General features: G+C 67.6%; 54 protein-coding genes (2 of these 54 cut by a window edge). 31 read left to right on the forward strand and 23 right to left on the reverse strand.

What is annotated here, in order from left to right; all coding sequences use genetic code 11:
* The 10 genes from HL653_RS06390 to HL653_RS06435 all read left to right on the forward strand — a co-directional run.
* Nucleotides 1-175 carry the 3' portion of a disulfide bond formation protein B gene (locus HL653_RS06390; RefSeq protein WP_253718001.1) on the forward strand. The gene continues 332 nt to the left of window position 1, outside the view, so only the last 175 of its 507 coding nucleotides appear in the window; the start codon falls outside the window, past its left edge; the stop codon is at nt 173-175.
* On the forward strand, nt 142-696 hold the full coding sequence (locus HL653_RS06395; RefSeq protein WP_253717622.1) for a demethoxyubiquinone hydroxylase family protein: 555 nt from the start codon (nt 142-144) through the stop codon (nt 694-696). Before HL653_RS06390 ends, HL653_RS06395 begins: the two co-directional genes overlap by 34 nt.
* 48 nt (nt 697-744) lie before the next feature.
* On the forward strand, nt 745-1,197 hold the full coding sequence (locus HL653_RS06400; protein WP_216599958.1) for a hypothetical protein: 453 nt from the start codon (nt 745-747) through the stop codon (nt 1,195-1,197).
* A gap of 1 nt (nt 1,198) precedes the next feature.
* On the forward strand, nt 1,199-1,594 hold the full coding sequence (locus tag HL653_RS06405; RefSeq protein WP_171743782.1) for a hypothetical protein: 396 nt from the start codon (nt 1,199-1,201) through the stop codon (nt 1,592-1,594).
* A gap of 172 nt (nt 1,595-1,766) precedes the next feature.
* Nucleotides 1,767-2,126, forward strand: a complete 360-nt coding sequence (rplU, locus tag HL653_RS06410) for a 50S ribosomal protein L21 (RefSeq protein WP_171743783.1) — start codon at nt 1,767-1,769, stop codon at nt 2,124-2,126.
* A 14-nt stretch (nt 2,127-2,140) separates the two neighbouring features.
* The gene (rpmA, locus tag HL653_RS06415) at nt 2,141-2,407 is read left to right on the forward strand and encodes a 50S ribosomal protein L27 (RefSeq protein ID WP_171743784.1); all 267 of its coding nucleotides are present in this window, start codon (nt 2,141-2,143) and stop codon (nt 2,405-2,407) included.
* Between the two features lie 167 nt (nt 2,408-2,574).
* Nucleotides 2,575-3,141, forward strand: coding sequence for a GNAT family N-acetyltransferase (locus HL653_RS06420; protein WP_171743785.1), 567 nt, complete (start codon nt 2,575-2,577; stop codon nt 3,139-3,141).
* A 157-nt stretch (nt 3,142-3,298) separates the two neighbouring features.
* Nucleotides 3,299-4,345, forward strand: coding sequence for a GTPase ObgE (gene obgE, locus HL653_RS06425; RefSeq protein ID WP_171743786.1), 1,047 nt, complete (start codon nt 3,299-3,301; stop codon nt 4,343-4,345).
* Nucleotides 4,330-5,466, forward strand: a complete 1,137-nt coding sequence (gene proB, locus HL653_RS06430) for a glutamate 5-kinase (protein WP_171743787.1) — start codon at nt 4,330-4,332, stop codon at nt 5,464-5,466. Before obgE ends, proB begins: the two co-directional genes overlap by 16 nt.
* Nucleotides 5,463-6,368 carry an NAD(P)H-binding protein gene (locus HL653_RS06435; RefSeq protein ID WP_171743788.1) on the forward strand — a complete coding sequence of 302 codons (906 nt, stop codon included), beginning with the start codon at nt 5,463-5,465 and terminating at the stop codon, nt 6,366-6,368. Before proB ends, HL653_RS06435 begins: the two co-directional genes overlap by 4 nt.
* Before the next feature lie 113 nt (nt 6,369-6,481).
* On the opposite strand, the gene HL653_RS06440 is transcribed toward HL653_RS06435, so the two are convergent.
* From HL653_RS06440 to recR, 9 genes are all read right to left on the reverse strand, one after another.
* Entirely contained in the window at nt 6,482-6,829 is a 348-nt protein-coding gene (locus HL653_RS06440) for an ArsC family reductase (protein WP_171743789.1), read from the reverse strand.
* A 216-nt stretch (nt 6,830-7,045) separates the two neighbouring features.
* Nucleotides 7,046-7,231 (reverse strand): DUF4169 family protein, encoded by a 186-nt coding sequence (locus tag HL653_RS06445; protein WP_171743790.1) that lies wholly within the window; start codon nt 7,229-7,231, stop codon nt 7,046-7,048.
* Nucleotides 7,231-8,115 (reverse strand): diacylglycerol kinase family protein, encoded by an 885-nt coding sequence (locus HL653_RS06450; RefSeq protein ID WP_171743791.1) that lies wholly within the window; start codon nt 8,113-8,115, stop codon nt 7,231-7,233. The genes HL653_RS06445 and HL653_RS06450 overlap by 1 nt, the downstream gene beginning before the upstream one ends.
* 98 nt (nt 8,116-8,213) lie before the next feature.
* Nucleotides 8,214-8,414 carry a hypothetical protein gene (locus tag HL653_RS06455; protein ID WP_171743792.1) on the reverse strand — a complete coding sequence of 67 codons (201 nt, stop codon included), beginning with the start codon at nt 8,412-8,414 and terminating at the stop codon, nt 8,214-8,216.
* Nucleotides 8,415-8,568: 154 nt separating this feature from the next.
* Nucleotides 8,569-10,398 carry a diguanylate cyclase gene (locus HL653_RS06460; RefSeq protein ID WP_171743793.1) on the reverse strand — a complete coding sequence of 610 codons (1,830 nt, stop codon included), beginning with the start codon at nt 10,396-10,398 and terminating at the stop codon, nt 8,569-8,571.
* An 88-nt stretch (nt 10,399-10,486) separates the two neighbouring features.
* A complete protein-coding gene (ppc, locus tag HL653_RS06465) occupies nt 10,487-13,156 on the reverse strand; it encodes a phosphoenolpyruvate carboxylase (protein ID WP_171743794.1) in 2,670 nt (889 codons plus the stop codon).
* A 371-nt stretch (nt 13,157-13,527) separates the two neighbouring features.
* Nucleotides 13,528-15,183 (reverse strand): chaperonin GroEL, encoded by a 1,656-nt coding sequence (gene groL / locus HL653_RS06470; RefSeq protein ID WP_171743795.1) that lies wholly within the window; start codon nt 15,181-15,183, stop codon nt 13,528-13,530.
* 200 nt (nt 15,184-15,383) lie between these two features.
* On the reverse strand, nt 15,384-15,671 hold the full coding sequence (groES, locus tag HL653_RS06475) for a co-chaperone GroES (protein WP_171743796.1): 288 nt from the start codon (nt 15,669-15,671) through the stop codon (nt 15,384-15,386).
* A gap of 302 nt (nt 15,672-15,973) precedes the next feature.
* The gene (recR, locus tag HL653_RS06480) at nt 15,974-16,570 is read right to left on the reverse strand and encodes a recombination mediator RecR (RefSeq protein ID WP_171743797.1); all 597 of its coding nucleotides are present in this window, start codon (nt 16,568-16,570) and stop codon (nt 15,974-15,976) included.
* Nucleotides 16,571-16,753: 183 nt separating this feature from the next.
* Here recR and fmt point away from each other — a divergent pair, with 183 nt between their 5' ends.
* From fmt to HL653_RS06495, 3 genes are all read left to right on the forward strand, one after another.
* Nucleotides 16,754-17,659 carry a methionyl-tRNA formyltransferase gene (fmt, locus tag HL653_RS06485; RefSeq protein ID WP_171743798.1) on the forward strand — a complete coding sequence of 302 codons (906 nt, stop codon included), beginning with the start codon at nt 16,754-16,756 and terminating at the stop codon, nt 17,657-17,659.
* A complete protein-coding gene (gene truA / locus HL653_RS06490; RefSeq protein WP_171743799.1) occupies nt 17,656-18,396 on the forward strand; it encodes a tRNA pseudouridine(38-40) synthase TruA in 741 nt (246 codons plus the stop codon). Before fmt ends, truA begins: the two co-directional genes overlap by 4 nt.
* A gap of 190 nt (nt 18,397-18,586) precedes the next feature.
* Nucleotides 18,587-20,932: a TonB-dependent receptor gene (locus tag HL653_RS06495; protein WP_253717629.1), complete on the forward strand. Its 2,346-nt coding sequence runs from the start codon at nt 18,587-18,589 to the stop codon at nt 20,930-20,932.
* A 96-nt stretch (nt 20,933-21,028) separates the two neighbouring features.
* On the opposite strand, the gene HL653_RS06500 is transcribed toward HL653_RS06495, so the two are convergent.
* The 7 genes from HL653_RS06500 to HL653_RS06530 form a co-directional block, all read right to left on the reverse strand.
* Nucleotides 21,029-21,688, reverse strand: coding sequence for a spermidine synthase (locus tag HL653_RS06500; RefSeq protein WP_253717632.1), 660 nt, complete (start codon nt 21,686-21,688; stop codon nt 21,029-21,031).
* A 116-nt stretch (nt 21,689-21,804) separates the two neighbouring features.
* A complete protein-coding gene (locus HL653_RS06505) occupies nt 21,805-22,044 on the reverse strand; it encodes a hypothetical protein (protein WP_171743800.1) in 240 nt (79 codons plus the stop codon).
* Nucleotides 22,045-22,259: 215 nt separating this feature from the next.
* Nucleotides 22,260-23,270 (reverse strand): thioredoxin-disulfide reductase, encoded by a 1,011-nt coding sequence (gene trxB, locus HL653_RS06510; RefSeq protein WP_171743801.1) that lies wholly within the window; start codon nt 23,268-23,270, stop codon nt 22,260-22,262.
* Between the two features lie 149 nt (nt 23,271-23,419).
* The gene (locus HL653_RS06515; RefSeq protein ID WP_171743802.1) at nt 23,420-23,839 is read right to left on the reverse strand and encodes a hypothetical protein; all 420 of its coding nucleotides are present in this window, start codon (nt 23,837-23,839) and stop codon (nt 23,420-23,422) included.
* Nucleotides 23,796-24,203 (reverse strand): hypothetical protein, encoded by a 408-nt coding sequence (locus HL653_RS06520; protein WP_171743803.1) that lies wholly within the window; start codon nt 24,201-24,203, stop codon nt 23,796-23,798. Before HL653_RS06520 ends, HL653_RS06515 begins: the two co-directional genes overlap by 44 nt.
* Before the next feature lie 5 nt (nt 24,204-24,208).
* Complete coding sequence (locus HL653_RS06525) at nt 24,209-24,673, reverse strand: hypothetical protein (RefSeq protein WP_171743804.1); 465 nt, start codon at nt 24,671-24,673, stop codon at nt 24,209-24,211.
* Nucleotides 24,674-24,859: 186 nt separating this feature from the next.
* Nucleotides 24,860-25,279 (reverse strand): low affinity iron permease family protein, encoded by a 420-nt coding sequence (locus HL653_RS06530; protein WP_171746816.1) that lies wholly within the window; start codon nt 25,277-25,279, stop codon nt 24,860-24,862.
* Nucleotides 25,280-25,500: 221 nt separating this feature from the next.
* Here HL653_RS06530 and def point away from each other — a divergent pair, with 221 nt between their 5' ends.
* On the forward strand, nt 25,501-26,034 hold the full coding sequence (gene def / locus HL653_RS06535; RefSeq protein WP_171743805.1) for a peptide deformylase: 534 nt from the start codon (nt 25,501-25,503) through the stop codon (nt 26,032-26,034).
* 269 nt (nt 26,035-26,303) lie between these two features.
* On the opposite strand, the gene HL653_RS06540 is transcribed toward def, so the two are convergent.
* Nucleotides 26,304-26,693, reverse strand: coding sequence for a four-helix bundle copper-binding protein (locus tag HL653_RS06540; protein WP_171743806.1), 390 nt, complete (start codon nt 26,691-26,693; stop codon nt 26,304-26,306).
* 122 nt (nt 26,694-26,815) lie between these two features.
* Here HL653_RS06540 and rmuC point away from each other — a divergent pair, with 122 nt between their 5' ends.
* The 8 genes from rmuC to HL653_RS06580 all read left to right on the forward strand — a co-directional run bounded on the left by rmuC (nt 26,816) and on the right by HL653_RS06580 (nt 41,237).
* Entirely contained in the window at nt 26,816-28,252 is a 1,437-nt protein-coding gene (gene rmuC, locus HL653_RS06545) for a DNA recombination protein RmuC (protein ID WP_171743807.1), read from the forward strand.
* A 127-nt stretch (nt 28,253-28,379) separates the two neighbouring features.
* The gene (locus tag HL653_RS06550) at nt 28,380-29,474 is read left to right on the forward strand and encodes a sensor histidine kinase (protein WP_171743808.1); all 1,095 of its coding nucleotides are present in this window, start codon (nt 28,380-28,382) and stop codon (nt 29,472-29,474) included.
* Nucleotides 29,475-29,534: 60 nt separating this feature from the next.
* Nucleotides 29,535-30,956: an APC family permease gene (locus HL653_RS06555; protein WP_253717635.1), complete on the forward strand. Its 1,422-nt coding sequence runs from the start codon at nt 29,535-29,537 to the stop codon at nt 30,954-30,956.
* Between the two features lie 180 nt (nt 30,957-31,136).
* Nucleotides 31,137-32,531, forward strand: a complete 1,395-nt coding sequence (locus HL653_RS06560; protein WP_171743809.1) for an efflux RND transporter periplasmic adaptor subunit — start codon at nt 31,137-31,139, stop codon at nt 32,529-32,531.
* 46 nt (nt 32,532-32,577) lie between these two features.
* Complete coding sequence (locus HL653_RS06565; protein ID WP_171743810.1) at nt 32,578-35,766, forward strand: efflux RND transporter permease subunit; 3,189 nt, start codon at nt 32,578-32,580, stop codon at nt 35,764-35,766.
* Nucleotides 35,767-35,884: 118 nt separating this feature from the next.
* Nucleotides 35,885-39,175, forward strand: coding sequence for an efflux RND transporter permease subunit (locus HL653_RS06570; RefSeq protein ID WP_171743811.1), 3,291 nt, complete (start codon nt 35,885-35,887; stop codon nt 39,173-39,175).
* Nucleotides 39,172-40,614, forward strand: coding sequence for an efflux transporter outer membrane subunit (locus HL653_RS06575; RefSeq protein WP_171743812.1), 1,443 nt, complete (start codon nt 39,172-39,174; stop codon nt 40,612-40,614). Before HL653_RS06570 ends, HL653_RS06575 begins: the two co-directional genes overlap by 4 nt.
* A complete protein-coding gene (locus HL653_RS06580) occupies nt 40,581-41,237 on the forward strand; it encodes a phosphatase PAP2 family protein (protein ID WP_171743813.1) in 657 nt (218 codons plus the stop codon). The genes HL653_RS06575 and HL653_RS06580 overlap by 34 nt, the downstream gene beginning before the upstream one ends.
* Before the next feature lie 128 nt (nt 41,238-41,365).
* Here HL653_RS06580 and HL653_RS06585 read toward each other — a convergent pair whose 3' ends face one another.
* Nucleotides 41,366-42,349 (reverse strand): hypothetical protein, encoded by a 984-nt coding sequence (locus HL653_RS06585; protein WP_171743814.1) that lies wholly within the window; start codon nt 42,347-42,349, stop codon nt 41,366-41,368.
* Between HL653_RS06585 and HL653_RS06590 the strand changes: the two genes are divergently transcribed.
* Both HL653_RS06590 and HL653_RS06595 read left to right on the forward strand, forming a co-directional pair.
* Nucleotides 42,330-43,340: an adenosine deaminase gene (locus HL653_RS06590; protein WP_171743815.1), complete on the forward strand. Its 1,011-nt coding sequence runs from the start codon at nt 42,330-42,332 to the stop codon at nt 43,338-43,340. The two genes, HL653_RS06585 and HL653_RS06590, sit on opposite strands and share 20 nt — an antisense overlap.
* Nucleotides 43,337-43,858, forward strand: a complete 522-nt coding sequence (locus HL653_RS06595; RefSeq protein WP_171743816.1) for a phosphoribosyltransferase — start codon at nt 43,337-43,339, stop codon at nt 43,856-43,858. Before HL653_RS06590 ends, HL653_RS06595 begins: the two co-directional genes overlap by 4 nt.
* Before the next feature lie 147 nt (nt 43,859-44,005).
* Here HL653_RS06595 and HL653_RS06600 read toward each other — a convergent pair whose 3' ends face one another.
* The 5 genes from HL653_RS06600 to hpnI all read right to left on the reverse strand — a co-directional run bounded on the left by HL653_RS06600 (nt 44,006) and on the right by hpnI (nt 49,363).
* Complete coding sequence (locus tag HL653_RS06600) at nt 44,006-45,076, reverse strand: lysylphosphatidylglycerol synthase domain-containing protein (protein WP_171746818.1); 1,071 nt, start codon at nt 45,074-45,076, stop codon at nt 44,006-44,008.
* Nucleotides 45,073-45,894: a ferritin-like domain-containing protein gene (locus HL653_RS06605; protein WP_171746819.1), complete on the reverse strand. Its 822-nt coding sequence runs from the start codon at nt 45,892-45,894 to the stop codon at nt 45,073-45,075. Before HL653_RS06605 ends, HL653_RS06600 begins: the two co-directional genes overlap by 4 nt.
* 76 nt (nt 45,895-45,970) lie before the next feature.
* Nucleotides 45,971-46,780 (reverse strand): hopanoid biosynthesis-associated protein HpnK, encoded by an 810-nt coding sequence (gene hpnK, locus HL653_RS06610; RefSeq protein ID WP_171743817.1) that lies wholly within the window; start codon nt 46,778-46,780, stop codon nt 45,971-45,973.
* Nucleotides 46,781-46,784: 4 nt separating this feature from the next.
* A complete protein-coding gene (gene hpnJ / locus HL653_RS06615; RefSeq protein ID WP_171743818.1) occupies nt 46,785-48,233 on the reverse strand; it encodes a hopanoid biosynthesis associated radical SAM protein HpnJ in 1,449 nt (482 codons plus the stop codon).
* Nucleotides 48,230-49,363 (reverse strand): bacteriohopanetetrol glucosamine biosynthesis glycosyltransferase HpnI, encoded by a 1,134-nt coding sequence (gene hpnI / locus HL653_RS06620; protein ID WP_171743819.1) that lies wholly within the window; start codon nt 49,361-49,363, stop codon nt 48,230-48,232. The genes hpnJ and hpnI overlap by 4 nt, the downstream gene beginning before the upstream one ends.
* 136 nt (nt 49,364-49,499) lie before the next feature.
* Between hpnI and hpnA the strand changes: the two genes are divergently transcribed.
* The 7 genes in view from hpnA to HL653_RS06655 are tightly spaced (at most 9 nt apart) and all read left to right on the forward strand, a layout consistent with a single transcriptional unit that may run on beyond the window.
* Nucleotides 49,500-50,492, forward strand: a complete 993-nt coding sequence (gene hpnA / locus HL653_RS06625; protein WP_171743820.1) for a hopanoid-associated sugar epimerase — start codon at nt 49,500-49,502, stop codon at nt 50,490-50,492.
* Nucleotides 50,489-51,610 (forward strand): glycosyltransferase, encoded by a 1,122-nt coding sequence (locus tag HL653_RS06630; RefSeq protein WP_171743821.1) that lies wholly within the window; start codon nt 50,489-50,491, stop codon nt 51,608-51,610. The genes hpnA and HL653_RS06630 overlap by 4 nt, the downstream gene beginning before the upstream one ends.
* Entirely contained in the window at nt 51,607-52,443 is an 837-nt protein-coding gene (gene hpnC, locus HL653_RS06635) for a squalene synthase HpnC (protein WP_171743822.1), read from the forward strand. The genes HL653_RS06630 and hpnC overlap by 4 nt, the downstream gene beginning before the upstream one ends.
* Nucleotides 52,433-53,275 carry a presqualene diphosphate synthase HpnD gene (gene hpnD / locus HL653_RS06640; protein ID WP_171743823.1) on the forward strand — a complete coding sequence of 281 codons (843 nt, stop codon included), beginning with the start codon at nt 52,433-52,435 and terminating at the stop codon, nt 53,273-53,275. The genes hpnC and hpnD overlap by 11 nt, the downstream gene beginning before the upstream one ends.
* The gene (gene hpnE, locus HL653_RS06645) at nt 53,272-54,540 is read left to right on the forward strand and encodes a hydroxysqualene dehydroxylase HpnE (RefSeq protein ID WP_171743824.1); all 1,269 of its coding nucleotides are present in this window, start codon (nt 53,272-53,274) and stop codon (nt 54,538-54,540) included. The genes hpnD and hpnE overlap by 4 nt, the downstream gene beginning before the upstream one ends.
* Before the next feature lie 9 nt (nt 54,541-54,549).
* Nucleotides 54,550-56,517 (forward strand): squalene--hopene cyclase, encoded by a 1,968-nt coding sequence (gene shc, locus HL653_RS06650; protein WP_171743825.1) that lies wholly within the window; start codon nt 54,550-54,552, stop codon nt 56,515-56,517.
* Nucleotides 56,505-56,733: the start of a hopanoid-associated phosphorylase gene (locus tag HL653_RS06655; RefSeq protein WP_171743826.1), read on the forward strand. Its footprint extends 449 nt past the window's final position; the window shows 229 of its 678 coding nt (coding positions 1-229); it begins with the start codon at nt 56,505-56,507; its stop codon lies off the right edge, out of view. The genes shc and HL653_RS06655 overlap by 13 nt, the downstream gene beginning before the upstream one ends.

Below are 56,733 nucleotides of genomic sequence, written 5' to 3' on the forward strand. Positions count from 1 at the left end.
CGTCAGCCTCGGCAGCGGCGATCCGCTGAAGGCGTTGCTCGCCGCCCCCCTGATCCGCTGCGACACCGCAGCCTGGACTTTGGGCGGAATCAGCATGGCGGGCTTCAATGCCCTCTTCTCGCTGGCCGGCGGGATCGCCATATGGGCGCTATGTCTGACGCGCCCGGCCCGCTAATCCCTCCCTCCAAGCGGGAGCGCGACGCGATGATCCGCGTCGATCAGGCGGGCGAATTCGGCGCGACGCGCATCTATGCGGGCCAGCTCGCCATATTGGGCGATCGCCATCCGGCATCGCGCGCCATCGCGCGCATGGCGGCGCAGGAGCAGAATCACCTCGCCCGCTTCAACGCCCTGATGACGGAGCGGCGCGTGCGGCCGACCTTGCTCGCGCCGGTCTGGCATGTGGCGGGTCATGCGCTGGGTGCCGTGACGGCCCTGATCTCGCCCGAGGCGGCGATGGCCTGCACCGCCGCGATCGAAACCGAGATCGACCTTCATTACGAGGATCAGCGCCGCACGCTCGGCCCGCATGATCCGAAGCTGGGCACGATGATCGCCGAGTTCCAGGCCGAGGAGGTCGAACATCGCGAGACCGCCATCGCCGCCGGGGCCGAGCGCGCGCCGGCTTATCCCGTTCTCTCGGCCGCGATCCGCATGGGTTGCCGCGCCGCCATCGCGATTTCGAAGCGGATATGAGCCGCCTGTCGCGCGTTTCGTCTTTCTCCAGCAGGAAAGCCTGAGCTTATGTCGAAGCCGCTTCTGATCGCCGCCGCAGCGGCCGCCGCCGCTTTCGGTGGCCTGGGGTTCGCCACGCCCGCCGCCGCGCAGGCCAACGAGCGCGTGCTGATCGTCTATGGCAAGGATCCCTGCCCGACGACCAAGGCGGGCGAGGAGATCGTGGTCTGCGCGCGCAAGCCCGAGGGCGAGCGCTATCGCATCCCCGAGGAATTGCGGACGACCAATCCCGGCCCGAACGATCGCTGGGCCGATCGCGCCAAGAGCCTGGAATATGTCGGCGCCAGCGGCACCTCCAGCTGCTCGTCCACGGGCGGCGGCGGCTGGACCGGCTGCTGGTCCAAGCTGATGAACCAGGCGCGTGACGAGCGGAAGGCGCAGGCCGATTCGACCCGTTCGCCCACCGATACCGAGCCGACCGGCGATACCGGCATCCGCGCCGTGGTGAAGGGTAACCAGTAAGATGCTCCGTCTGGCGGCGGCTTTCCTGATGGCGGCGCTGGCCACGGCGCCCGTCGCCCCGCTGTCCGCCGAGGTGGTCGAGGGCGCGCCGCCCACGCGGGTCTCCACGCTCGTCGTCTATGGCAATGATCCGTGCCCGCGCAGTTCGGGCGACGAGATCGTGGTCTGCGCGCGCCAGCCGGAGAGCGAGCGCTACCGGATCCCGGAGAATCTCCGGAAGCAGGAATATAATGCCGCGCGCGACGGCAGCTGGGCCGGCACCGCCAAGGTGCTGGAATATGTGAACCGTCAGGGGATTCCGAACAGCTGCAATCCGATCGGCAGCTTCGGCCAGTCCGGCTGCTTCCAGAAGTTCATCGAGGAGAATGGCCGCGTCCGGAGCGCCACCGCGCCCTGATCGGCCTCTGATCGTTTCGTCACCCGCCGGTCCGGAACGGCATCTTCATGACGATCATGCGGACTCGGGTTGACAGAATCGGGACGATAACCTAGCTGCGCCGCTTCTCGCGCGGGGTGCGCCCTCGGTGGCCATTTGGCGCGCGATCCAGATTTGAAAGAAGATGAGGCCCATGTTCGCAATCGTGCGCACGGGCGGCAAGCAATATCGCGTCGCCGCCGGAGACAAGATCGTCGTTGAGAAGCTCGAGGGCGAGGCCGGCGCAGCCGTGTCCCTTTCCGACGTTCTGCTTGCGGGCGACGGGACCGAGCTGAAGTCGGTCGAGGGCCTCGTGGTCTCGGCCGAGATCGTGGCGCAGGGCCGCGGCGAGAAGATCATCGTCTTCAAGAAGCGCCGCCGTCACAATTATCGCCGCCGCAACGGCCACCGCCAGTATCACACGATCCTGAAGATCACCGCGATCGGCGACCACAAGGCGCCGGCCAAGACCAAGGCTGCCAAGGCGGAAACGCCGGCCGCCGCCGAAGCGTAAGGAGCTAGCGACTCATGGCACATAAGAAGGCAGGCGGTTCATCCCGCAACGGTCGCGACTCGGCCGGTCGTCGTCTCGGCGTGAAGAAGTTCGGCGGTCAGGAAGTGATCGGCGGCAACATCATCATCCGCCAGCGTGGCACGAAGGTCTATCCCGGCGTGAACGTCGGCATGGGCAAGGATCACACGTTGTTTGCGCTGTCCGAGGGCCGCGTGTCGTTTCACGACGGCAAGCTCGGCCGCAAGTACGTCAGCGTGATTACGGCGCTCGCCGCCGAATAATCGGACGAACGTGAAAACGGGTCGTCCCAAGGGCGACCCGAACGTCCGCTGCGGCGGACAATCAGGGAGACGGGTCGCACCGGCTCCCTTTTTCGTGTCTCCCTGAAACGTCGTTGTCGCTCGAGCGTAATGCTCTGGCGGTACGAGAGCGCGGGGAGAGTAAACCCATGTTTGCAATAACAGAACGGCTGCTGCTGCGGCCGGGTTGGATCGAGGATGCGCCCGCTTTGAGCAGGGCGATCGGGGACCACGCGGTGGTCCGTAATTTGGCGCGTGCGCCCTGGCCTTATGCGCTGGGCGATGCGGAGCAGTTTCTGTCGCTGCCTCAGCAGCATGATCGCCCGCGCCTGCTGATCTTCCGCCGCGAGGGCTCCACGCCCGAGCTGATCGGCGGAATCGGCATTCACGATGGCGTGAACGGTACGCCGGAACTCGGCTACTGGCTGGCGCGGGCCCATTGGGGCAAGGGCTATGCCACCGAGGCCGGCCGCGCCCTGATCGCCACCTGCGACGAGACGCTGCGTCTGCCGCACCTGATCGCCAGCCATGCGCTGGACAATCCGGCGTCGGGCCGCGTGCTGCGTCGTCTGGGCTTCCGCCCGACCGGCGAGACCGGCCGGCTGCACAGCCTTGGCCGTGGCGTCGAGATGGATGTGAAGGGCTTCATCCGCCCGCGTTTCGCGCGCGGCGAGGATATGGCCGAGGAAGCGGAGAATGCGCCGCTTGCGGCGTGATCCGCTTGCCGGGTGTTGGCCGTACTCCGGCGAAAGCCGGAGTCCAGGGCTCACGTGACTTCGCCTGCAGCTCTGGGCTCCTGCGTTCGCAGGAGCACGGTTGGGCACATCGGCCTGATCGGGTGACGCCGCGCCCCTAAGGCGCTAAGCGCCTGCCATGCATTTTCTGGATCAGGCCAAGATTTTCATCCGCTCCGGCGCGGGTGGCCCGGGCGCGGTGTCGTTCCGGCGCGAGAAGTTCATCGAATATGGCGGCCCCGACGGCGGCAATGGCGGCAAGGGCGGGGACGTGATCTTCGAGGCCGTCGCCGGCCTCAATACGCTGATCGACTTCCGCTACACCCAGCATTTCCGCGCGCCGCGCGGCCATGGCGGCGCGGGTTCGAACCGGACGGGCGCGGGCGGCGACGATCTCGTCATCCAGGTGCCGGTCGGCACGCAGATCCTGTCCGAGGACAAGGAGGATGTGCTCGCCGATTTCACCAAGGCGGGCGAGAAGCGGGTCTTCCTGCGCGGCGGTGATGGCGGGCGCGGCAACGCCACCTACAAGACCTCCACCAATCGCGCGCCCCGCCAGCATGGTCCCGGCTGGCCGAGCGAGGAGATGTGGGTGTGGCTGCGGCTGAAGCTGCTGGCCGATGCCGGCCTCGTCGGCCTGCCCAATGCGGGCAAATCCACCTTCATCAACGCCGTCACCAACGCGCAGGCGAAGGTCGGCGCCTATGCTTTCACCACCACCCGGCCGCAGCTGGGCGTGGTGCGCCATCGCAACCGCGAATTCGTGGTGGCCGACATTCCCGGCCTGATCGAGGGCGCGGCGGAAGGCGCCGGCATCGGCGATCGCTTCCTCGGCCATATCGAGCGTTGCCGCGTGCTGCTGCATCTGGTGGACGCGAATGACGAGGATGTGGCCGAAAGCTACCGCATCGTCCGCGAGGAACTGGAAGCTTACGGCGCGGGCCTGACCGAAAAGCCCGTCCTCGTCGTCCTCAACAAGATCGATACGCTGGACGACGAACTGATCGAGGCGCTGTCGACCGAGCTGGAGCTGGCGAGCGGCGCCCCGGTCATCCCCATGTCGGGCGCGGCGGGCACGGGTCTCGATTGGGTGCTGGATCGCCTGCTCGACGAGATCGGGCCGGAGCATGGCGCGGTCAGCGAAGACGATAATGGCGAGGATGCGATCGAGTGGTCGCCCCTCTGATTTCCGAGTCGCTTTCGCCTGCTTCATGCCCCCGGCTGATCGTGAAGATCGGCTCGGCTTTGCTCGTCGACAAGGCCGGCCACATAAGGCGCGACTGGCTGGACACCGTCGTGGCGGATATCGCCGCGCGGCGCGATGCGGGGCAGCAGGTCGCGATCGTCTCCTCGGGCGCGATCGCGCTCGGCGCGCGCGTGCTGGGCCTGCCCAAGGGCGGCCGCGCGAGTCTGGAAGATGCGCAGGCCGCCGCCGCCACCGGCCAGATCGGTCTGTCCTCCGCCTGGGCGCAATTGCTCCACGAACGCGGCCTCGTCGCCGCGCAGATGCTGGTGACGCTCGACGATCTGGAGGATCGCCGCCGCTATCTGAACGCGTCCGCCACGCTCGATCGCCTGCTCGCGCTGGGCGTCGTCCCCGTCATCAACGAGAACGACTCGGTCGCGACCACCGAAATCCGCTTCGGCGACAATGATCGTCTGGCGGCGCGTGTGGGGCAGGCGGCGGGCGCGCAGGGCGTGATCCTGCTCTCCGATATCGACGGGCTCTACACCGCCAATCCCGGCGTCGATCCCACCGCGACTCTGGTGCCAGAGGTGCGCGTGGTCGATGCCCGCATCCGCGCGATGGCGGATGGCGGTTCGGCCTCCGGCATGGGATCGGGCGGCATGATTTCGAAGCTGGAGGCGGCGCGGATCGCACAAGGCTCCGGCGCGCATCTCGCGATCGTCTCCGGCCGCGTCGATCATCCGCTCGCGCGTTTCGCCGAGACCGGGCGGGGCACGCTCTTCTGGGGCGGTGTCGGCCGGAAGGGCCGCAAGGCCTGGCTGGCGGGGCGGCTCACGGCGCGCGGGCGCATCATCGTCGATGCGGGCGCGGCGAAGGCGCTGCGCGACGGGCGCAGCCTGCTCGCGGCCGGCGCCACGCGCGTCGAGGGATTGTTCGCGCGCGGCGACGTGATCGAGATCAGCGATGCGGAAGGCCTGATCCTCGGTCGCGGCCTTGCCGAATATGATGCGGCCGATGCCGCGAAGATCGTCGGCCGCCGCAACGATGCGCAGGCCGATCTGCTCGGTTACGCGCCACGCTCCGCGATGGTCCACCGCGATCATCTGGTGCTGGTGTGAGCCGCATCGCGATCACGGGCGGCACCGGTTTCGTCGGCGCACACCTGATCGATCTGGCCGTGGCGCGCGGGCATAAGGTGCGCGCGCTCACCCGCCGCCCGCAGCCGCCGCGCTCGGGCGTGACATGGGTGGAAGGCGCGCTGGATCGGCCGCCGGGCCTGGCCGCGCTGGTCGAGGGCTGCGAGGCCGTCATCCACGTCGCGGGCGTCATCAACGGCAGCGAGGCGGAATTCCATCGCGGCAATGTGCTGGGCACGGAGGCGATGGTGTCCGCCGCGCTCGCCGCCGGGATCGAGCGCTTCGTCCACGTCTCCTCGCTCGCCGCGCGCGAGCCGCATCTGTCGGCTTATGGCCGCTCCAAGGCCGAGTCGGAGGAAAGCGTGATCGCATCCGGCGGCGATTGGACGATCGTCCGCCCGCCCGCCGTCTATGGCCCCGGCGATCGCGAGATCCTGGAGCTGTTCCGCGTCGCCAAGTCGGGCGTGGTGCCGCTGCCACCTGCCGGTGCGCTGTCGGTAATCGCGGTGGCGGATCTGTGCCGCCTGCTGCTCGATTGTCTCGATCACCCGGCCAGCATCACGCGCCTGTTCGAGCCGGATGACGGGCGCGAAGGCGGCTGGAGTCATGTCGAATTCGCGCGGCTGGTCGGCAAGGCGATCGGTCGCCGCGTGCTACCGTTGCCCATGCCGCAGGGCGTGCTGAAGGCCGGATCCTGGCTCGGCCGCCATGTGCCCGGCCCGCTCGCCAAGCTGACGGCGGATCGGCTGGCTTATTATTGCCACCCCGACTGGACGGTCCTCCCCGCCCGCCGCCCGCCCGAAGAGGTCTGGCAGCCGCAGGTGGAGACGGCGCAGGGACTGGCGGACACGGCGGCGTGGTACAAGGCCGAGGGCTGGCTTTAGCGTTTCACTCCAAAAGCCGTTCGTGCTGAGCTTGTCGAAGCACCGTCCTTCCTATGCGGCGACAGAAAGAACGGCACTTCGACAAGCTCAGTGCAAACGGCGAGAAGGGGGGCTCAGCCGAACACCGCCTCGTAAATGTCGGGCTTGAACCCCACGATCCGGCTGTCGCCCAGATCGAGGATCGGGCGTTTGATCATCGAAGGCTGGGCCAGCATCAGCGTGATCGCCTTGCCCGCATCCAGATCGGCGCGATCCGCCTCGGGCAGCTTGCGGAAGGTGGTGCCGGCGCGGTTCAGCACCGTCTCCCAGCCATGCTCGGCCACCCAGCCTTCCAGCTGCGCGCGATCGACACCGGCCTTCTTGTAATCGTGAAAGGCGAAGGCGACGTCGTGCCCCTCCAGCCAGGTGCGCGCCTTCTTCACGGTGTCGCAATTGGGGATGCCGTACATCGTGATCGCCACGCTCTGTCTCCGCTGGATGAGCGAGCCTCCTAGCGCGCGGGCGGGCAAAGGAAAGCGAACCCTTCCTTCTCCCCTCCCTGAAAGGGAGGGGCCGGGGGTGGGTCGCTCACTCCGGGCCGTTTGCCGGATAGGGGAAGAGTGGATCGGGAGGAGCCGGAAGCGAGGCGCGCCGCTTCTTTCCACCCACCCCCAACCCCTCCCTTTCAGGGAGGGGAGTTATCGGTCGTCACCCTCCAGCTTGGCGCCATCCACCACGCGGGCCAGCCGCTCGGCCTCGATCCGATCGCGGGTCTTCTCCGCGGTCGTCCGTCCATGCAGCGCGCGATTGGCGCTCGCCTTCACGTCGGCATCCTTGCGCGCCTTGGCCTTGCGCGCGGTGCGGAGGTTGATGATCTCGCCCATCAGGCGGGCACTACCATCCGGATCGCCCGTTCGGAAATGCTGGCCTGAACGGGCGTGCGCGCCAGCACTTCGCCGTCGATCGAGATGGGCAAAGGCGGGATGGTCTCCACCCGGAAGCTCTTGCCCCGAAATTCGCGCAACGTGCCGCGCGCGGTCTGCGGGCCGATCAGGCTGAGGCCCCAGCTCCACAGCAATTTGGTGCGCGCCGATCCCACCACCGCCTGCACCACGATCTCGCCATTCTCGACGTCGGTTTCCACGAGTTCGGTGCCGCCATGATAGGCGCCATTGGCGATGCGCACCTCCAGCGCGCTCAGGCTCTCGCTGCCGCCGTCCCAGCTCACCTTCAGCGTGAAGGGCTGGAAGCGCGCCATCTGCAGCGCGGCCCAGGCGAGATAGCCGGGTCGGCCGAGCCATTTCTTCAGGCCGTGGGGCACGGTTTTCGCGATCAGGGGAGAGATGCCGATCGCCGCGCAATTGGCGAAATAATCCGCGTCGATCATGCCGAGATCGATCCGGCGCACCTGCCCCTCCACGATCACCTTCACCGCGCCCGCGATATCGAGGGGGATGCCGAGCGTGCGCGCGAAGCTGTTGGCGGTGCCGAGGGGCAGGAGCGCGAAGACGGTCTTTTCCGCTACGACATGATCGACGGAGCCGGAAATGGAGCCGTCCCCGCCGCCCACGATCACCATCGGCACGCCGGAGGCGACCGCCGCGCGAACCTCTCCGTCCAGCCTGCGGGGATCGCGCACGGCCTTGGCGGAAACCAGCTCGACGCCGGCGTCCTTCAGCAGGCGGCAGGCGTCGCGAAACGCCTCACGTCCCTTGCGGGATTTTCCGTTGACGATGAGGGCGGCCTGGCGTGGCGGTTTTGTCACCATGCGGGCCCAACGCGGCGCAACCGTTTAGGATGCGTAATGGCGTGGAGAAGGGGTGGTGCGGCGCTGCCAATGCGCGCTTCCGCGCATCTGCAAAAATATCAGCCGGCCGTGCCGTTCACGATCAGCCACGCGGCATAGACGATCAGCATCGCGCCCATCGCCGCCGAGAAGGACAGCATGGCCCAGCCGAACGCCGTGACGATCGGCGGATTACCGCGCGATTCGCGCTTGTTGCGCGAAACGCTGGCCATCAGAAAACTGGCGATCACGCCGTAGAAGAGCGCGGCAACCTCAAGCATGTTGATCCCCCCGGATCATGGGAAACGAAGGCATGTGGTTAATGCCTATCCTCTCAAGGATGCGTTAATGCTGCAGCGCACGCAATCCGGGGTCGAGCGGAAAAGCGCCGGATGGAGGCCGGGGAGCGGGGGCTGGGTGGTCCGAAACCGGGGATCAGGCGGCGAGCTTGACGCGGTTGCGGCCGCCGCTCTTGGCCGCATAGAGGGCGCGGTCGGCGCCAGCCAGCAATTCGGCCGGATCCTGTCCGCGGCTGTGCGCGGCGATGCCGACGCTGACGGTGACGGTGGGCAGGATTTCGGCGCCGGCGTCCCCCGGCCGCTCGATCATTCCGCGCAGCCGTTCCGCCACCACCGTGGCGTCTTCCGGATTGGCGCCGGGCATCAGGATCGCGAATTCCTCGCCGCCGAGCCGGCCGACCAGATCGCCGCTCCGCACCACGCTGATCGCCCGGTTGGCGACCAGCTGCAGCACGCGATCGCCGATCGCATGGCCGTAGGAATCGTTGACCAGCTTGAAATGGTCGACGTCGAAGATCGCGACCGCCAGGGCCCAGCCGAATTCGTTGGCCGCCTCCACCTGTCGTTCGAGGTGGCGGAGGAAGGCGCGGCGGTTGGCAAGGCCGGTCAATTCGTCGGTGGAGGCGAGCAACGTGGCCTCGCGCGCCTGCTCCTCGGCGCGGCGCTTGGCGGACATCACATGCTCTTCCAGCTTCTTGCGATCGTCGATGTCGCGCAAGGTGCCGGTGGTGCCGGCCATCATGCCGTTGCTGTCGCGCAGCGCCTGGATCGAAAGCTCCATCCAGCGCACTTCGCCCAGCAAGGTGCGGAAGCGCAGCAGCCGGCGCGTGTTCCGCACGTCGCCGTCCAGCACGGGCTGCGCCCATTCGCTGAACTCGGCCCGCTCGCTCTCCTCCACCCAGTCGAGCCAGCTGCGGCCCTCGCTGCGCGCCACCGTATAGCCGGTCAGCGCCTCCCAGGCGGGGTTGAGATAGGTCCAGCGGCCCTTGCGATCGGTGCGGAAGATCACCTCGCCGATATTCTCGACCACGGTCTTGAAATGGTCGGCCAGCAGATAGGCTTCCTCGCCGCGCCGGTCGCTCTGGGTGAGCGCTGCGGCCACGGGCAGGGATGACAGGAAGGTCACCGCCAGAAAGAATTGGAGCATCAGCAGATGTCCGGCTCCGTCGACGCCGCCATGCACCGCGATCGGGCCGTGGCCTTCGGCCGTGGCGCGCGCGGCGATCGTCGCGACGATCACGATCGAGACGACCGCACCCAGCTGTCGCATCCGGAAGGTGGCGAACAGCACCACGGGCAGCATCAGGAACAGGATCGGCAGACGCGTGCCGAAGAAGATCAGGAACGCCGTTCCGGCCACCAGCCCGAGCAGCAGCACCGATTCGACGAGCCGCCTGACCGAAATGTCCCGCGCCGTGCCCGTTTCGATCAGGCGGCTGATCACGATCACGGCCGGCGCCACGATGGCGAGGCTGAGGCAGGTCGCGCTGTACCAGTTGACGATCGTCTGCGGGAAAGGCGCGCCCAGCGCCCAGTGCAGGCCGGCCGCGCCGAGAACGGACGAGAAAACGGGCGCGATCGTGCAGGCCACCGCGAAGACCAGAACGTCGCGGATGCGCTCGAACGCGCCGCTGATGCCGCCGAACAGCGCCACCAGCAACGCCGCCCCACCCGCTTCCACCACGTTCGCGATGGGGAAGAGCAGGATCAGCAGGCGGGGTTCGTGCAGCAGGAAGGCGGAGGCGAAATTGCCGAGCACGGCACCCGCGATGATCCAGAAGCGATCCCAGCCGTCCCGGCCACGCGCGATCAGCAGGCCCAGCAGGATGCCGTTCGCCGGCCACAGGCCCGCGCGATTCGAAGCCTGCGTGGCAACGAACTCGCTCGCCAGCGCGGCGAGAAAGAACAGGCATGCGCTGATGCACGCCAGGCGCCAACGCCGCCCAGCGATCTCCCCCCCGACCATGGCCCCCCATGTATGTCGCATCACAAACCTCACAGGCCATGATGGGCCCGAGGCTGTTAACAGTGCCTTACGCCTGCCCCGCGCGACGTCAACCGCTGTTACGTAAAGCGGTCGCGATCGCGTTGATAGAAAGCTGAATTCCCTCGCCGATCCGGGGATCGTCCTCGCCCGCGCGATGCCGCTTGATGAGTTCGATCTGGAGCAGGTTCAGCGGCTCGATATAGGGCAGTCGCAGCCGCACCGACTCTTCCAGCTTGGGGCTGCTCTCCAGCAGGCGGCTGTCGCCGGTCAGGCCCAGCAGATTGTCGCGCGCCAGCTCCCAGCCCTTCCGAATCTCGCCGAAAATGGCCATTCCCGCGGCCTGATCCTCGACCAGGCCGAGATAGCGTTCGGCGATCGCCATGTCCGATTTGGCCAGCACCATCTCGAGATTGGCGAGCGTCGTCTGGAAGAAGGGCCAGCGTGCGGCCATGTCCTTCAGGAGCGCCTTGTCCTCGAATTCGGCCAGCGCATGGCCCACGCCGTACCAGCCCGGCAGCATCACGCGCGCCTGCGCCCAGCTGAACACCCAGGGGATGGCGCGCAGATCCTCGATCCGGTCCGATTTGGTGCGACTCGCGGGACGCGACCCGATTTTCAGGCCGGCAATCTCGTTGATCGGGGTGAACTGGCGGAAGAAGGTGCGGAAACCCTCCGTCTCATAGACCAGCCCGCGATAGGCGCGGAACGCATTGCCCGAAATCTCGCGCATCGCCGCATGGAAGCGCGCCTCGCCCTTCACCTCGCCCGGATCCAGGCTGGTGAGCAAGGTTGCGGCCGCCATCGCCTCCAGATTGAGCGCGGCGGCGGGCTTGGTGCCATATTTGGCGGCGATCACCTCGCCCTGCTCGGTGATCCGGATGCGGCCCTTCACGGTGCCGGCCGGCTGGGCGAGGATCGCCGCGAAGGCCGATCCGCCGCCGCGACCCACCGCGCCACCCCGGCCGTGGAACAGCTGCATCGCCACGCCCGCTTTCTCGAACACCGGCTTCAGCGCGCGGCTCGCCTCGTTCAGGCTCCAGACGGAGGTGAGATAGCCGCCGTCCTTGTTCGAGTCCGAATAGCCGACCATCACCTCCTGATAGCCGCGCGCGGACACGCGCACCGAAACCTCGGGCAGGTCGAAATAGGCCTTCATGATCGCCGGGCCGTTTTCGAGATCCTCGATCGTCTCGAACAGGGGCACCACCATCATCGTCGAGGCGGCCGGATCGTCGGCGCGATAGAGGCCGACTTCCTTCAGCAGGATGTCCACCTCCAGCAGATCGGAGACGGTCGCGGTCTTGGAGATGATGTAGGTGGTGATCGAGGCCGGGCCATATCTGGCATGCGCCTCGGCGGCGGCCTGCACGATCGCCAGTTCGCCGGTGGTTTCTTCCGAATAGCGCAGATGCGTGCCGGTCAGCGGGCGCGGCGTGCGCAGCTCGCGCCGCAGCAGCGCGACCTTGGCGGCCTCGTCCAGCGCGACATAATCGGCCTCGACCCCCGCCACCTTCAGCAGCTCCGCCACGACACGCTCGTGCACGTCGCTATTCTGGCGCAGGTCGAGCGTGGCGAGGTGGAAGCCGAACGTCTCCACCGCGCGGATCAGGCGACCCAGCGCGCCGCTGGAGGCGAGCGTCCCGCCCCCGTTGGCGGCCAGCGCGTGGGCGAGATCGACCAGATCGTGGCGCAGCTCGGCCGGCGTCGCATAGCGCTCGGCCGGGTGGGCCGGCACGCGCATCGGCTGCTTGCCGCTGATCGCCGTGTAGGTCGCGGCCACGCGCGCATAGATGCCGGTCACGGCGCGGCGATAGGGCTCGTCCGCACGCGCCGGGCCGTCATCCTGCGAGGCGGTCGCCAGCGCCTCCACCTCGTCCGTCACGGGCGCCAGCTCGCTGGAGATGGAAAGCTCGCCACCCAGCGCGTGGAGCAGCGCGCAATAATGCGCCAGCACCGCCTCGGACGAACTGCCCAGCGCCAGCCGTAGCGTCTCGGCGGTCACATAGGGGTTGCCGTCGCGGTCGCCGCCGATCCAGCTGCCCGGCTTCAGGAAGCTCTTCGGCCGGGAGCCCAGCACGCGCTCCCAGCGCGCATAGAGGGCGGGCAGCACCGGCAGGAACACGTCGCGCAGATAGGAGAGCGCGGTTTCGATCTCGTCCGCCACGAACAGCCGCTCGCGGCGCAGCGGCCGCGTCTGCCACAGCAGGGCGATCTGGCGGAGGATCGCCTCCTCGATCAGGTCGCCGTCCGGCGTCTCGGTCGCGCCGGTGTCGCGCAGGCGCATCAGGTTGGCGATGCGGTTGCGGTGATCGATCATGCTCTTGCGGCGCACCTCGGTCGGGTGCGCGGTCAGCACGGGCACGATCAGCCCGTGATCCAGCATGTTGGTCGCCTGATCCGGGCTGATGCCGTGGCCCGCCAGCCGCTCCAGCGCGGCGGAGAGATCGGCGTCGGGATCGGTCGCCACGCCCTGCCGGTCTTCGGCCAGGTTGGCGAGCATCGAGAAGAGCATGAAGCCGCGCGTGAAGGCCAGCGTCTCGTCGATGCTCAGCGCATCCAGTCCGGTGTCGACCTCGCCCGCCAGCCCGCGCGCGCGATCCACCGAGGAGGAACGGATATATTCGATCCGCCGAAAGAGTGCGTCGCCCCCATAGGCGCGGATCACGTCGCCCAGCAGGCGGCCGAGATAGCGGATGTCGGGATTCTGGGCGATCGGGGGAGGGGCGACGTGAGCCATGTCCCATGCTGCGCCGCAACGCGGAGTCGGGTCAATGCGGGCCGACGGATTAGCCGCAGATTATGGCCGATGCGGTGCGCTTATACCTCAATCACAACCCATCGCTTCGTCATGGCGAGCGTAGCGAAGCAATCCAGCTCCGACAGCGCGGGACTGGATTGCTTCCCCCGGCTCAAGGCCGGGGTCGCAAGGACGAGTCGGGGACGCCCGGCAAAGAAAAAGGGCCGGAGGATTGCTCCCCCGGCCCCTTCTTCGGGTCTGTTCGGAACGGGGCACGAGGCAAAGCCTCGCGCCGTGGGTCGGGCAGCGGAGCCGCCCGCCGGCCGTTCTGATTCCGTCTCCGGCGCAGCATTCGCTGCGCCGGTGCGAAATCAGAAGTCCATACCGCCCATGCCGCCCATACCACCCATGCCGCCGGGCATGCCGCCGCCGGCCGGAGCCTTGTCCTCCGGAGCGTCGGAAATCGCCGCTTCGGTGGTGATCAGCAGGCCGGCGACCGACGCCGCATTCTGCAGCGCGGTGCGGACCACCTTGGTCGGATCGATCACGCCGGCCGCGACGAGATTCTCGTACTTGTCGGTCTGCGCGTTGAAGCCGAGCGTGGTGTCGTTGCTCTCGAGCAGCTTGCCCGAGACGACGGCGCCGTCATGGCCCGCATTCTGCGCGATCTGGCGAACCAGGGCGGTCAGAGCCTTGCGGATGATGTCGATGCCGCGGGTCTGGTCGTCGTTCGCGCCGGTCAGGCCTTCGAGAGCCTTCGAAGCGTAGAGCAGGGCCGTGCCGCCGCCGGGGACGATGCCCTCTTCGACAGCCGCGCGGGTCGCGTGCAGCGCGTCGTCGACGCGATCCTTGCGCTCCTTGACCTCGACCTCGGACGAACCGCCGACCTTGATCACGGCCACGCCGCCGGCGAGCTTGGCGAGACGCTCCTGGAGCTTCTCACGGTCGTAATCGCTGGTGGTGTTCTCGATCTGCTTGCGGATCGCCTCGACGCGGCCCTTGATCGACGCTTCCTCACCCGCACCGTCGACGATGGTGGTGTTGTCCTTGTCGATAGTGACGCGCTTGGCGGTGCCGAGCATGCCGAGCGTGACGCTCTCGAGCTTGATGCCGAGATCCTCGGAGATCACCTCACCCTTGGTCAGGATCGCGATGTCTTCCAGCATCGCCTTGCGGCGATCGCCGAAGCCCGGCGCCTTGACGGCCGCGACCTTCAGGCCGCCGCGCAGCTTGTTCACGACGAGCGTGGCCAGAGCCTCGCCCTCGATGTCCTCGGCGATGATCAGGAGCGGACGACCCGACTGGACGACGGCTTCCAGGATCGGAAGGATCGCCTGCAGGTTCGACAGCTTCTTCTCGTGGATCAGGATGTAGGGATCCTGAAGCTCGACGGTCATCTTGTCGGGGTTCGTGATGAAGTAAGGCGAGAGGTAGCCGCGGTCGAACTGCATGCCCTCGACGACGTCGAGCTCGAATTCAAGGCCCTTGGCTTCCTCGACGGTGATCACGCCTTCCTTGCCGACCTTCTCCATCGCCTCGGCGATCTTCTCGCCGACGACGGTGTCGCCATTGGCCGAGATGATGCCGACCTGGGCGACTTCCTTGGTGCCGGACACGGGCTTCGAGCGCGACTGCACGTCCTCGACGACCTTGACGACGGCGAGATCGATGCCGCGCTTCAGATCCATCGGGTTCATGCCGGCGGCGACCGACTTCATGCCCTCGCGCACGATCGCCTGGGCGAGAACGGTCGCGGTGGTGGTGCCGTCACCGGCATTGTCGTTGGTCTTCGAGGCCACTTCGCGCAGCATCTGCGCGCCCATGTTCTCGAACTTGTCCTTGAGCTCGATCTCCTTGGCGACGGTGACGCCGTCCTTGGTGATGCGCGGCGCGCCGAACGACTTGTCGATCACGACGTTGCGGCCCTTCGGCCCCAGCGTGACCTTCACCGCGTCGGCGAGGATGTCGACGCCGCGCAGGATGCGCTCACGGGCGTCGCGCGAAAACTTTACGTCCTTCGCTGCCATTTGAAATTCCTTCCTAAATCCGAAGCCCGAGGGCGGGCGTTAATTCAAACCGTTCGTGCTGAGCCCCGTTCGTGCTGAGCGAAGTCGAAGCACATGCTTCAAGCGGTGGTCCCCCATGTCACGTCCTTCGACTGCGCTCAGGACGAACGGGGTACTTGAAGCAGGCTGGGCCTCAGCCGACGATCCCGAGCCCGTTGGCCTTAGCCGACGATCCCGAGAATATCGCTTTCCTTCATGATCAGCAGGTCCTTGCCGTCCACCTTGACCTCGGTGCCGGACCACTTGCCGAACAGGATGCGATCGCCTTCCTTGACGTCGAGCGGCGTGACCTTGCCGTCCTCGGCCTTCGCGCCGGTGCCGACGGCGATGACCTTGCCCTCCTGGGGCTTTTCCTTGGCGGTGTCGGGGATGATGATGCCGCCGGCCGTCTTTTCCTCGGCCTCAACGCGTTCGACGAGCACGCGATCGTGCAGCGGTCGGAAACCCATGTCTGTCCCTTTCCTGCAATAAGGGCAGGGTAAAAGGCTCCAAGCCCCCGATCCCCCACCCGTTGCGTCAAAATCTGTTGGCACTCGCGCAAAGAGAGTGCCAGCCCGCATATGTGTGGGGGGTCCGGGAGTGTCAAGGAGCGCCCCGGCAGGCTTTTTTGATACCGCCTTCCCCTCCCCGGAAGGGAGGGGATCGAGGGGTAGGCAGCGGGCGGCAGCACCTCCGCTTCTAGCTCGGAACCACCTTAACCCGTTCGTGCTGAGCCTGTCGAAGCACCGTTCTTGCTTCCTTCGGGGACCAGCTAGCTTACAGGCCGCCGCGCGCGCAGCGCCTGCGCCAGCGTGCCCTCGTCCAGATAATCCAGCTCGCCGCCCACGGGCAGGCCATGCGCCAGCTGGGTCACGCGCACGGGAAAGCGCTCGATCCGTTCGGCCACATAATGGGCGGTGGTCTGGCCCTCCAGCGTGGCGTTCATCGCCAGCACCACCTCGTCGATCCCGCCCGCCTCGATCCGGCCGAGCAGGCGATCGATCCCCAGATCCTCGGGCCGCACGCCCTCCAGCGCCGAAAGCCGCCCGCCCAGCACATGGAAGCGCCCCGGAAAGAGCCGCGTGCGATCCAGCGCCCACAGGTCCGCCACTTCCTCCACCACGCACAGCATGCGCGCATCGCGGCGCGGATCGGCGCAGATCGCGCACGGATCGGTCGTATCGACATTGCCGCAGGTGGAGCAGGTGGCGAGCTTCTCGTTCACCGCCTCCAGCGCCCGCAGCAACGGGTTGAGCGCCGCCTCGCGCTTCTTCAGCAGATGCAGCACCGCCCGCCGCGCCGAACGCGGCCCGAGGCCGGGCAGGCGGGACAGAGCTTGCGTGAGCGCATCGATCTCGGGGGAGGCCATTGCGTCGAGAGATAGGGGGTCGGCACGCGGCCGTCACCCTCCCTTCCTTCGCCTCTTCCGTTTGGTTCGAGCCTGTCGAGAACCTCTTCCGGAGAACGGTTCTCGACAGGCTCGAACCAAATGGGTGGGTATGGCCACCAACTTCAGCATGACGCTCGCGCCCGAACCCTCTAAGCGCCCCCCATGCGCCTTGCCTTCATGGGAACGCCCGATTTCGCCGTGCCGACGCTCGATGCGCTGGTCGCCGCCGGGCATGAGATCGTCGCCGTCTACAGCCAGCCGCCCCGGCCCGCCGGGCGCGGCAAGGCGCCGCGTCCGGGCGCGGTCCACCAGCGCGCCGAAGCGCTGGGGCTGCCCGTCCGCACCCCGCTCACCCTGCGCGACCCGCAGGCGCAGGCGGAGTTCGCCGCGCTCGATCTGGATGCGGCGATCGTCGCGGCTTACGGCCTGATCCTGCCCCAGCCCGTGCTGGACGCGCCCCGGCTCGGCTGCCTCAACGTCCACGGCTCGCTCCTGCCGCGCTGGCGCGGTGCCGCGCCCGTGCAGCGCGCGATCCTCGCCGGAGACGCGGATACGGGCGTCACGATCATGCAGATGGAGAAGGGCCTCGATACCGGCCCGATGCGCCTGATCCGGCCCACCCCCGTCGCGGGCAAGAGCGCCGGCGCGCTCACGGACGAACTGGCGCGCATGGGCGCCGCGATGATGGTGGAGGTGCTGGCCGATTTCGCCGCCTTCCCGCCGATCGCGCAACCCGAAGAGGGCGTCACCTACGCCACCAAGATCGAGAAGGCCGAGGCGCGGATCGATTTCACGCAGACCGCCGAGCAGGTCGCGCGCCAGATCCTCGCCTTCAATCCAGCCCCCGGCGCCTTCTTCGAGGTGCAGGGCGAACGCATCCGCGTGCTGGAGGCCGCGCCCGTTGAAGGGGCAGGCGAACCCGGTACCGTCCTCGACGATCGTCTGACCGTCGCGTGCGGGGAGGGCGCGATCGCTCCCTCTCGCGTCCAGCGGGCCGGGCGCGGCGCCATGTCCGTGGCCGAATTGCTGCGCGGTTTCGCGATCCCGGCCGGCACCCGCCTCGCATGACGCGCTTCCGCCTCACGGTGGAGTTTGACGGCGGCCCTTTCATGGGCTGGCAGCGGCAGGCGCACGGGCCCAGCGTCCAGCAGGCGATCGAGGAGGCCGTCTTCGCGGTGACCGGCGAGGGAAGCGCCGTCTATGCCGCCGGACGCACCGATGCGGGCGTCCACGCCACCGCCATGGCCGCGCATGTCGATGTCGCAAAGGACATCGCGCCCTTCCGCCTGATGGAGGCGCTGAACGCGAAGCTGAAGCCCCATCCCATCGCGATCCTGGCGTGCGAGGCGGTGCCGGCGGACTGGCACGCCCGCTTCTCCTGTCTCGGCCGCGCTTATCTCTATCGCATCGTCAATCGCCGTGCGCCGCTCGCGCTGGAGGCCGGCCGCGCCTGGCGCATCGCCCGCCCGCTCGACGAGGCCGCAATGCACGACGCGGCGCAGATCCTGGTCGGCCTCCACGATTTCACCACCTTCCGCTCGGCCCATTGCCAGTCGGACAGTCCGGTCAAGACGCTCGACCGCCTCTCCGTGCGGCGCGAGGGCGAGGCGGTGCTGGTGGAGGCCGCCGCGCGATCCTTCCTCCATCATCAGGTTCGCTCGATGGTGGGATGCCTCGCTTTGGTGGGGCAGGGGCAGTGGAGCCCGGCCGATCTGAAGGCCGCGCTGGACGCGCGCGATCGCGCCGCGCTCGGCCTCAACGCCCCGCCGGACGGCCTCTATTTTGTGAACGCGGTCTATCCGTAGACCGACGTCCCGTAGTGGGAGAATGTCGCTTTCCCGGTGATAGTGCGTCGCATTGTTGCATCGCGGCCACGCTTCCTTACGAACCGGAAAGCGCAGCGAAACTGTCATAATCGCGTGCAATAGGCGCCCCCCACGAAGGCTGGTGCAGAAGACAAGATGTCGTCGCGGGCCTCGTCGATGGGGGCCTATCTTGAAGACACTCGCTTTCGCGCTGACCAGCGCCATGTGCCTGACGCTTGCCGTGCAGGCCAATGCCGAGGTTGCGGCTGCCGCAGACGCTCCGGCCGATGCCTCCACCGCCGAAGCGGGTGACGATATCGTCGTGGTCGGCAGCGGCCAGACGCGCTCTGTCTCCACCCTGCTGCCGTCGAACCTCGACGTGCTGCCGCCGGGCACCAGCATCCAGAAATCGCTGAACTTCCTGCCGGGCGTCAGCGCGCAGTCGATCGACGCGCTGGGCGTGAACGAACAGTCGCTGACGCTGCAGGTGCGCGGCTTCAACACCACCCATCTCGGCTACACGCTGGACGGCATGCCGCTCGGCGACGGCGCCTATAACAATTATAACGGCCTCACGATCAGCCGCGCCTTGATCTCCGAAAATCTCGGCCGCGCCGATCTCGCCACCGGCATCGCCGGCCTCGGCATCGCCTCGACGAGCAACCTCGGCGGCGCGCTCATCTATCAGTCGAGCGATCCGAAGAAGGATCTGGGGATCGAGGGCAGCGCCACTTTCGGCAGCGCGGCGAGCAAGCGCGGATTCCTGCGCCTCGATACGGGCGATCATGCCGGCCTGTCGGCCTATATTTCGGGCCAATATACCGAACAGGATCTGTTCGTGAATCAGGGCGCTTACAAGAAGTCGACCGGCAAGCAGTTCAACGGCAAGCTCGTCTACGCGTTCGACGGCGGCAAGCTCACCGCCTTCGGTGATGTGTCGCGCACCAATCAGGCCGACGACGCCTATCTGTCGAAGGACATGCTGAACCGCCTCGGCTGGGATTGGGCCGGTTATGCGCCGGACTGGAATTCCTATATCGGCGTCGCCGCCTGCACCGTGACGACGACGCCCACCAAGTGCGCCGCCGCGCCCTCGCCGCAGAAGAATGCGGACGTCACCTTCACCAACGGCCAGATCCTGCGCAATGACGAGCTGTTCTACGTGGCGGGCGACTATTCGTTCACCAAGGGGCTGAGCGCGCACCTGCAGGCCTATCGCCACACCGACAAGGGCGCCGGCAACAACTTCATCACCGGCCTGTCGAACCAGGGCACGACGACCACGGCGGACGATCTGCCCGTCCAGATCCGCGACACGCGCTACACGATCGATCGCTCCGGCGTGCTCGGTCATGTGAGCTGGGCGCTCGGCTTCAACCGGATCGAGGCGGGCTTCTGGATGGAGGACAATGTCAGCAGCGCCTCGCGCTACATCCGCACCAGCGTGAAGGGCCCGTCCAGCCTCGCCAGCTTCCTGTCGGGGCAGCCGGAGACGGCGCAGTGGATCCAGGAGACCAACTGGAAGACGCGCCAATTCTACGTGCAGGATACGGCGAGCTTCTTCGATGATGCGCTCAGCATCGATTTCGGCTTCAAGAGCACCTATTCCCGCTCGGCCGCGCAGGCGGAGCCCGGTTTCTCCAAGACGCCGCCGCCCGCCTCCACGCAGTTCGCCACCGGCACGCTCGTCGCCAAGGATCATTTCCTGCCGGAGGTCGGCGCGCGCTGGAATATCGGCAACGGCCACGAGGTTTTCGCCAGCTATGCCGAGAATATGGCCATGTATCAGGGCGGCTTCAAACTCGGGCCGCAGTCCGTGTCGCAGGCCGTGTGGGATGCGCAGGGCGCGACGCTGAAGCCGGAAATCTCGAAGAGCGTCGAGGGTGGCTACCGCTATGTCAGCAGCCATCTGCAGGTGTCGCTGAGCGCGTACAACGTGAACTTCAACCACCGCCTGCTGCAGTATAATCCCTGCCCGACCAACCAGCAGCAGAATCCGGGCTGCGGCAACAGCTTCCACAATGCCGGCGGCGTCACCAGCCGGGGCGTCGAGCTGGGCGTGCTGTGGAAGCCGCTGCCCTGGATCAACTGGTACAATTCGGTCTCGTACAACAAGTCGACCTATGACGAAGATCTGAACTGGTGCACCACCACCTGCGTCATCAAGCAGACCAAGGGCAAGCAGCAGGTCGATACGCCGAAGGAGCTGGTCTCCAGCGTGCTGAGCCTGAAGAAGGACGGCTTCTTCGGATCGCTGCAGGGCAAATATACCGGCCGCCGTTATTACACCTACACGAACGACCAGAGCTTCGGCGGCTATGTCACGATGGATCTGGGCGTCGGCTATGATTTCGGCAAGGTCGGCCCGCTCAAGGGCGCGAAGCTCTCGCTGAACGTCACCAACCTGACGGACAAGCGCTATGCGTCGAACTTCGACAGCAGCGTGTTCGCGCCGGACGATGCCAGCGGCTCGATCGTCGTGTTCCACTCCTCGGCGCCCCGCCAGTTCTTCGGGACGTTCGCGTTCGAGTTCTGATGTCGGGCACGGCGCCTCCTCTTCGCCTTCATGGCGGAGAGGAGGCGCCAGACGGTTTCAGTCCTCCGGGCAAATGCTGAGGGCCGATATCCGGAATCAATCGGATTTGCTGGCCAGCCAGATCGTGTGCCGCTGCGGATCTCTCGTATCGCCGGCATCCACCGCGATTTCCTGAACCGAGAAGCCGCACTTCCCCAGTCGCGGGCCGAAAGTCGCATCGGGATAGGCCGACCAGATGGCGAGGATGCCGCCCGGCCGCAGAGCGGCATAGGCCGCGCGCAGGCCCCAATTGGAATAGAGGCGCTCGTTCGCCACGATGATCAGCCCGTCGGGCCCGTTGTCCACGTCCAGCAGGATCGCGTCATACGTATCGGAATGGCGATCGATCACGTCATGCACGTCGCCCACCGTCAGCGAGACGCGGGGGTCCGCCAGAGACTGGCCGACGACATGCGCCAGTTGCTTCCTCGCCCAGCCGACGACGCCGGGAACGAGCTCGACCACGTCGATCACGGCATGGGCCGGCGCCGCGGCGAGGGCCGCTGCCAGCGTGAAGCCCATGCCGAGCCCGCCGATCAGCAGGCGTCGCGCGTCATCGCCCAGCCGCTCGCAGACCAGAGTGGCCAAAGCGCGTTCGGATTGCGTCGCCCAATTGCCCATGAGCTGTTCGCGGCCATAGACGATCTCATAGTCCTGGCCGCTGCGGAACAAATGCAGCTGGCCGCCGCCCGGAATGTCGACAGAATCGATGAGCACGATGGCTTCCCGCCAAGGGGCGCCCGTCGGCGCCGGATGATAGGCCTGTTGGAACGTCTTCCCGTCGTGCGCGGGGATGTCGCGGCGGCCCGGCAGACCGGGCGCCGACGCCGAACCTAGCGTTGGGTAACGGGCACGCCGCGCGAGGCGAGCGCCAGCGGCGTGCGCGCCACCGGGCCGTTCACGATATTCTTGCCGTAGGCGCGGGCGACGATGGCGGCGGCGTCGGCATTCCGCAGCACCAGCCGGATGATGCCGCTGGGCAGGGTCTCGATCACGCTGATCGGCGCGCCCAGCTTGGTGCAGGTGGCGATGACGTGATCGTGGGTCGCATCGATGTTGAGGGCTCGCGACATGGAAACTCCCGGCAGGATAAGCGGGAGCACATCGTCTCTCAGCCGTCGGCGCTTATTGCAGATTGCCGACGATGCGCGGGCGTCTAGCATGTTCGGCCAGAGAGACCAAACCGCAGGCGCCCGGATCAGCACGGCGCCCGTCAGGCCCGCACTGGGGACGCGCTAGCGCAGGTTGGAGGGTGGGGGACGGCACGGCGGCCGCCCCTCCGTTCCTGTTACTCGGCGTGTTCGATCGCCGGGTCCACCGGATGGCCGGCGGCCGCGTCTTCCGCCACCGGATAATCGGCCGCCTGCAGGAAGCGTTCGGCGTCCAGCGCGGCCATGCAGCCCGTGCCCGCCGCCGTGATCGCCTGGCGATAGATCTTGTCGCTCACGTCGCCCGCCGCGAACACGCCGGGAATGTTGGTCAGGCTCGTGCCGGGGCGGCCGACGATATAGCCCTCGGCGTCGAGGTCGAGGCCGGTGCCCTGGAACACGGCCGTCGCCGGCGAATGGCCGATCGCGACGAAGCCGCCCTCGGTCTCCAGCTGGCTGATTGCGCCCGTCACCGTGTCGCGCAGTTCGATCGCGACGAGGCCGGCGGCGCCTTCGCCCTCCACGAAGCGCACCACTTCCTTGTTCCACAAGGGGGAGATGGCGTGATGCTTGAACAGACGCTCCTGCAGGATCTTTTCGGCGCGCAGCGTGTCGCGGCGGTGGATCAGCGTCACGTCATGGCTGTGGTTGGTAAGGTACAAAGCCTCTTCCACGGCGGTGTTGCCGCCGCCGATCACGGCCACCTTCTTGCCGCGATAGAAGAAGCCGTCGCAGGTGGCGCAGGCGGAGACGCCCTTGCCGCCCAGTTCGGCCTCGCCCGGCACGCCCAGCCACTTGGCCTGCGCTCCCGTCGCGATCACCAGCGTGTCGCATTTGTAGATGGCGCCGCCGTCGCCCTTCAGCGTGAAGGGGCGCTCGGAAAGATCGACCTCGACGATCGTGTCCCACATCATCGTGGCGCCGACATGCTCGGCCTGCGCCTGCATCTCCTCCATCAACCACGGGCCCTGGATCACGTTGCGGAAGCCGGGATAATTCTCGACATCGGTGGTGATGGTCAGTTGCCCGCCCGGCTGCAGGCCCTGCACCACGATCGGGGCGAGGCCGGCGCGCGCGCCGTAGATGGCGGCGGAAAGCCCCGCCGGGCCCGATCCGAGGATCAGCATGCGGGTGGAATGGACGGCGGTCATCGAAGGCCTCTTGAAGCGCGAAAAGTGGCCGCAGAGATAGGGAGCCACACCCCGGCAAGGCAAGTTTCGATGATCGGATGCTCGCAGGCGCCGGCAACAGCGGCGCCACGGGCGAGCGGTTACGCTACGCTACGGGCGGATTCGGGGATTTACTGGACGCCGAGCTTCAGCAGCTCGATCTCGCGCTTCAGGCGCGCCACTTCCAGTTCGAACACCTGGCTGCAATCGATCCGCTGCGGCTTGCGGCCGATCGGGATCGTGATGCGCGCATAGGCGGTCGCCTCGTTGGGCGCCTGATCCGCATAGAGGATCGACGACTGGTTGTTCCGGTCGCGCGTGCTGCTGGTCGTGCCGGCCACGCCCAGATCCACATAAGGTCCGCTCGAATTGATGCTCTGGCGGCAGCGCGTGCCCCCGGAGGTCTCGATCGAATCCTCGCCGCCGGATCCGGTAGGCGCGGGGGGCAGATAGACGCCGCTCGTGCCCGCCTGCGCGGGCGCCGCGAGGCCGCCTACGACAAGACCGCTAGCCGACGCGGCGAGCAGTAATTTTCGAACACACGCGGGCATTGATCATCACCCCTTCGGGAGGCGTCTTGCGCTGGGCGCAGACGCGGAATTTGTAGGTCTCGCCGGCCGCCAGCGCCGTCGCGACGACCAGGATGCGGCGGTTGCGCTGGCTGCCCAGCTGCACCTCGGCGGGCAGGATCGCCACCCGATCCTGCGCGGTCTCGTCGTCCAGCCCCACGGGATAGAGAACGAAGTCGGTCGCCTCCGGATAGGGATTGTAGAGTTCGAGCGAGAAGCCTTCCCGCGGGCCGTCGATCACGCCCTGCAGGACGAGCGGACCGAGCCCGACGGCGGCGGCCGATGAGGCCGCCAGTATGGCTGCGGTGCCCAGTGCCACGCGGGCCAGGGCCTTGCGGGACAGCATCCCGCTCACTGCTGGCAGGTCACGGTCGAGGTGACGGTGTAGGTGCCGCTGGCGAAGCCGTCCGTGTTGGTCGCCTTCGCCTTCACGGTGACCGTGTCGAGCAGCCGGTTCATCGTGTAGTTCGACGCGCTCGGCGTATAGGCCTGCGCGGCGCCGCCGGGCGAGGTGTAGGCCATCTGCGTCGTCGCGGCGGCGATCGAGGCCGCCGGGCCGCCCAGCGTCGGCGCGGTGAACTGCAGCTGCGGCGCCGTGCCCGTGGCGATCACGGCGAGGATCGCGTTCGTGCCGAGCGTCTCTTCCGACGACAGCGTCGTGCCGGTGGTGGACATGGCCAGCACGCCCGGCGTGGAGATGTTGATCACGCACGTATTCGCCACCGCGCCCGTGAAGGTGATGGTCGCGGCATGAATTGGGCTGACAACAGCGAAACAACATCCGGCCAACAAGGTGGCAATACGCAGATGATACATTTTCCGAATCTCCCGGAAAAAAGCCAAATAGAGTGCAAAGGTCACTCTTTGCTGGCTTCTCTCTAGGCCGGAATGGTTAATACGCGACTAAGTGATGGATCGGATCGGGATAAAAATCCAGCGATAGCGACAACTTATCGGAATGTACCAAATGGTTCGCGGAAAACCGCCACTTTTGCCATGCCGTCAACGACGTCGGAGAAGATTTTCGAGAAAGCGGTCACTACTTGGTTTTTCTGGAGATTCGAGCTGTTCATCTTCGCATTCTTTTTCCAGATCTGCGCGGATTTTCTCGATTTCCCGCTCCGTTTTATGCTCGATGCCGATGAACTGGCCGCGCGCATCGGCCAGAGCGCGGATCAGCTCGTCCAGCTTGGCCTGCATCGCCGCCGCATCCCGATTCTGGCTATTCTGGATCAGGAACACCATCAGGAAGGTCACGATCGTCGTCGCGGTGTTCACGACGAGCTGCCACGTATCCGAATAATGGAAGACGGGGCCGGTCAGCCCCCACAGGGCGATCAGGCCCAGCGCGATGACGAAGGCGAGCGGCTGGCCGGTGGCGAAGGCGATCTTCGATGCGATCCATGTGAAAATCCGGTCCAACATCGAAATCCTCTTCCCTGTGGAGATGCGCCTATCGGCGCATGACGGCACCGGCTCGCTCCCCACCCGACCTCCCACAGAGTAAACTGGTTGGGAGGCCGGGTGGGGGAGCGGGCCGGTGCCGCCTCGAAATGCGCTCTTCCGCGCGTTTCGCAAACAGCGATCATGCTGATCGAAAGCGGCCGCTTGAAGGCGTCAGGGACAGCGCATAAATGAGGCCGATGTCCATTCGTCCCATCCTGGAGGCACCGGATCCCCGGCTGCGCGTGATTTCCACCCCCGTCGAAACGGTGGATGACGGGGTGCGCGCGCTGATCGCCGACATGTTCGAGACGATGTATGACGCGCCGGGTATCGGCCTTGCCGCCGTGCAGGTCGGTGTGCCCAAGCGCATCCTCGTGATCGATCTTCAGGAAGACGAGGGCGAGGATGGCGAGCGCATCCGCAATCCGCGCGTGTTCATCAATCCGGAGCTGAGCGAGCCGGCCGAGGAATTCTCGGTCTACAACGAAGGCTGCCTGTCGGTGCCCGATCAATATGCGGACGTGGAGCGCCCGGTCGCGATCCAGGCGCGCTGGCTGGACGAGCAGGGCGTGGCGCATGACGAGCGGATCGAAGGCATGCTCGCCACGTGCCTGCAGCACGAGATGGACCATCTCGAGGGCATCCTCTTCATCGATCACCTGTCGAAGCTGAAGCGCGACATGGTGATGAAGAAGCTGGAAAAGGCCCGCCGGATGAAGCGCGCGGCGTAATCTGAATACCGCCGTCATCCCGACGAAAGTCGGGATCCACGTTTCGACTCACTCCACGCTTGGCCTGAGCCGCCGATTTGGATCCCGACTTTCGTCAGGATGGCGGTGGTTTTGCTAGAGGTCGTTTGAAAATGCGCGGAAGAGCGCATTTCGAGGCGGCACCGGCCCACTCCCCCATCCGGCCTCCCAATCAGTTTACTCTGTGGGAGGCCGGGTGGGGAGTGGGCCAGTGTCGCAACGCGCCGAATGGCGCGTTCTCAAACACTCTCTCAGTGCAGCGTCGCCAGCGCCTCGCGGCAATCGTCGGCGCATTCGCGGCACATCGTCGCGCAGAGCGTGCAATGCTCATGGTCATGCTTGTCGCATTCGGCGGCGCACAGCATGCACGCCTCGATGCAGGCGGTGAGCACCGCGCGCACCATCGCATCGTCGTCCCCCGTCATCCGTGTCGCCACCTTCGCGGCGGCGGTGCAGACGTCGGCGCAGTCCATGCAGGTGCGGATGCACTGGCTCATGTCCATCGGTTCGGCCGAGCAGGCGTCGGCGCAGGAGGTGCAGAACAGCGCGCAATACATGGCGTGCTTGGCGGCGAGCGCCAGCGGCTCGTTGATATGGCCGGCGACCTTGGGGTGAAGGCCGATCATCTTGCGGACGGACATAGAGCGCTCTCCTTCTGCGCGGCGTCTCCCGACCCAACCATGAGGCCGGCGCGCCGTTCCTGCCAGCTTGCAATTGATCCGCGCCCAAGGCAAGTTCGCGCTCTGTTCCGGATGAGGCGTGCATGTCGGCGATGGTGGTGGTTCTGGTCGCGGTGGCGGCTCTGGCGCTGGGCGCGGCGATCGGCTGGCTGTTGCGTGCCGGTCCGCTGGCGGCGGCCGAGCGCAGCGCCGCCGAGTTGCCGCCGCTGCGCCTGATGGTCGACGGGCTCACCCGCGAGCGGGACGCCTTCCGGGGCGAGCGCGATGCCGCGCGGCTGGATCTGGCGACGGCGCGCGCGGTCGCCGGCCGGGTCGAGGCGCTGGAGGAGGCGCTGGGCGCGGAGCGGGCACGCTCCTCGGGGCTCGCCGCCGAAAAGGCCGCGTTCGAGCGCGGCGAGGCCGAGCGCGCGCAGGCCCATGCCGCGCAGATGGCCGATCTCGACAAGCGCTTCGGCGATCTGGCGGGCAAAGCGCTGGGCGACGCGCAGAAGCAGTTCCTCGAACGCGCCGACCAGCGTTTCGCGCAGGCGGGCGAGAAGAGCGAGGCGCAGCTGAAGGCTTTGCTCCAGCCGGTCGAAACGACGCTCAAGCAATATGACGAGAAGCTCGGCGCGATCGAGAAGGCGCGCGACGAGGCCTATGGCGGCCTGAAGGAAGCCGTCTCGCAGCTGTCGCAGGGCAATGAGGTGGTGCGGCGCGAGACGGCGCGGCTCACCAACGTGCTGCGCTCCAGCCCCAAGCATCGCGGCCGCTGGGGCGAGGAGCAGCTCCGCACGATCCTCGAATCGGCGGGCATGACCGAGAATGTCGATTTCTCGCTCCAGACCAGCATCACCGATGGCGAGCGCCAGCTGCGCCCCGATTGCGTGATCAATCTGCCGGGCGGCCGCACGATCGTCGTCGACGTCAAATGCCCGCTCGTCCATTTCGAGCAGGCCTATGACGAGGAAGACGAAACGGTCCGCGCCGCGCTCCTCCTCAAGCATGCCGATGCGATGAAGGCCTATGCCGCCGATCTCGGCCGCAAGGGCTATTGGCGCCAGTTCGATCTCTCGCCCGATTTCGTGATCATGTTCGTGCCGGGCGAGCATTTCCTGTCCGCCGCCGCCGAGCGCGCGCCGGACCTGATCGAGCAGGCCTTCCGTTCGGGCGTGATCATCGCCTCCACCATCAACATGCTGGCGCTGGCCAAGGTGATGGCGGGCATGTGGCGGCAGGAAGGGCTGGCGCGGCAGGCCGAGGAGATCGGCAAGCTGGGCAAGGATCTCTATGCGCGCCTTTCCAAGATGGGCGATCACGTCACCCGGCTGGGCAAGAACCTCAATCAGGCGACCGGCGCCTACAATGATTTCGTCGGCTCGCTGGAAAGCCAGGTGCTGACGCAGGCCAAGCGCTTCGAGGCGTTGAAGATCGATACGCAGGGCAAGGCGATCGATCCGCTGCCGATGGTCGATCAGGTGGTGCGGCCGCTGACCAAGCTGTCGGCGACGCCGGAGCAGGCGGCCGAAGCGGCCGAGTGATGCCGCCGCCCCGCCTTTCGGGGCGCACATGCCGGGCGATGCGATCGGCACGGCCAAGGAACGATTTCGGCGGTTTTGCGTCTGAGGGGTTCGGCCTGAAGCGGGCGCGCCTGCCGATAGGGCGGCGGTGACAGGGAAGGATCATGTGAAGGCGCCGCATCATTTCCCCCAGCATGATGGCGTGATGCGTGCCGCCATTCGCGCATTTGCGTGGGAAGATACCGCGCTGGGTCCGCCCGAGGCTTGGCCTGCCGGGCTGAAGACCCTCGTCGCGACGATCCTGGATTCCCGCTTTCCGCAATGCATCGTCTGGGGTGAGGGCCTCGTCACCATTCCGAACGATGCCTTCCTGCCGATCCTCGGCCGCAAGCCGGATGCGCTGGGTCGGCCCTTTTCGGACGTGTGGGCGGAGGTCTGGACCGATCTCGCGCCGATGATCGCCGCCACGTTCCGGGGCGAATCGACCTATATCGAGAATTTCCCGCTGGAGGTTGAGCGCGGTGCCGGTCCGGAGCGGGCCTGGTTCACCTTCTGCTACAGCCCGATCCGCGACGAACAGGGCGTGGTCCAGGGCATGCTGGACACGGTGATCGAGACGACGGACGCGGTGGAATCGGGCGCGCGGGCGAAATTGCTGGCGGACGAACTCGCGCACCGGATGAAGAACACGCTCGCCGTGTTCCAGTCCATCGCCCATCAGACCTTCCGTTCGCTCGACGGCGAGGAGGCGCATCGCCTGCTCGATCAGCGCCTTGCGGCGCTCGGCGCGGCGCATGAAGCGCTCACGCAGAGCGAATGGTTCGGCGCGCCGCTGAGCGATGTCGTCCGGCGCGCGCTGGCGGCGCACGTTCCGTCCCCGGATCGCGTTGTCCTCGCCGGGCCGTCCGTCCCGCTTGGTGGGCGGCAGGCGCTGTCGCTCGCGCTCGCGGTCAACGAACTCGCGACCAATTCCGCCAAATATGGCGCGATGTCGGCGCCCGGCGGCAGGATCGTGGTCGATTGGGATGCGGATCTGCGCGCGGCCGACGGTCCCTTCCGCTGGCGCTGGCGGGAGGAGGGTGGTCCGCTGGTGACGCCGCCCAAGCGTCGCGGCTTCGGATCGCGCCTGATCGAGCGGGTGCTGCCGGCCGATTTCGGCGGCGAGATCAGCGCCGACTATCGGCCGGAAGGTTTTGCGCTAGAGTTGCGCGCGCGCACCGGAGGATTGACCGACATCGGCTGACGCGCAGGCGGAGCCGGGGACGATGGGGCGAAGCGAAAGAGTGGGCAGACGCGTGGCGCAATGGGCGGTGTACGCCCGCTGATGCAGGTCGAGCCGCACAAGCTTCCGCCCGTGCCGCATGGTCTGCCGGGCCTGCCGCGCTCGCTGGGCGTGGCGGGCGTGCTGTTCCTCACGCTCTCGGCGACGACACCCGCTTCTTCCGTCTTCGTGATCGTGCCGGGGATGCTGCGCGTGGCCGGATCCGGCGCGCTGATCGCATTGCTGATCGCCGCGATCGTCTGCGTCGCCACGGCCTATGTCTATGCCGAGCTGTCCTCCGCCTGGCCGATCGCGGGCGGGGAATATGTGATGGTCGCGCGCACGCTGGGGCCGATGGCGGGGTTCGTCGTGCTGGGCGTGAACGTGATCAACAATCTGATCTTCACGCCCGTCGTCGCGCTGGGGGTGAGCGATGTGCTGGCGCGCGTGATTCCCGGCCTGCCGCAGACGCCGGTGGCGCTCGCTCTGATAGCGCTGGCCACGGGCTGCGGGCTGCTCAACATCCGGACGAACGCGCTCGTCACTGGCCTTTTCCTCGTGGTGGAGCTGCTGGCGCTGGCGGCGCTCTGCTGGGCGGGGCTGATCGCGCCGGTGCAGGATCCCGTCGCCTTGCTTCTTCATCCGCGGATGCCCGGCGGAGCGGGGCTCGTCGCCGCCACGCCCGCCGCGATCGGCACGGCCACGACGATCGCGATCTTCGCGCTCAACGGCTATGGCATGGCGGTCTATTTCGGCGAGGATATGCGCGATGCGCCGCGCCGCATCGGCCGCGTGGTTCTGGCGGCGCTCTGCCTGACGCTGGCCACCGAGATCCTGCCCGTCGCGGCGGCGATCGTCGGCACGCCCGATCTGGCGGCTTTCCTCACGGGAGAGGATCCGTTCGGCGCGCTCGTCGCGGCGCGCGGTGGGCGGGCGCTGGGCGATTGGGTGGCGGCGGGCGTCGCCATCGCGATCGTGAATGCGGCGATCGTCTCGATTCTCGCCTTCGCCCGATTCTTCTATTCCACCGCGCGGGATGGTGTGTGGGGTGGCCGGCTGGATATCCGGTTGCAGCTGATCCACCCCCGGCTCGGCAGCCCATGGATCGCCACGCTGGGGATCGGCGGCGTGAGCCTCGTCTGCTGCCTCGTCCCGCTCGATCTGCTGCTCGTGCTGAGCGGCGCGGGTCTCGTCCTCACCTATGCCGCCATCGCTCTGGCGGCGTTGGTCGGGCGGCGGACGGGCGCCACGGCGCACGCCGCCTATCGGATGCCGCTCTTTCCCGTGGCGCCGGTGTTGACGCTGATCGCGCTCGCTTATGTCGTCTGGACGAGCTGGCTGGACCCGGAAGAGGGGCGGCCAGGGCTGATCGCCACCGGGATACAGATCGCCGTCTCGATCCTTTATTATGGGCTGGTCGTCCGCCGCAGGGGTGCGTGGGTAACGCGCGATCCCCTGGGCTGATATCGGTCGTTTCGGACCCGTCGGTCAGCGTCTGTTCAAAAAGGTTGGATTTTGTGCGCAGGTTGAAGCGGTTTTATTCGTACCTTGCGTCCACTCGCGTTACAGCGCTGCAATCTTTCGACGGTTCCGACAATCAAAGGGGGCAGCCTGCATCCGCAGTGCCCGGTACGAAGGTGATAGATGGAAGATCAGTGGGAGGAGCCGGTGGCCCGATCGCCGCATTCGCGGCGCAACGCCTGGATCGTGGTCGTCGTCCTCGTCGTGATAGCGTTGCTCGCCTGGGCGTTCACGCGCAGCGGCGGTCAGCCGTCGCGTAGCGGCGCCGGCGCGGCCGGCGCGCGCGGTGGCGCTGGCGGTCCCGGTGGCCCCGGCGGTTTCGGCGGCGGGCGCCGTCAGGCCGCGACGGTCGGCACCGAGAAGGTGACGGCGGCGGACATGCCGGAGACGATCGCCGCGATCGGCACCGTCACACCGATCGTCACCGCCACGGTGCGTCCGCAGCTTTCGGGCAACATCTTCACGATCGATTTCACCGAGGGGCAGATGGTCCGGAAGGGCCAGCTCCTCGCCCAGATCGATCCGCGCCCCTATCGCCTCGCCCTCAGCCAGGCGCAGGCGAATCTGGAGCGCGATCTCGCCCAGCTGAATCTCGCGCAGGTGACGCTCAAGCGATACCAGACCCTGCTCTCGCAGGATTCGATCGCCCGGCAGGAGGTCGACACGCAGGCCGCCAGCCTCAAGCAATATGAGGGCACCGTCGCGGCCGATCGCGCCGCCATCGGCACGGCGAAGCTCAACCTGCAATATACGTCGATCACCGCGCCGGTGTCGGGCCGCATCGGCCTGCGTCAGGCGGACATCGGCAATTATGTGACGCCGGGCGACACGGCCGGCATCGCCGTGATCACGCAGACCACTCCGATCGACGTGGCGTTCGCGCTGCCGCAGGACGATCTGCAGACGTTGCTCACGCGCCGCACGGGCGGCCGGGCCTTGCCCGTCACCGCCAAGGATCAGGGCGGCACGACGGTGCTGGCCGAAGGCAGCTTCCTGACCTTCGACAACCAGATCGATGCCACCACCGGCACGGTCCGCGCCAAGGCGCGCTTCGCCAACACCGATGGGAAGCTGTTCCCCAATCAGTTCGTGAACGTCGTGCTGGTGTCCGATACGCTGAAGGGCGTCGCCACCGTGCCCGTTTCGGCCGTGCGCCACGGCGCGCAGGGCGACTTCGTCTTCACGCTGCAGGAGGACAAGACCGCCAAGCTCGCGCTGGTGAAGACGGGCCCGTCCGCCGGCACGCGCATCGCCGTGCTTTCGGGCGTGAAGATCGGCGAGACGGTGATCACCGAGGGCGCCGACAATCTGGACGACGGATCGCCCGTGATCCTGCCCGGCGATGCGCGCCCCGATTTCAGCCGCAACCGCAAGAGCGGCTGGTTCTCCTGGCTGTTCGGCGGTTCGTCGGCAAAGGGCGGCGCGGACGGCGCGCCGTCTGCCGCGGGCGCGCAGGGCAATGCCAGCGGCGAGGGCGGCGAGCGTCGTCACCGCCGCACGGAAAGCGCCGGCCAGTGATCCTGCGCGTCGCCGTGATCGTGTGCCGGCGGGCGGGCTCGGGCGCATGAACGCGCCCGTGCACGCCCCGCAGGAGGAGTTGGTCGAGGTCGGCTCCGGCCGTGCCAATCCCTCGCGCGGCTTCATCCTGAGGCCGGTCGCGACGACGTTGTTCATGATCGCGATCCTGCTCGCGGGTCTGGTCGCCTATAAGTTCCTGCCCGTCTCGGCGCTGCCGCAGGTGGATTATCCCACCATCCAGGTTCGCACGCTCTATCCGGGCGCGAGCCCCGACGTGATGGGCCTCACCGTCACCGCCCCGCTGGAGCGCCAGTTCGGCCAGATGGCGGGCCTGTCGCGCATGTCCTCCGTCTCCTCGGCGGGCGCGTCGGTCATCACGCTGCAGTTCAATCTCGATCTCACGCTGGATGTGGCCGAGCAGGAGGTTCAGGCGGCGATCAACGCGGCGAACACGCTGCTGCCCGCCGATCTGCCCGCGCCGCCCATCTACGCGAAGGTCAATCCTGCCGACGCGCCGGTGCTGAGTTTGGGCGTCACCAGCGCCACCCGTCCGCTCGCCGAAGTGCAGAATCTGGTCGATCAGCGCATCGCCAACAAGATCGCGCAGATCTCCGGCGTCGGCCTTGTTTCGCTGTCCGGCGGGCAGCGCCCCGCCGTCCGCATCCAGGCCAATGTGCAGGCACTCGCCACGCGCGGCCTCTCGCTCGATACGCTGCGTACCGCAATCGCTGCAGCCAACGTCAACGGCGCCAAGGGCAGCTTCGACGGGCCGACGCGCAGCTGGTCGATCGATTCGAACGATCAGCTCGCCACCGCGAAGGACTATAAGGATCTCGTCATCGCCTACACGAACGGCGCGCCCGTTCGCCTCAGCGATGTCGCCAACGTGATCGACGGATCGGAAAATACCCGCATCGGCGCGTGGATGAACCGCCAGCCCGCGATCATCGTCGACGTCCAGCGCCAGCCGGGCGCGAACGTGATCGGCACGGTCGACATGATCAAGTCGGTGCTGCCCGATCTCGAAGCGACCATGCCGGCCAACGTGCATGTGACGTTGCTCACCGATCGCACCACCGGCATCCGCTCTTCCGTGCACGATGTGCAGATGGAACTGGTGTTCGCGGTCGTGCTGGTCACGCTCGCCATCTTCCTGTTCCTGGGATCGATGGAGGCGACGGTGATCGCGTCCATCGCCGTGCCGCTCTCCATCATCGGCACGTTCGCGGTGATGCACCAGCTGGGCTACAGCCTGAACAATCTCACGCTGATGGCGCTCACGATCGCCTCGGGCTTCGTCGTCGACGATGCGATCGTCGTGACCGAGAATATCGCGCGCCATCTGGAAAACGGGATGAAGCCCCTCGCCGCCGCGCTGAAGGGCGCGGAGGAGATCGGCTTCACGATCATCAGCCTTACGGTCAGCCTCGTCGCGGTGCTGATCCCGCTCCTGTTCATGGGCGACGTGGTCGGCCGTCTGTTCCGCGAATTCGCGGTGACGCTGGCGGTGACGATCCTGATCTCGGCGGTAGTGGCGTTGACGCTCGTGCCCATGCTCTCGGCCCGCTGGCTGAAGAGCGAGGCGGAGACGAAGCGACCCCATTTCGTCGAAAAGACGATCCAGTGGTTCGACATGATCGGCCACCATTATTCGCGCTGGCTGGATTGGGTGCTGCTGCGTCAGGGCCTCACCCTGCTGGTGTTCGCGGGTTCGGTGGCGGTCACGGCCCTGCTGTTCGTGATGATCCCCAAGGGCCTGTTCCCGGTGCAGGATACCGGCCAGCTGCAGGCCGTGATCGCGACGCGACAGGGCATCTCCTTTACCGCCATGTCCGAACTGCAGGGCAAGGTGGCGGATGCGATCCTGCAGGATCCGGACGTCGACAGCCTGAGCTCCAATGTCGGTGTCGACGGGCAGAATGCCGCGCTCAATCAGGGCCGGATGCTCATCAACCTGAAGGACGAGCATCCCACCAATCAGACGCGGCTGATCCGTCGCCTGCAGCAGCGCGCGCACGATGTGGCGGGCGTCATGCTCTATATCCGCCCCGTGCAGGATCTGACGATCGATGCCGAGGGCGGGCCGACCCAATATCGCTTCGCGCTGCAGGGCGCCGATCAGGACCAGATACAGGGTTGGGCGAAGAAGCTGATCGCCGAACTCCAGACTTTGCCCGAACTCGCCAACATCACGTCGGACATCCAGAATGACGGGCGCGCGGTGACCGTGAAGGTGGATCGCGACACGGCGGCGCGGCTGGGCATCTCGGTCGCGACGATCGACAGCGCGCTCTACAATGCGTTCGGCCAGCGCATCATCTCGACCATCTTCACGCAGACCACCCAGTATCGCGTGATCCTGGAAAGCCAGCCGGGGATGCTGACCAATCCGCAGATGCTGGCCCAGCTGTATCTGCCCACGTCCAGCGGCACCTCCGTGCCCCTCTCCACGGTCGCCCGCTTCGTGGAGGGCACGGCCCCGTTGCAGGTGACGCGCGTGGCGCAGTTCCCGGCGGCGACGATCGGATTCGATCTCGCGCGCGGATCGAGCCTCGGCCACGCCGTGGATGCGATCACGGCGGCGGAGAAACGCATCGGCGTGCCCGAAGCCTCGATCACTACCACCTTCCTCGGCGCGGCCAATGCGTTCCGCGCCAGCCTGCAGAATGAGGTGTGGCTGATCCTGGCGGCGATCGTGGTCGTCTATATCGTGCTGGGCGTGCTCTATGAGAGCTTCGTCCATCCGCTGACGATCCTGTCCACCTTGCCGTCCGCGGGCGTCGGCGCACTGCTCGCGCTCTGGATCACGGGCAATGATCTCGGCGTGATCGGGATCATCGGCATCGTGCTGCTGATCGGCATCGTGAAGAAGAACGCGATCATGATGATCGATTTCGCGCTGGAGGCGCAGCGCGAGGAAGGGCGCGATCCCGATACGGCGATCCGTCAGGCGGCACGCCTGCGTTTCCGCCCGATCATGATGACGACCTTCGCGGCCTTGTTCGCGGCGCTGCCCCTGATCTTCGGATCGGGCATGGGCGCGGAGCTGCGCCAGCCGCTGGGCCTCGCCATCGCCGGCGGCCTGATCGTGAGCCAGGCGCTGACGTTGTTCACCACGCCCGTCATCTTCCTCCAGTTCGAGGCGCTGTCGCGTCGCTGGGGCGGCAAGGCGCAGCAGCGCGAGCTGCCGCTGGAAGCCCCGCCCGCCCCCTTGGCGCCGGGAGTGGCGGAGTGATCCGCGCGCGCGCCGTCTTTTCGTCATTCCCGCGAACGCGGGAACCCAGCTCCACCGTTCGGCAGCTGGGTTCCCGCGTTCGCGGGAATGACGGCGAGGGTACCGTGGTGGCAGCCGCATGAATCTCTCCGCGCCCTTCATCCGGCGGCCGATCGGCACGTTGCTGCTCACGGTCGGGCTGATGATGGCCGGCATCGCGGCCTTCTTCGCCATGCCGGTGTCGCCGCTGCCGCAGGTGGATTTCCCGACCATCTCGGTGCAGGCGAGCCTCTCCGGTGCCAGCCCGCAGACGATGGCGACCAGCGTCGCCTCGCCGCTGGAAAAGCGGCTGGGCACGATCGCGGGCGTGACGGAGCTGACCTCGCAGTCCGGCATCGGCTCGGCGCGCGTGACGCTGCAATTCGATCTGTCGCGCAATATCGATGGCGCCGCGCGCGACGTGCAGGCCGCGATCAACGCCGCGCGGGCGGATATGCCCACCACGCTGCGGACCAATCCCAGCTATCGCAAGATGAACCCGGCCGACGCGCCGATCCTGATCCTCGCGCTCACGTCCGATACGCGCAGCCCCAGCGAGATCTACAATTCGGTCTCGAACGTCGTGCAGCAGAAACTGCTGCAGGTGCAGGGCGTGGGCGACGTGGAACTGGGTGGCGCCGCGCTGCCGGGCGTCCGTATCGATCTCAATCCGCTGGCGCTCGCGCGTTACGGTATCCCGCTGGAGGATGTCCGCACCGCCCTGTCCTCGGCCAGTGCGAACCGGCCGCGCGGCGTGCTGGAAGGCGGCGGCATCGCCTATCAGATCTATGGCGATCTGCCGGGCCTGAAGGCGAGCGACTATGCCCCGATCGTAATCGCCTGGCGCAACGGCATCGCCGTGCGGTTGAGTGACATCGCGCATGTCTATGACGGGCCGGAGGATATCCGCACGATGGGCTTGTTCAACGGCAAGCGCGCCGTGAACGTGATCATCAGCCGCCAGCCCGGCGCCAACATCATCGCAACCGTCGATTCGGTGAAGGCGCAGCTGCCCAGCCTCGCCGCTGCGATCCCGCCGGACATCAAGCTCAGCGTCGCCTCCGACCGCACCACCACGATCCGCGCCTCGCTGCACGAGGTGGAGATCACGTTGGTGATCGCCACGTTGCTGGTGGTGTTCGTCGTCTCGATCTTCCTGCGCTCGCTGCGCGCGACGATCGTGCCCGCCGTCGCCGTGGTCGCCTCGCTGTGCGGGACGATGGGCGTGATCTATCTGCTCGGCTTCAGCCTCAACAATCTCTCGCTGATGGCGCTCACCGTCGCGACGGGCTTCGTCGTCGACGATGCGATCGTGGTGCTGGAAAATATCAGCCGCCACATGGAAGAAGGCATGCCGCGCCGTCAGGCGGCCCTGATCGGCGCGCGGCAGGTGGGCTTCACCGTCCTCTCCATCTCGATCAGCCTCGTCGCGGTGTTCATCCCGCTCCTGTTCATGAGCGGACTGATCGGGCGGCTGTTCCGCGAATTCGCGGTGACGATGACGGTGGCGGTGCTGATCAGCCTCGTCATCTCGCTCACGACCACGCCGATGCTCGCCTCGATCATCCTGCGCGACAATTCGGAGAAGAAGCCCGACGGCCGCCTCGCCGCCTTCGCCGAGCGGCGCTTCCAGCGGATGCAGGCCGGCTATGAGCGCGCGCTCGACTGGGCGCTCGCCAATCGCGGCGCGATGCTGATCCTGCTGGGCGGCGCGGTCGCGCTCAACATCTTCCTGCTGGTAATCGTCCAGAAGGGCTTCTTCCCTGAGCAGGATACGGGATCGCTGATGGGCGGCCTGCGTGCAGATCGCAGCATTTCCTTCCAGGACATGCAGAAGAAGCTCACCTCGATCGTCACCCTGATCCGCAAGGATAAGGATGTCGCCACGGTGGTGGCCTTCACCGGCGGCAGCCGCGCGGGCGGCGGCTTCATGTTCGTGACGCTGAAGCCCAAGAGCCAGCGCGGAAGCAGCCGCAGCGTGATCGATCGGCTGCGGCCGAAGCTCGCCAAGATCACGGGCGTCGCGACCTTCCTGATGCCCGTTCAGGACATGCAGGTGGGCGGACGGGCCGGCAATTCCTCCTACCAATATTCGCTCAAGGCCGACGATACGGACATGCTGCGCGATGCGGCGGACAAATTGATGGTGGCGATGAAGAAGGATCGCCGCCTCACCGATGTCGACACCAATCGTGCCGATGGCGGCGCCGAAGTCTATGTGAAGGTGGATCGCGACGCGGCGACGCGGCTGGGCGTCACCACGCAGGCGGTGGACAATGCGCTGTACGACGCGTTCGGCCAGCGGCAGGTCTCGACCATCTATTCCGGCCTCAACCAATATCATGTCGTGATGGGCGTGGCGCCCGAATATACCGGCACGCCGGAGGCGCTGCGGGATGTCTATGTCCCCGGCCGGCGCGGCACGACCGTGACCACCACGAGCAGCGCCACCAATGCCACCAGCAGCAGCGTCTCCAGCGGCACGAGCAGCACGGCGACGCAAACCGCGGCGTCGTCGGTGACGACCAGCACCGCCGTGACCGGCTCCACGCCCGTCTCGACGACGGGCCAGCGCGACACCACCACGGGCTCCGCCGTGAACACCAGCGGCGCCACGATGATGCCGCTCTCCACCATCGCCGAATGGGCGACGGGCTCCACCGATTCGCAGATCAATCACGAGGATGGCGCGCCCTCCACCACCGTCTCCTTCTCCACGGCGACGGGCGTGTCGCTGGGCGAGGCCTCGCAGGCGATCGCGCAGATCCAGCAGGATCTCCATCTGCCGACGGGCGTGGTCGGCGGCTTCGCCGGCACCGCCAAGGTCTTCCAGCAATCGACCGCCTCGATGCCGGTGCTGATCATCTCGGCGCTGGTGGTGATCTATATCGTGCTGGGCATCCTCTATGAGAGTGCGATCCATCCGCTGACCGTGCTTTCCACACTTCCTTCGGCCGGGATCGGCGCGGTGATCGCGCTGATGCTGTCCGGGTCCGCCTTCGATCTCATCGGCCTGATCGGGCTCATCCTGCTCATCGGCATCGTCAAGAAGAACGCCATCATGATCATCGATTTCGCGCTCGATGCGGAGCGCACGCGGGGCCTGTCACCGATGCACGCCATCCGCGAAGCCTCGCTCCTCCGCTTCCGCCCCATCCTGATGACCACGCTCGCCGCCGCCTTCGGCGCGCTGCCGCTGGCGATCGGCTTCGGCGAGGGCGCCGAACTGCGCCGTCCGCTGGGCATCGCCATCATGGGCGGCCTCGTCGCCAGCCAGTTCCTGACCCTGCTGACCACGCCCGTCGTCTATCTGGCGCTCGACAAGTTCCGCCGGCGCAGCCCGCGCGAACGGATGCTGGGCCGCCTCGGCGCGGAAGGCCTGCCCGCATGAGCCGTCTTCGCAGCGCGCTGTCCGCGATCGTGGTGCTGGCGCTCTCCGGCTGCAGCATGGCGCCCACCTATCATGTGCCCGCGACGGCGAGTGCTGCGAGTTTCAAGGAAGCGCCGGGCTGGCAGCCGGCCGCGCCCGCCGACGATGTCGCCAAGGGCCAGTGGTGGAAGCTGTTCGGCGATCCGGTGCTGGACGGGCTGGAGGCGCGGGTCGCCGCCAGCAACCAGAATGTGGCGTCGTTCACGGCAGCCTATGCGCAGGCGCGCGCGGCTGTGCGCGAGGCGAGGGCGTCGCTCTTCCCGTCGGTGAGCCTCAGCGGACAGGGGACCAGCGCGGGTTCGTTCGGCAGCACGCAGACGACGATCATCGGCAGCAACGGCACCACCAATGGCGGCGGCAGCCGGCGCTATTCGGTGAGCCTCGGCGGAACGTGGGAGCCGGACGTGTTCGGCCGCATCTCCTCCGGCCTGCGCCAGCAGAAGGCGCTGGCCGAGGCCAGCCAGGCCGATCTCGCCAATGCGACGCTGGCGGCACAGGGCGAACTGGCGGCCGATTATGTCCAGCTGCGCGGGCTGGATCAGCAGAAGATCGTCTATGAGGAGACGATCGCCGCCTATGATCGCGCGCTGAAGATCACCACCAACCGCTACGATCAGGGTCAGGTGGCGCGCGTCGACGTGCTGCAGGCGCAGACGCAGCTCGCCAATGCGCGCGCCACCTCGGCCGATATCGATCGCCAGCGTGCGGCGTTCGAACATGCGATCGCCGTGCTGGTGGGTGAAAATCCCTCGACCTTCAGTTTGCCCAAGGCGCCGTGGAGCCGGGCCGTGCCGCAGGTGCCGGGCATCTTGCCGGGCACGGTGATCGAGCGGCGGCCGGATATCGCGGCGGCCGAGCGGCGTGTGGCGGCGGCCAATCAGGGCATCGGCGTGGAGCGCGCGGCCTTCTTCCCGACCTTCACGCTGACGGGCGACGTCGGCACGCAGGCGAGCCGTCTGGCGACGCTCTTCACGGCCGCCAGCAGCATCTGGTCCTACGGTGCCTCGACCGCGCTGACCCTGCTGGATTTCGGCGGCCGATCGGCGCGGGTGGCGCAGGCGCGCGGCGCCTTCGACCAGGCCGCCGCCACCTATCGCCAGACGACGCTGACGGCCGTGCAGCAGGTGGAGGACGAACTCGCCGCCACGCGCGTGCTGCAGACCGTGTCCGAACAGCGCGGCGCGGCGGCCGTGGCCGCCAATCGGGTGGAGCAGCTGACCCAGAACCAGTATCTCTCCGGCCTGATCGTCTATACCGACGTGATCACCGCGCAGGCGACCGCGCTCAGCGCGCGGCAGCAGGAGATACAGGCGATCGTGGATCGGCAGGTTTCGGCCGTCACGCTCATTCAGGCGATCGGCGGATCGTGGCCGGCATCGGCTCCGGCGGCGGGCGCCTGACCCGGCCGGCGCCGCTGGCGTGGACGGCGGCGCTGCTGCTGCTCGGCCTGTTCGCGCTGGATGCGTGGGCGGCGTTGAGCGGGGCGAGCGACCGGGTCGATCATTTCGCGCTGATGTGGCTGCGCGATCCGGGTGACGCGCGCAGCCTGATCGTGCCGCGCTGGACGCTGCAGGGGGCGATCCTGTTCACCGATATCGGCGGCGCCGCGATCCGCGCGCCGCTGGCGGTGGCGGGCGCGATCGGGCTCTACGTCTCCGGACGGAGGCGCGAGGCGATCGCGTTCACGCTGGCGGTGGCGAGTGCGGCGATCGCGCTGCCGCTGCTCAAGGTGCTGTTCGGGCGGGCGCGGCCGGATGCCGTCTGGCAATTGGTGACGGAGAACAAGGCGAGCTTCCCGAGCGGCCACGCGCTGGGCGCGGCGGTCACCTTTCCGTTGCTGGGCCTCTTTACTGGCCGGGGGTGGGCGTTGTGGGCGGGGGTCGCGCTGGCGCTAGCGATCGGACTCAGCCGCGTGTTTCTCGGCGTGCACTGGCTGAGTGACGTGGCGGGTGGCTGGCTGCTCGGCGCGGCGTGGATCTGCGCGACGCTGGCGGTGATGGGCGGTCGGGGGCGCGGGAATTAGGCCTGCGTCGTTGCGAGCGTAGCGAAGCAATCCAGTCCCGACGTTCCAGAACCGCATCGCGGCCCGTGCCGCGATGCTGCAGACGAGCAGGCGGTTCTGCGCGAAAACCCAACCCGCCGTGCGACCATTCACCCCGGATCGAACGCGCACCGCAGGGTGAGGCTGCGCGGCGCTGCCGAATAAGCGATCTCGGCACAGCGCGAGAGGCGGTCGCGGCCGATCGTCACCCATGGCTGCGCGCCCTGCGGACGCTCGACCCGCGCCACGACGATATCGGCCTCCATGTCTTCGGCGGGGAGCGCGTTGTCGCCCCGGAAATCGGCGGTGCGGACGAGCAGATCGGGAAAGCGGAAACCCGCGATCACGGGCACGCGGCCGAAGGCGATCGGCCGGGCGGGGCGCGTCACGCCGAACAGTACGGGCAAAGGACGGGAGGCGCCCGCGAAATGGCCGTCGAAACGCTGTGCGAGAATGGCGCCCGCCGCCGCCGTGCCGCTGGAGACATCGGCCTCGGGCGAGAAACGCAGCATCATGTCCGGGCCCAGCGCGGGGGCGGGGGCGGAGATGCCGGTGCGTTCGTCCAGTCGAAGCGGCAGCACGATCGTGCCGGTATCGGCGGGCGCGGCCACGTTACGCCAGAGGATCGTGGCGTGGGGCAGGAGATCCGGGCCGATCACGCCGTCCGCGCCCTCGGCGGCGATCCGGCCATGTTCCGCCACCAGAACCTGCCGTTTCACGTCTTCGATCACGAGCCGCGTCTCGGCATTGCGGCCCCAGAGCGTGACGCGGCCGACCGAGATGTGGCGCCCCGCGCTCCAGGCCAGCGGCAGGCGCGCGGCGGCGGCCGGGTTCAGCTCGATCACGTCCCACTGGCCCAGCTCCACGCGCAGACGGAAGGGCTGGCCGCCCAGCTCCACCGCGATCACGGGATCGGCCGCGTCGAGAATGATCTGCTGGGGCGGCGCCTTGATCCGGGCGGTGGCGGGGGCGGCGGCCGCGACGATCAGCAGCGCCGCTGTGAGCGCGGCCCTGTACGGCGCCCCGCCGCTCGGGCTAGGAAAGGACTTCCGCGACCACCATCGAACGGCCCGCATGACCGACAGCGATTTCATCACCGGCCTGCCCAAGGCCGAGCTGCACCTCCATATCGAAGGCAGCCTCGAGCCCGAGCAGATGTTCGCCTTTGCGCGACGCAACCGGATTTCCATTCCTTTCTCCGATGTGGAGGAGCTGCGCGCCGCGTACAGCTTCAACAACCTCCAGGACTTTCTCGATATCTACTATCAGGGAGCCGACGTGCTCCGCACAGAGGAAGATTTTCGCGATCTGGCACTGGCCTATTTCGAGCGGGCCCATGCCGACGGCGTGAAGCATGCGGAGATTTTCTTCGATCCGCAAACGCACACGGCGCGCGGCCTGCCCTTCGGCGTGGTGGCGGACGGGCTGCTGGCGGGCATGGCCGATGCCGAGGCGCGCTTCGGCCTGACCTCGCAGCTGATCCTCTGCTTCCTGCGCCATCTGGACGAGGATGATGCGTTCCGCACCTTCGCCGATGCCGAGCCCTGGTGGGGCAAGATCGCGGGCGTGGGGCTCGATTCGTCCGAGGTGGGCCATCCGCCGTCCAAGTTTGCGCGCGTGTTCGATGCGGCGGGACGCGAGGGGCTGAAGCGCGTGGCGCATGCCGGCGAGGAAGGTCCGCCGGATTATGTCTACGAGGCGCTGGATCTGCTCCACATCGATCGTCTGGATCATGGCAATCGCTCGCTGGAGAATCCCGAGCTGGTCACGCGGCTGGCGCGCGAGGGGATGACGCTCACGGTGTGCCCGCTCTCGAACCACAAGCTCTGCGTGGTGGACGATCTGGCGCAGCATCCGATCGCGGACATGCTGGCGCACGGCCTGCGCCCGACGATCAATTCGGACGATCCGGCCTATTTCGGAGGCTATGTGGCGGACAATTATCGCGCGGTGGCGCCCTTGCTGACGCGCGAGCAGATCGCGACGCTGGCGCGCAACAGCTTCCTCGGTTCCTTCCTCGACGATGCGGCGGTGACGCGGCATATCGCGGCGATCGATGCCTTCGTCGCAGGAGACGTTCAGTGAGCGAGCCGGTTCTGGTCCCCGTCGCCTACGAGCAGTTCGTGGCCGACGTGCATGCCATCGCCGACGCGATCGCGGCGAGCGACTGGCGGCCTGATCATATCGTGGGCATCGGCCGCGGCGGCCTCGTCCCCGGCGCCTATCTCTCGCACCGCACGGGCATCTCGCTGCTGTCGGTGGATTATAGCGCGGGCGTGCCCGGCTTCTCGGACGAGCTGCTGCTGAAGCTGGCGCACGAGACGAAGGACGGCACCTGCATCCTGCTGATCGACGACATCAACGACAGCGGCAAGACGATCGTGGCGCTGCGGCAGGCGATCCTGGGCGCGGGCGGCGATCCGGCGTGCCTGCGTGTGTCGGTGCTGATCGACAATGTCCGCTCGCCCGCCAAGATCGACTATCGCGCGCGCACGATCGATCGCGCCGAGGACAAGAGCTGGTTCGTGTTCCCGTGGGAGGCGATGGCTCCCAAGGAAACGCTGATCGAGGAAGCCGAGGAAGTGCCCGAGCGGCTGGCGTAACACACCGCCAGCCTCCCATATTTCCCCGTTTGCACTGAGCTTGTCGAAGCCTGTCCTGAGCGCCCGCCTTGGCAGGCAGTCGAAGGGTGCTTCGACAAGCTCAGCACGAACGGTTTTTAGGCCAGAAGCCCGGCTTGCAATCGAGTGCTAAGCGCTCGGCGCCAGCGTCTTGCGGCGCCGGAGAGTCGAGATTTCGACCAGCTGCCAGCTGATGAGGCCGACCAGAGCCAGCGCGCCGTCGCGGGCGCGCTTCACCAGTGAGAGGGCGAGGGCCGGGCCGGGCGGCAGGCCGAACAGCGGGCCCACCACCGCATAGGCGGCCTCCTGCAGGCCGAGCCCGCCGGGCACGAGGAAGGCGGCGCTGCGGACCACCGCGATCGCCGATTCGATCGCCACCATCCGCCAGAAGGGCAGAGGATGGCCGATCAGCTGCAGGATCAGCCACGCCACCGCCGCCATCGCCAGCCAGGCGAGCAGATTCCACAGGAAGCTCAAAGCGATGCGGTGCGGCGCGCGATAGAGGCGCGTCAGCTCGGCGCTCGTCTCGCTCACGATGGCGGAGAGGCCGGGCAGCACCCGGCCGGCGAGGCCGGACACGAAAGTCAGGAAACGGCCCTGCCCGAACAGCAGCGCCATGAGCAGAATCCCCAGCATCACCACGCCACCGATGATCGAGCGCCGCAGCGCCGCATGCGCCGGATCGGCGGTGAGAAGCGCCGTCGCCGCCGCGACGCCGGCCAGCGAGAACAGGATCTGGCTGGCCATCTCCGTCGCCTGATCGGCCATCATCGAGGCATAGATGCGCGGCGCGGGAATGCCGCCCGTGCGGATCACGCGCGCGCCGGCGGCCATGCCGCCGATCTGCGAGAAAGGCAGGAAATCGGACGCGGCCTCCCGCACCAGCCGGGCGAGGCTGAACAGCGGGACGCGGCGGAGCGGTTCACCCGCCGCCGATTGCCATGCCGCGCCGAGCAGCGCGAACAGGCCGATCGAAGCGATGCAGACGAGCAGGAAGCCACCGATGCCCATCTGTCGCGCCGATTCCGCGATGTCGCCCAGGCCGATCGAACGGACGAGCCAGACGGTGACGCCGAGTCCGAGCAGCAGGGCGGCCGCCCAGGCGATGCGTCCGACCGGCCCCGCGACACGCCGTTTGGCGGGCGCGGTCTGCGCGACGTCGTCGAAAGGATCGGTCAGCGGCGTGGCCTTTATTTCTATTTCGGTGCGAACTTGAGCGCGAGCCGCATCATCGCGGGCACGAACTTAGGCCGCTTCAGGCGCTTGTCATAGGGGGCCAGCCGCCGATCATTTTCGGCCAGGCAGATGCGGGCGAGTTCGGGGAAGGAAACCTCCACGCCCAGCTCCTTCGAGCCGTTCAGCGTGAAATTGTTTTCCTGCGCCCTCGTATTGTCCTTGCCCATGCCCTTGGCGATCGAGATGCGCTCGAGGATCAGCGCCATCCAGACGAGGATCACCTTCGCCTCGAAGATCGGGCGGCGCCACCAGGGCATGGTCCGCCGCCACCACGCCACCCAGTTCACGAAGAACAGGATGTGGCGGCCCTCCTCGCGCATCACCGGCTCGAACGTGTCGACCAGTTCGTCCGGAAAGAAGCCCGTATCCTTGGCGATCCTGAACAGGCCGAAGCCGAAGAAACTGTCGATGCACTCGGAATAGCCGGTCCGCATGAAGGCGAATTCGGGATCGCGTGGCACCTTATATTCCGGCTCGGGCTCGAGCTCGATGCCATAGGCCTGCACCATATCGGCCAGCACCACCTTGTGGCGGCGCTCCTCATAGGCGTTCATCACCACGGCTTCGCGCAGCAGCGGATCGCCGATCCTGTCGGCATAGGTCTTCACGTTCATCGACGCGCGGCCCTCGGTCGCGACGGCGATATCCCAGATGGGCAGGCTGACGATGCGGTTGCGCGTCTCGGGCGTCAGCTCCGGCCATTCGATCAGCGCCGGACGGTAGGGATCGTGCGTGTCGAGCAGCATGCGCGACAGCAGCCGCCGATGCTCGGGCGAGCCCATGCGGATCTGTGCGTGCGGAGGCGGTGGCGCCTCGAACGTGGCGGGTGAAATGGTGAGCGGCGCGAGTTCTGGATGCTTACGCGAAGGTACTGAAGTTGCCATGCCTCACTCCCTTGCCGACCAAAATCGACTTGGCAACCGGATCGACCAGGGCCGCCAGTTCGTCGCGATAGCGATAGCCGGGCGCGGAGCCCGGATAGACATCGGCGGTGGCGGGATGCGTGTAAATTTCGGTGAGGCCGGGGTGCAGATCGGCCAATGCCGTCTGCATGCGTGCCGCGTCGAAGGCCCCGCTCCAGGCGAGGCCCACCACCTGATCCGGCACGGAGAGGCCCGCCCGCCGCAGTCTCTTCTGCAGTTTCCCGGCCCACCAACTCTCGATGCCGCGTGCGCCATGCTCGACCGGCGCGCGGACGGATTTCATGCCGAAGCGGCGGCCGACCTTCAGGATCGTGGACGCGATCATCGGGTGCAGGTGGAAATGCTTGTGCGCGTTCACATGATCGAGCGGCAGCCCGGTGGCGGCGAAGGCCGCGAACTGCGCCTCGATCTCCGCCTCCAGCTGGCGCCGCGCGGCGGCCGAGAGCGCGATGGCGAAGGCCATACCGACCATGTCGGTGCGGAACAGTCCGTCCGCGCCGACCAGCGAGGGCACGCGCTCGGGCGGAAGGGCCGGGCGGCCTTCCACCAGTACGAGATGGAGGCCCACACCGAGCAAGGGCAAAGCGCGCGCCCGCGCGACGGCGTCGTCCACCGCATCGCCGGTCACCATCAGGCTCGCCGCCGTCAGGATTCCGTCGCGATGCGCCTGCTCGACCGCGTCATTGACGGGCAGGGAGACGCCGAAGTCGTCAGCCGTGACGACCAGTCGGCGCTCGTTCGTCATATCCTCAGGCCGCGGCTTTGCGCTTGCGGAGGAAGTCGAAGAATTCCACGCCCTCGCGCAGGCGGCGCTTCATCATGTCCCAGTCGCGCACCATTTCGCCCACGATCGCGCCGATCTTGCGGGGGCGGAAATAGAAGCGCTTGTAGAATTCCTCGACCTTGTCGAAGATCACCGCCGCCGGCAGGTGCGGATAGGAAAGCTGCGCGATCTGCGTGCCGCCGTCCGTCAGCAGATGATCGGTTCCGTCGAACCAGTCATTCTCCACCGCCTGCTTGTACAGGAAGGTGCCGGGATAGGGCGCCGCCAGCGACACCTGGATGGTGTGCGGGTTGATCTCCTTGGCATATTCGATCGTTTCCTCGATCGTCTCCAGCGTCTCGCCGGGCAGGCCGAGGATGAAGGTGCCGTGGATCACGATGCCGAGTTCGTGGCAGTCCTTGGTGAACTGCCGCGCGACATCGACGCGCAGGCCCTTCTTGATGTTGTGCAGGATCTTCTGGTTGCCGCTCTCATAGCCGACCAGCAGCAGGCGCAGGCCGTTTTCCTTGAGCACCTTCAGCGTTTCGTAGGGCACGTTCGCCTTGGCGTTGCAGCTCCACGAAATCGGGAAGCCGGGCTTGCCGAAGCCGAGCTTGCCCAGTTCGATCGCCAGTTCCTCGGTGCGCTTGCCGTTGTCGGTCAGCGTATCGTCGTCGAAGAAGATCTCCTTGATCTCGGGCATCTCCTTCAGGACGTATTTCACCTCCTCGATCACATGGCCGATCGAGCGGGTGCGATAATTGTGACCGCCCACCGTCTGCGGCCACAGGCAGAAGGTGCAGCGGCTCTTGCAGCCGCGGCCGGTGTAGAAGCTGACATAGGGGTGGCGCAGATAGCCGCCGAAATATTTCTCGATCTGCAGGTCACGCTTGTAGATGGGCGACACGAACGGCAGCGAGTCCATGTCCTCGATGACGGCACGATCCTTGTTGTGGATGATGCTGCCGTCCTCGGCGCGATAGGAAATGCCCTCCACGTCGGCCAGCTTCATGCCGTTGGCGATGTCGAGGATCGTGAAATCGAATTCGTTGCGCGCGACGAAATCGATCGCGGGCGTCGCTTCCAGCACCTTGGCGCTTTCCACCGCAGCCTTGGCGCCGATGAAGCCGATCATCGCCTTGGGGTTGCGCGCCTTGATCAGGTTGGCGGTCCGCACGTCCTGCCCGAAGCTGGGCGTGGAGGTGTGGAGGACGACCAGTTCCTTGTCGTCCATCTCATGCGCGATGTCTTCCCACGTCTGGTCGTGCGCGGGCGCGTCGATCAGGCGCGAGCCCTCGACGAGCGCGGCGGGCTGGGCGAGCCAGGTGGGATACCAGAAGGAGCGCACCTCGCGCTTCATCTGATAGCGGGCGCCGGCGCCCCCGTCATAGCCATCGAAAGAGGGCGCCTGAAGGAACAGCGTGCGTAACGTCATGGGACCGGAAACTCCTCGGGCGATGCGATGCGCCCTTTGCTGGTCATTTTAAGCATCGTTCCCCGCCAATCAACACGCCGGACCAAGAAGCTGGCCACGTACACGACGAATGACAGGAGATCGCGTGCCGGAAGCCACACCAAAGGGAGAGGTACGGAGCCGACGATGCGGGCGGTGCGGCGGGCGACGGCCAGCCGGATTGCGATGGCCGCGAGCGCTATGGCGAGTCCCACCAGCGGATAGGCCGGCAGGCCCAGCAGCGCGAGCGGGAGCGGATTGGTGAACAGCAGGCCGAGATAGCGCACGCCGGTTACGACGCGGACGGTGCCCGCCCACCGCAGTTCGTGGCGCCAGAGCGCGGCGAAGCTCGACTCGGTGCAGGCATGGGTGAGCAACAGGCCGGGCACCATCTCGACCCGCAGGCCGAGCGCTTGCACGGCCGTGCCGATCGCATGATCGTCCGCCAGGTGATCGGCCAGAGCGGGAAAGCCGCCGATCGTCTCAAGCGTTGCGCGGCGGAGCGCGATGGTGGAGCCCATGCAGGGCTGGTCCACCTTGAGCGCGAGGCTCATCATCACGGCGGGGGTGAAGCTCCAGTCGATCGCGGCGGCGAGCAGGCGCGACCACAGGCCGGCGTCGCCGCGCCCATGATAGAGGCAGGAGACGGCGCCCACGCCCGGCTGGGCGAGCGCGGCGGCGATGCGCGCGACATAATCGCGCGGCACGGCCATGTCGCTGTCGCTCAGGATCAGCAGATCGTGCGCGGCGGCGGGCATCATGTTGGCGAGGTTCGAGACCTTGGCGTTCGCGCCGAGCTTTGGCGCGTCGGTCGTGACCGCGGCGGGCAGGGCGCGCGCGATCGGCAGCGCGGGATCGTCGCGCCGGTTGGTGCCGAACACGATCTGCACCGGCGCGGGCCAGTCCTGATCGAGGAAGGTGGCGAGATTGTCGGCGAGCCGGGGCTCGGGGCCGTGCAGCGGCTTCAGCAGGGTGACCGGCTCGATCGGGGCGGCCGCCGCGCGCGGCGCGCGGGCGAACGCCTTCATCGCGACGAGGACGTGGACCTGATAGCCGATGCCGGCCACGGCCAACAGCAGGCACAGGCCTCCGAGGATTGCCGCGAGGGACATGGGGCTTCGCCTAGAACCGGATGGGCCGGGGGGAAAGTGTTATGAACACTCTGTTGCTTGTTCGCGGCGCAAAGGTGTCGCTCGATCCGGCGCGGAGGGGAGTGACGCAGGCGTTCCGGCCCGCTAGGCGACGCGCATGAACGGGATCGTGCTGGTGACCGGCGTCTCGGGCTTTCTCGGCTCGGCAGTGGCGCGCGCCCTTGCGGGCGAGGGGCAGAGGATACGCGGGCTCGTCCGCGCCTCCAGCCCACAGGGCAATCTCGCGGACTTTCCGGGCGAACTGGTCGAGGGCGATCTGCGCGATGCCGCCGCCGTCGGCCGGGCGATGGCGGGCGTGGAGCGCCTCTATCATGTCGCGGCCGATTATCGGCTGTGGGCGCGCGATCCCGAGGACATCGTCCGCAACAATCGCGCGACCACCCGTATCGTGATGGAGGCGGCGCTGGCGGCGGGCGTGGCGCGGATCGTCTATACGAGCAGCGTCGCCACGCTGCTGCCCGATCCGGACGGCCCTTCGGATGAAACGCGCGCCGGATCGCCCGAGACGGTGATCGGCGCCTACAAGCGCAGCAAGGTGGAGGCGGAGCGGCTGGTGGAGGCGATGGTGCGCGAGCGCCACCTGCCCGCCGTGATCGTGAACCCGTCCACGCCGATCGGCCCGCGCGACGTGAAGCCCACGCCGACCGGCCGGATCATCGTGGAGGCGGCCAACGGCAAGATGCCGGCCTATGTCGATTCGGGGCTGAACCTCGTCCATGTCGATGACGTGGCGAAGGGGCATCTGCTGGCGATGGAGAAGGGCCGGATCGGCGAGCGCTACATATTGGGCGGCGATGACGTGTCGCTCGGCGCGATGCTGGGCGCCATCGCCCGGCTGGTCGGGCGCCGCCCGCCGACGGTGCGCCTGCCGCGCGGGCCGCTCTATCCGCTGGCCTGGGCCAACGAGAAAGTGGCGCAGGTGACGGGCAAAGAGCCTTTCCTGACATTGGATGCGCTGCGGATGTCGGGCTATTCGATGTTCTACAGTTCGGCCAAGGCCAGGGCCGAGCTGGGCTATGCCGCGCGGCCGCATGGCGAGGCGCTGGCCGATGCGGTGGCGTGGTTCCGCACGACGGGGGCGATCCGGTGATCGCGGGCGTTATCGCATTGATTGTGCTGGCAATCTGGATCGGGTTGGCCGCCACCGGCTTCTGGCGGACCGATCAATATGATGCGCGGCTGTCGCTGGCGTCGCCGGAGCAGTGGCCGGACGTGGTGGCGGTGGTGCCCGCGCGCGACGAGGCGGACGTGATCGCGCGATCGATCGGGAGCCTCGCCGCGCAGGATTATCCGGGTAATTTCCGGATTCTGCTGGTGGATGACGACAGCAGCGACGGCACCGGCGATGTGGCGCGTTCGATCGCGAGCGACCGGGTGACGGTGTTGCGGGGCAAGACGCTCGCGGCGGGCTGGACCGGCAAGCTCTGGGCGCTGAGCCAGGGCATCGCGGCGGCAGGCACGCCCGATTATCTGTGGCTGACCGACGCCGACATCGCCCATGCGCCGGATACGCTGCGGACGCTCGTGTCGATCGCCAAGGCGGGCGACCGGCAGCTGGTGAGCTTCATGGCGCGGCTGCATTGCGACCGGCGGGCCGAGCGCGCGCTGATCCCGGCCTTCGTCTGGTTCTTCCAGTTGCTCTACCCGTTCGCCAAGGTGAACCGGCCGGGGCGGATGGCGGGCGCGGCGGGCGGCTGCGTGCTGGTGCGCCGCGACGGGCTGGAGCAAGCAGGCGGGATCGGCGCGATCCGGGGCGCCCTGATCGACGATTGTACCTTGGGAGCCTTGATGAAGACGCAGGGGCCGATCTGGCTGGGGCTCACGGATCGCTCGCGGAGCATCCGGCCCTATGAGGATGCGGGGGCGATCGCGCGGATGATTGCGCGATCGGCCTATGCCCAGCTGCATTATTCGCCGTGGCGGCTGGCGGGCACGCTGGTCGGGCTGGCGCTCGTCTATCTCTCGCCGCCTGTCTTCGCTGTATTCGGGACGGGCCTGGCGCAATGGGCCGGCCTTGCCGCGTGGCTGGTGATGGCGGCTCTGTTCCAGCCGATGCTGGCCTTCTACCGGCGCTCGCCGCTGTGGGGGCTTGCATTGCCCGGCATCGCCGCTTTCTACAGCGGCTGCACCTTCCTCTCCGCCTGGCAGCATGCGCGCGGACGCGGCGGCATGTGGAAGGGCCGCGCACAGGCGGCGCTCGGCCAATGAGCGATCTTTCCTCCGGCAAGAACCACAAGGGCGAGAATTTTCCGGTCGCCTCGATCCTGATCGCGAAGGAACATCGGCCACCGATCATGGCCTTCTACCGCTTCGCGCGCGCGGCCGACGACATCGCCGATCACCCGACCGCCCCGGCGGACGAGAAGCTGGAGCGACTGGCGGCGATGCGCGCAGGGCTGGACGGCAAGGGCGCGCCCGAGGCCGAGGCGCTGGGCCGCGTGATGAGCGCCTACGATCTGGATCCCGCCCACGCGCACGATCTGCTCGATGCGTTCGTGCAGGACGTGACGGTCAATCGCTACGAAACGTGGAGCGAACTGATCGGCTATTGCCGCCTTTCGGCGATGCCGGTCGGCCGCTTCGTGCTGGACGTGCATGGCGAGCATCGCGCGACCTGGGCCTTTTCCGATGCGCTGTGCGCCGCGCTGCAGGTGATCAACCATCTGCAGGATTGCGCGAAGGATCATCGTGCGATCAACCGCGTCTATATTCCGACCGAATTGCTGGCCCACCATGGCGGCAAGGTGGAGGATCTGACGCTGCCGAGGGCCACGCCGGGCCTGCGCGGGGCGATCGTGGAGGCGGCGGAGCGGACGCGCGAACTGCTCCATACGAGCAGCGCCTTCGCGCCGGCGATCCGATCGCGGCGGCTGGCGATGGAGGTGGCCGTGATCCAGCGGCTCGCGGAGGATCTGACCGAAAAGCTGATCACCTGCGATCCCTTGAGCCAGCGCGTTCACCATAGTAGCGGAGCCGCCGCCCTGATCGGCCTTCGGGCGGCCTTAGGCGAGCTTGTTTCAAGAGGATTTCGTGGGTCCTGACACCACACCCGCCGGGCTGCGCGCCCAGATTGCGGGCAGTTCCTTCTATGCCGGAATGCGCGTGCTGCCGAAGCGGCGGCGCGAGGCGATGTATGCCATCTACGCCTTCTGCCGGATCGTGGACGATATCGCCGACGACCAGCAGGGCGATCGCACCGGCCGGGCGAAGGCGCTGGACCAGTGGCGCGCCGATCTCGACGCGCTCTATGCCGGGCGGCATGCGGGGCAGGGGGCGTTCCTGAAGGAGGCGGTCGCGGAGTTCGATCTCGACAAGGCCGATTTCATCGCGGTGATCGACGGCATGGCGACCGATGTGGAGCGGGACGTGCGCTGGCCGACGGAGGCGGAGCTGGACCTGTATTGCGACCGCGTCGCCTCCGCCGTGGGGCGGCTGTCCGTGCGCGTGTTCGGGATGGATCGGCAGCCGGGGGTGGAGCTTTCCCATCATCTCGGCCGCGCGCTGCAGCTGACCAACATCCTGCGCGATATCGACGAGGACGCCTCGATCGGGCGGGTCTATCTGCCGCTGGAGCCGATGGTGACGGCGGGGATCGCACTGACGACACCGGCCGAGGTGACGGCCGATCCGCGCATCGACGCGGTCGCGCGGACGCTGGCCGTGCAGGCGCGGCGGCATTTCGACGCGGCGCGCGTGCTGCTGCGTTCGCGGCCCAAGGGCTATCTGCTCGCGCCCCGGCTGATGGAGGCCGCCTATGCGCGCATCCTCGGGCAGATGGAGCAGGTGGGCTGGCAGGCGCCGCGCACGCGCATTTCCGTCTCGAAGCCGGCGCTGATCATCATGGCGGTGCGCCTCGCGCTGATCGGCCGGTGAGCGCACGCGCGACCGTTATCGGCGCGGGGCTGGCCGGGCTTTCGGCGGCGGTGCGCCTGCGCCGGGCGGGCGTGGCGGTGGCGATTTCGGACAGCGCGGCGCAGGCGGGCGGGCGGTGTCGATCCTATCATGATCCGCAGCTTGGCCTGACGATCGACAATGGCAATCATCTCGTCCTGTCCGGCAACCGCGCGGTGGCTGAGTTTCGCGCGGCGGTGGGCGCGGCGCCCGAGACGCTCACGGGGCCGGACGAGGCGGCGTTCGCCTTCGCTGATTTGAGCGCGGATCTGGAGGATGGCGCGCGCTGGACGGTGCGGATCAATCGCGGGCGGCTGGGCTGGTGGGTCGCGGTGCCGGGGCGGCGCGTGCCGGGCAGCCGGATGATCGAGTATCTGGCGCTGGCCAGGCTGGCGGGAGCAGGGCCGGACGAGACGATCGCGGACCGGATCGCGACGACGGGCCCGGTGTGGGAGCGGCTGCTGCGCCCGGTGCTGCTGGCGGCGCTCAACACCGATCCGGGGCCGTCGAGCGCACGGCTCGCCTGGGCGGTGCTGCGCGAGACGATCGGGCGCGGCGGGGCGGCGATGCGGCCGCTGGTGGCGCATCCCACGCTGGCGGCGGCGTTCGTCGATCCGGCTTCGGCGTGGCTGGAGGCGCAGGGGAGCGCGGTGCGGCTCAATCGGCGGCTGCGCGCGATCCGCTTCGAGGGCGAGCATGTCGCCGCGCTGGAGTGGAGCGATGGCGTGCAGGTGGTCGATCCGGACGAGGCTGTGGTCCTTGCGCTGCCGCCGTGGGTGGCGGCCGATCTGGTGCCGGGGCTGCCCGCGCCCAAAGAGATGCGCGCGATCGTGAACGCGCATTTCGCCTTTCCCGCCAGGCCCGACATGCCGCCGATGCTGGGGCTGCTGGGAACCAAGGCGGAATGGCTGTTCGCCTTTCCCGACCGGATTTCGGTGACGGTGAGCGCGGCCGAGCATCTGGTGGATCAGGATCGCGAGACGCTGGCGCGCACCTTCTGGGGCGAGATTGGCCGCGCTTACGGGATCGAGGCGCCGCTGCCGGCGTGGCAGATCGTGAAGGAGAAGCGCGCGACCTTCGCGGCGACGCCGGAGCAGGATCGGCTGCGGCCGGGGGCTGCGACGCGCTGGCGCAATCTGTTCCTGGCGGGCGACTGGACGCAGACGGGCCTTCCCTCGACGATCGAGGGCGCGCTGCGATCGGGCGAGGTTGCCGCGCGGCTGGCGGCGGGCGCCGCGCGCCGCTAACGGCATCCGATGCACGGATCGCTTCTTTCCTCTTCCGCCGATCGGCTCGCCGCCTCCGACGAGGCCGTTTCCGAAGCGGTGGCGGCGCTGGCCGCCGCCCAGCGCGACGATGGCCACTGGGTGTTCGAGCTGGAGGCGGACGCCACCATTCCCGCCGAATATGTGCTGTTGCGCCATTATCTGGCCGAGCCCGAGGATCTGGAGCTGGAGGCGCGGATCGGCCGCTATCTGCGCCGGATCCAGTCGGCCGAGCATGACGGCTGGCCGCTCTATCATGGCGGCGCCTTCGATATCAGCGCGACGATCAAGGCCTATTTCGCGCTGAAGATGATCGGCGACGATCCGGCCGCGCCGCATATGGAGCGGGCGCGCAAGGCGGTGCTGGCCGCCGGGGGCGCGGAGGCATGCAATGTCTTCACGCGCATCCAGCTGGCCTTGTTCGGCTGCGGATCGTGGGATGCGGTGCCGACGATGCCGCCCGAGCTGATCTTCGCGCCGCGCTGGCTGCCGGTGCATCTCTACAAGATGAGCTATTGGGCGCGGACCGTGGTGGTGCCCCTGCTCGTGCTGGCGGCGCTGAAGCCTTTGGCGCGCAATCCGCGCGGCGTGCGCGTGGACGAGCTTTTCTCGGGCAGTCCGGCGGCGCTGAAGAGCCAGGCGGCGCAGAAGAGCTGGATCTGGACGGCGGGCTATACCGGGCTCGACAGGCTGCTGAAGGCGGGCGACGGGCTGTGGCCCAAGGGGCTGCGGACGCGCGCGATCAACGCCTGCCGCGACTGGGTGGTGGAGCGGCTCAACGGCGAGGATGGGCTGGGCGCCATCTATCCGGCGATGGCGAACAGCGTGATGATGTTCGATGCGCTGGGCGTGCCCGCCGACGATCCGAAGCGGGCGATCGCGCGCAAATCGGTGGAGCTGCTGCTCGTCCACCGCGAGGGCGAGACCTATTGCCAGCCCTGCGTGTCGCCCGTGTGGGACACGGCGCTGGCCGCGCACGCGATGCTGGAAGTGGGCGAGCCCGAGGCGGAGGCGATGGCCGATCGCGCGCTCGCCTGGCTGAAGCCGCTGCAGGTGCTGGATGTGGAAGGCGACTGGGCGGACGAGCGGCCGGGCGTGCGGCCGGGCGGCTGGGCCTTCCAGTATCGCAACGATCATTATCCCGATCTCGACGATACCGCCGTGGTGGTGATGGCGATGGACCGCGCGGCCGGGCGGGCCGCCGGCGGTGCGGCGGGCGATTACGGGCAGGCGATATCGCGCGGCATCGAGTGGACTGTCGGGCTGCAGTCGAAGAATGGCGGCTGGGGCGCGTTCGATGCGGACAACAGCCACGATCATCTGAACAACCTGCCCTTCGCCGATCATGGCGCGCTGCTCGATCCGCCGACGGCGGACGTGTCGGCGCGCGTCGTCTCGATGCTGGCGCAGAAGGGCGAGCCGCTGGAGAGCCCGCGCATGCAGGCGGCGCTGGGCTATCTGCGCGCCGAGCAGGAGCCGGAAGGCAGCTGGTTCGGCCGCTGGGGCGTGAACTTCATCTATGGCACCTGGTCGGTGCTGTGCGCGCTCAACGCGGCGGGCGTGGACCGCGCCGATCCGATGATCGCGAAGGCGGTCGACTGGCTGAACGCGATCCAGAATGCGGATGGTGGCTGGGGCGAGAGCTGCGACAGCTATGATCTGGCGCGCGTGGCGCATGTGGCGGCGCCGTCCACGGCCTCGCAGACGGCGTGGGCTCTGCTGGGGCTGATGGCGGTGGGCGAGGTCGGCTCGCCGGCTGTCGCGCGCGGGATCGAATGGCTCGTCCGTCATCAGGAGGATGACGGGCTGTGGGGGCAGGAATATTATACGGGCGGCGGTTTCCCGCGCGTCTTCTACCTGCGCTACCACGGCTATCCGAAATATTTCCCGCTGTGGGCGCTGGCGCGCTACCGCAACCTCGTTCGCTCGAACGATGGAGCCGTGAAGTGGGGCATGTGAGCGGCGGGCATGTCGTCCTCGCCACCGGCTTCAACCGCGAGGTGGCGTGCGTCGCGGGGCTGGCGGGCGTGGTGCCCGTGGCGGGCGGCGGCGATCCGGTGGCGTTGCGCGCGCGGATCGAGGCGGCGGCCAGGGGCGCGGCCGGGATCGTCAGCTTCGGCATGACGGGCGCGTTGGTCGACGGGCTTGTGATCGGTGACTGGGTGGTGGCCGATC

Origin of the sequence: Sphingomonas sp. AP4-R1 (genome assembly GCF_013113735.1) — a bacterium.
Taxonomy (GTDB): domain Bacteria; phylum Pseudomonadota; class Alphaproteobacteria; order Sphingomonadales; family Sphingomonadaceae; genus Sphingomonas_I.

What these genes read in the sequence shown, in the direction of transcription:
- rpmA (WP_171743784.1), top strand. Translation starts at nt 2,141, where the DNA reads ATGGCACATAAGAAGGCAGGCGGTTCATCCCGCAACGGTCGCGACTCG.
- HL653_RS06445 (WP_171743790.1), bottom strand. Translation starts at nt 7,231, where the DNA reads ATGGGCGAGATCATCAACCTCCGCACCGCGCGCAAGGCCAAGGCGCGC.
- HL653_RS06570 (WP_171743811.1), top strand. Translation starts at nt 35,885, where the DNA reads ATGAATCTCTCCGCGCCCTTCATCCGGCGGCCGATCGGCACGTTGCTG.
- ppc (WP_171743794.1), bottom strand. Translation starts at nt 13,156, where the DNA reads ATGGCTCACGTCGCCCCTCCCCCGATCGCCCAGAATCCCGACATCCGC.
- recR (WP_171743797.1), bottom strand. Translation starts at nt 16,570, where the DNA reads ATGGCCTCCCCCGAGATCGATGCGCTCACGCAAGCTCTGTCCCGCCTG.
- HL653_RS06605 (WP_171746819.1), bottom strand. Translation starts at nt 45,894, where the DNA reads ATGGGCTCGCCCGAGCATCGGCGGCTGCTGTCGCGCATGCTGCTCGAC.
- HL653_RS06575 (WP_171743812.1), top strand. Translation starts at nt 39,172, where the DNA reads ATGAGCCGTCTTCGCAGCGCGCTGTCCGCGATCGTGGTGCTGGCGCTC.
- HL653_RS06590 (WP_171743815.1), top strand. Translation starts at nt 42,330, where the DNA reads ATGACCGACAGCGATTTCATCACCGGCCTGCCCAAGGCCGAGCTGCAC.
- truA (WP_171743799.1), top strand. Translation starts at nt 17,656, where the DNA reads ATGACGCGCTTCCGCCTCACGGTGGAGTTTGACGGCGGCCCTTTCATG.
- HL653_RS06565 (WP_171743810.1), top strand. Translation starts at nt 32,578, where the DNA reads ATGAACGCGCCCGTGCACGCCCCGCAGGAGGAGTTGGTCGAGGTCGGC.
- hpnA (WP_171743820.1), top strand. Translation starts at nt 49,500, where the DNA reads ATGAACGGGATCGTGCTGGTGACCGGCGTCTCGGGCTTTCTCGGCTCG.
- hpnC (WP_171743822.1), top strand. Translation starts at nt 51,607, where the DNA reads ATGAGCGATCTTTCCTCCGGCAAGAACCACAAGGGCGAGAATTTTCCG.
- HL653_RS06585 (WP_171743814.1), bottom strand. Translation starts at nt 42,349, where the DNA reads ATGAAATCGCTGTCGGTCATGCGGGCCGTTCGATGGTGGTCGCGGAAG.
- HL653_RS06400 (WP_216599958.1), top strand. Translation starts at nt 745, where the DNA reads ATGTCGAAGCCGCTTCTGATCGCCGCCGCAGCGGCCGCCGCCGCTTTC.
- HL653_RS06395 (WP_253717622.1), top strand. Translation starts at nt 142, where the DNA reads ATGGGCGCTATGTCTGACGCGCCCGGCCCGCTAATCCCTCCCTCCAAG.
- HL653_RS06455 (WP_171743792.1), bottom strand. Translation starts at nt 8,414, where the DNA reads ATGCTTGAGGTTGCCGCGCTCTTCTACGGCGTGATCGCCAGTTTTCTG.
- obgE (WP_171743786.1), top strand. Translation starts at nt 3,299, where the DNA reads ATGCATTTTCTGGATCAGGCCAAGATTTTCATCCGCTCCGGCGCGGGT.
- trxB (WP_171743801.1), bottom strand. Translation starts at nt 23,270, where the DNA reads ATGACCGCCGTCCATTCCACCCGCATGCTGATCCTCGGATCGGGCCCG.
- fmt (WP_171743798.1), top strand. Translation starts at nt 16,754, where the DNA reads ATGCGCCTTGCCTTCATGGGAACGCCCGATTTCGCCGTGCCGACGCTC.
- hpnI (WP_171743819.1), bottom strand. Translation starts at nt 49,363, where the DNA reads ATGTCCCTCGCGGCAATCCTCGGAGGCCTGTGCCTGCTGTTGGCCGTG.
- hpnJ (WP_171743818.1), bottom strand. Translation starts at nt 48,233, where the DNA reads ATGACGTTACGCACGCTGTTCCTTCAGGCGCCCTCTTTCGATGGCTAT.
- shc (WP_171743825.1), top strand. Translation starts at nt 54,550, where the DNA reads ATGCACGGATCGCTTCTTTCCTCTTCCGCCGATCGGCTCGCCGCCTCC.
- groL (WP_171743795.1), bottom strand. Translation starts at nt 15,183, where the DNA reads ATGGCAGCGAAGGACGTAAAGTTTTCGCGCGACGCCCGTGAGCGCATC.
- def (WP_171743805.1), top strand. Translation starts at nt 25,501, where the DNA reads ATGTCCATTCGTCCCATCCTGGAGGCACCGGATCCCCGGCTGCGCGTG.
- HL653_RS06540 (WP_171743806.1), bottom strand. Translation starts at nt 26,693, where the DNA reads ATGTCCGTCCGCAAGATGATCGGCCTTCACCCCAAGGTCGCCGGCCAT.
- HL653_RS06460 (WP_171743793.1), bottom strand. Translation starts at nt 10,398, where the DNA reads ATGGTCGGGGGGGAGATCGCTGGGCGGCGTTGGCGCCTGGCGTGCATC.
- HL653_RS06520 (WP_171743803.1), bottom strand. Translation starts at nt 24,203, where the DNA reads ATGCTGTCCCGCAAGGCCCTGGCCCGCGTGGCACTGGGCACCGCAGCC.
- HL653_RS06420 (WP_171743785.1), top strand. Translation starts at nt 2,575, where the DNA reads ATGTTTGCAATAACAGAACGGCTGCTGCTGCGGCCGGGTTGGATCGAG.
- rmuC (WP_171743807.1), top strand. Translation starts at nt 26,816, where the DNA reads ATGTCGGCGATGGTGGTGGTTCTGGTCGCGGTGGCGGCTCTGGCGCTG.
- HL653_RS06560 (WP_171743809.1), top strand. Translation starts at nt 31,137, where the DNA reads ATGGAAGATCAGTGGGAGGAGCCGGTGGCCCGATCGCCGCATTCGCGG.
- HL653_RS06515 (WP_171743802.1), bottom strand. Translation starts at nt 23,839, where the DNA reads ATGCCCGCGTGTGTTCGAAAATTACTGCTCGCCGCGTCGGCTAGCGGT.
- HL653_RS06525 (WP_171743804.1), bottom strand. Translation starts at nt 24,673, where the DNA reads ATGTATCATCTGCGTATTGCCACCTTGTTGGCCGGATGTTGTTTCGCT.
- HL653_RS06505 (WP_171743800.1), bottom strand. Translation starts at nt 22,044, where the DNA reads ATGTCGCGAGCCCTCAACATCGATGCGACCCACGATCACGTCATCGCC.
- HL653_RS06555 (WP_253717635.1), top strand. Translation starts at nt 29,535, where the DNA reads ATGGGCGGTGTACGCCCGCTGATGCAGGTCGAGCCGCACAAGCTTCCG.
- HL653_RS06450 (WP_171743791.1), bottom strand. Translation starts at nt 8,115, where the DNA reads ATGGTGACAAAACCGCCACGCCAGGCCGCCCTCATCGTCAACGGAAAA.
- groES (WP_171743796.1), bottom strand. Translation starts at nt 15,671, where the DNA reads ATGGGTTTCCGACCGCTGCACGATCGCGTGCTCGTCGAACGCGTTGAG.
- rplU (WP_171743783.1), top strand. Translation starts at nt 1,767, where the DNA reads ATGTTCGCAATCGTGCGCACGGGCGGCAAGCAATATCGCGTCGCCGCC.
- hpnK (WP_171743817.1), bottom strand. Translation starts at nt 46,780, where the DNA reads ATGACGAACGAGCGCCGACTGGTCGTCACGGCTGACGACTTCGGCGTC.
- HL653_RS06405 (WP_171743782.1), top strand. Translation starts at nt 1,199, where the DNA reads ATGCTCCGTCTGGCGGCGGCTTTCCTGATGGCGGCGCTGGCCACGGCG.